Origin of the sequence: Shinella sp. M27 (genome assembly GCF_049199905.1) — a bacterium.
Taxonomy (GTDB): Bacteria; Pseudomonadota; Alphaproteobacteria; order Rhizobiales; family Rhizobiaceae; genus Shinella.
In genome coordinates, this window is sequence record NZ_JBLZPK010000057.1 from 31264 (window position 1) to 85291 (window position 54028).

At 63.7% G+C, this 54028-nt stretch carries 50 protein-coding genes and 1 riboswitch; of the genes, 10 read left to right on the forward strand and 40 right to left on the reverse strand.

Translation table 11 applies throughout. The features are described 5' to 3' along the window. Positions 1–10: 10 nt before the first annotated feature. The 8 genes from mgrA to ACOZK4_RS20140 all read right to left on the reverse strand — a co-directional run bounded on the left by mgrA (position 11) and on the right by ACOZK4_RS20140 (position 9868). The gene (mgrA, locus tag ACOZK4_RS20105) at positions 11–1042 is read right to left on the reverse strand and encodes an L-glyceraldehyde 3-phosphate reductase (protein WP_313528418.1); all 1032 of its coding nucleotides are present in this window, start codon (positions 1040–1042) and stop codon (positions 11–13) included. A 96-nt stretch (positions 1043–1138) separates the two neighbouring features. Beyond that, on the reverse strand, positions 1139–2272 hold the full coding sequence (locus ACOZK4_RS20110; protein WP_421593433.1) for a Gfo/Idh/MocA family protein: 1134 nt from the start codon (positions 2270–2272) through the stop codon (positions 1139–1141). Between the two features lie 12 nt (positions 2273–2284). Further along, on the reverse strand, positions 2285–3046 hold the full coding sequence (locus tag ACOZK4_RS20115; protein WP_421593434.1) for a sugar phosphate isomerase/epimerase family protein: 762 nt from the start codon (positions 3044–3046) through the stop codon (positions 2285–2287). Positions 3047–3061: 15 nt separating this feature from the next. Further along, positions 3062–5521 (reverse strand): beta-mannosidase, encoded by a 2460-nt coding sequence (locus tag ACOZK4_RS20120; protein ID WP_421593435.1) that lies wholly within the window; start codon positions 5519–5521, stop codon positions 3062–3064. Between the two features lie 84 nt (positions 5522–5605). After that, positions 5606–6694 (reverse strand): ABC transporter ATP-binding protein, encoded by a 1089-nt coding sequence (locus ACOZK4_RS20125; protein ID WP_421593437.1) that lies wholly within the window; start codon positions 6692–6694, stop codon positions 5606–5608. Positions 6695–6697: 3 nt separating this feature from the next. Then, entirely contained in the window at positions 6698–7525 is an 828-nt protein-coding gene (locus tag ACOZK4_RS20130) for a carbohydrate ABC transporter permease (RefSeq protein ID WP_409530378.1), read from the reverse strand. A 103-nt stretch (positions 7526–7628) separates the two neighbouring features. Beyond that, positions 7629–8531, reverse strand: coding sequence for a carbohydrate ABC transporter permease (locus ACOZK4_RS20135; protein WP_421593438.1), 903 nt, complete (start codon positions 8529–8531; stop codon positions 7629–7631). A gap of 101 nt (positions 8532–8632) precedes the next feature. Beyond that, complete coding sequence (locus ACOZK4_RS20140; protein ID WP_313528430.1) at positions 8633–9868, reverse strand: ABC transporter substrate-binding protein; 1236 nt, start codon at positions 9866–9868, stop codon at positions 8633–8635. A gap of 413 nt (positions 9869–10281) precedes the next feature. On the opposite strand from ACOZK4_RS20140, the gene ACOZK4_RS20145 reads away from it, so the two are divergent. Beyond that, on the forward strand, positions 10282–11325 hold the full coding sequence (locus ACOZK4_RS20145; protein ID WP_421593440.1) for a LacI family transcriptional regulator: 1044 nt from the start codon (positions 10282–10284) through the stop codon (positions 11323–11325). Between the two features lie 39 nt (positions 11326–11364). Here the strand turns inward: ACOZK4_RS20145 and gndA are convergent, their stop codons facing one another. The 5 genes from gndA to ccoG all read right to left on the reverse strand — a co-directional run bounded on the left by gndA (position 11365) and on the right by ccoG (position 17481). Further along, positions 11365–12795 (reverse strand): NADP-dependent phosphogluconate dehydrogenase, encoded by a 1431-nt coding sequence (gndA, locus tag ACOZK4_RS20150; protein ID WP_421593441.1) that lies wholly within the window; start codon positions 12793–12795, stop codon positions 11365–11367. Between the two features lie 171 nt (positions 12796–12966). Next, complete coding sequence (gene ccoS, locus ACOZK4_RS20155; RefSeq protein ID WP_226918739.1) at positions 12967–13122, reverse strand: cbb3-type cytochrome oxidase assembly protein CcoS; 156 nt, start codon at positions 13120–13122, stop codon at positions 12967–12969. After that, a complete protein-coding gene (locus tag ACOZK4_RS20160; protein ID WP_421593443.1) occupies positions 13119–15413 on the reverse strand; it encodes a cation-translocating P-type ATPase in 2295 nt (764 codons plus the stop codon). The genes ccoS and ACOZK4_RS20160 overlap by 4 nt, the downstream gene beginning before the upstream one ends. Beyond that, positions 15410–15910, reverse strand: a complete 501-nt coding sequence (locus ACOZK4_RS20165; RefSeq protein ID WP_421593444.1) for a FixH family protein — start codon at positions 15908–15910, stop codon at positions 15410–15412. Before ACOZK4_RS20165 ends, ACOZK4_RS20160 begins: the two co-directional genes overlap by 4 nt. Continuing rightward, a complete protein-coding gene (gene ccoG, locus ACOZK4_RS20170; RefSeq protein ID WP_421593445.1) occupies positions 15910–17481 on the reverse strand; it encodes a cytochrome c oxidase accessory protein CcoG in 1572 nt (523 codons plus the stop codon). The genes ACOZK4_RS20165 and ccoG overlap by 1 nt, the downstream gene beginning before the upstream one ends. Between ccoG and ACOZK4_RS20175 the strand changes: the two genes are divergently transcribed. The 4 genes from ACOZK4_RS20175 to ACOZK4_RS20190 all read left to right on the forward strand — a co-directional run bounded on the left by ACOZK4_RS20175 (position 17462) and on the right by ACOZK4_RS20190 (position 20047). Continuing rightward, positions 17462–18358: a helix-turn-helix domain-containing protein gene (locus ACOZK4_RS20175; protein ID WP_421593446.1), complete on the forward strand. Its 897-nt coding sequence runs from the start codon at positions 17462–17464 to the stop codon at positions 18356–18358. The two genes, ccoG and ACOZK4_RS20175, sit on opposite strands and share 20 nt — an antisense overlap. A gap of 64 nt (positions 18359–18422) precedes the next feature. Continuing rightward, positions 18423–18839 carry an SRPBCC family protein gene (locus tag ACOZK4_RS20180; protein WP_421593447.1) on the forward strand — a complete coding sequence of 139 codons (417 nt, stop codon included), beginning with the start codon at positions 18423–18425 and terminating at the stop codon, positions 18837–18839. Next, complete coding sequence (locus ACOZK4_RS20185; protein ID WP_421593448.1) at positions 18836–19192, forward strand: VOC family protein; 357 nt, start codon at positions 18836–18838, stop codon at positions 19190–19192. Before ACOZK4_RS20180 ends, ACOZK4_RS20185 begins: the two co-directional genes overlap by 4 nt. Positions 19193–19309: 117 nt before the next feature. Then, entirely contained in the window at positions 19310–20047 is a 738-nt protein-coding gene (locus tag ACOZK4_RS20190; protein ID WP_421593449.1) for a GGDEF domain-containing protein, read from the forward strand. A 247-nt stretch (positions 20048–20294) separates the two neighbouring features. Here ACOZK4_RS20190 and ccoP read toward each other — a convergent pair whose 3' ends face one another. Genes ccoP through ccoN form a run of 4 tightly spaced genes read right to left on the reverse strand, consistent with a single transcriptional unit; the run spans position 20295 to position 23720 of the window. Continuing rightward, positions 20295–21158 carry a cytochrome-c oxidase, cbb3-type subunit III gene (gene ccoP / locus ACOZK4_RS20195; RefSeq protein WP_421593450.1) on the reverse strand — a complete coding sequence of 288 codons (864 nt, stop codon included), beginning with the start codon at positions 21156–21158 and terminating at the stop codon, positions 20295–20297. Between the two features lie 2 nt (positions 21159–21160). Then, complete coding sequence (locus tag ACOZK4_RS20200) at positions 21161–21313, reverse strand: cbb3-type cytochrome c oxidase subunit 3 (RefSeq protein WP_117366343.1); 153 nt, start codon at positions 21311–21313, stop codon at positions 21161–21163. 11 nt (positions 21314–21324) lie between these two features. Beyond that, positions 21325–22056, reverse strand: coding sequence for a cytochrome-c oxidase, cbb3-type subunit II (ccoO, locus tag ACOZK4_RS20205; RefSeq protein WP_298105817.1), 732 nt, complete (start codon positions 22054–22056; stop codon positions 21325–21327). A gap of 11 nt (positions 22057–22067) precedes the next feature. Continuing rightward, the gene (ccoN, locus tag ACOZK4_RS20210) at positions 22068–23720 is read right to left on the reverse strand and encodes a cytochrome-c oxidase, cbb3-type subunit I (protein WP_421593451.1); all 1653 of its coding nucleotides are present in this window, start codon (positions 23718–23720) and stop codon (positions 22068–22070) included. A gap of 174 nt (positions 23721–23894) precedes the next feature. On the opposite strand from ccoN, the gene ACOZK4_RS20215 reads away from it, so the two are divergent. Further along, positions 23895–24377 carry a hemerythrin domain-containing protein gene (locus ACOZK4_RS20215; protein ID WP_313531885.1) on the forward strand — a complete coding sequence of 161 codons (483 nt, stop codon included), beginning with the start codon at positions 23895–23897 and terminating at the stop codon, positions 24375–24377. 3 nt (positions 24378–24380) lie between these two features. On the opposite strand, the gene ACOZK4_RS20220 is transcribed toward ACOZK4_RS20215, so the two are convergent. The 8 genes from ACOZK4_RS20220 to hemN form a co-directional block, all read right to left on the reverse strand. Beyond that, the gene (locus ACOZK4_RS20220; protein ID WP_313531887.1) at positions 24381–25007 is read right to left on the reverse strand and encodes a PAS domain-containing protein; all 627 of its coding nucleotides are present in this window, start codon (positions 25005–25007) and stop codon (positions 24381–24383) included. Positions 25008–25329: 322 nt separating this feature from the next. Further along, positions 25330–26259, reverse strand: a complete 930-nt coding sequence (locus ACOZK4_RS20225; RefSeq protein ID WP_421593577.1) for a lipid A biosynthesis lauroyl acyltransferase — start codon at positions 26257–26259, stop codon at positions 25330–25332. A 10-nt stretch (positions 26260–26269) separates the two neighbouring features. Next, positions 26270–27298, reverse strand: coding sequence for a zinc-binding dehydrogenase (locus ACOZK4_RS20230; RefSeq protein ID WP_313531889.1), 1029 nt, complete (start codon positions 27296–27298; stop codon positions 26270–26272). 13 nt (positions 27299–27311) lie between these two features. After that, complete coding sequence (locus ACOZK4_RS20235) at positions 27312–28598, reverse strand: beta-ketoacyl-ACP synthase (RefSeq protein ID WP_421593452.1); 1287 nt, start codon at positions 28596–28598, stop codon at positions 27312–27314. A gap of 10 nt (positions 28599–28608) precedes the next feature. Then, the gene (locus tag ACOZK4_RS20240) at positions 28609–29799 is read right to left on the reverse strand and encodes a beta-ketoacyl-ACP synthase (RefSeq protein ID WP_421593453.1); all 1191 of its coding nucleotides are present in this window, start codon (positions 29797–29799) and stop codon (positions 28609–28611) included. Between the two features lies 1 nt (position 29800). Continuing rightward, a complete protein-coding gene (locus ACOZK4_RS20245) occupies positions 29801–30283 on the reverse strand; it encodes a 3-hydroxyacyl-ACP dehydratase FabZ family protein (RefSeq protein WP_313532471.1) in 483 nt (160 codons plus the stop codon). 121 nt (positions 30284–30404) lie between these two features. Continuing rightward, entirely contained in the window at positions 30405–30683 is a 279-nt protein-coding gene (locus tag ACOZK4_RS20250) for an acyl carrier protein (RefSeq protein ID WP_117366351.1), read from the reverse strand. A gap of 130 nt (positions 30684–30813) precedes the next feature. Then, on the reverse strand, positions 30814–32163 hold the full coding sequence (hemN, locus tag ACOZK4_RS20255) for an oxygen-independent coproporphyrinogen III oxidase (RefSeq protein WP_421593454.1): 1350 nt from the start codon (positions 32161–32163) through the stop codon (positions 30814–30816). Positions 32164–32373: 210 nt separating this feature from the next. Between hemN and ACOZK4_RS20260 the strand changes: the two genes are divergently transcribed. Continuing rightward, positions 32374–33099 carry a Crp/Fnr family transcriptional regulator gene (locus tag ACOZK4_RS20260; protein ID WP_313532468.1) on the forward strand — a complete coding sequence of 242 codons (726 nt, stop codon included), beginning with the start codon at positions 32374–32376 and terminating at the stop codon, positions 33097–33099. Between the two features lie 10 nt (positions 33100–33109). Here the strand turns inward: ACOZK4_RS20260 and ACOZK4_RS20265 are convergent, their stop codons facing one another. The 7 genes from ACOZK4_RS20265 to ACOZK4_RS20295 all read right to left on the reverse strand — a co-directional run bounded on the left by ACOZK4_RS20265 (position 33110) and on the right by ACOZK4_RS20295 (position 39558). Continuing rightward, a complete protein-coding gene (locus tag ACOZK4_RS20265; RefSeq protein WP_421593455.1) occupies positions 33110–33538 on the reverse strand; it encodes a L,D-transpeptidase in 429 nt (142 codons plus the stop codon). Positions 33539–33690: 152 nt separating this feature from the next. Next, complete coding sequence (cbiB, locus tag ACOZK4_RS20270; RefSeq protein ID WP_421593457.1) at positions 33691–34671, reverse strand: adenosylcobinamide-phosphate synthase CbiB; 981 nt, start codon at positions 34669–34671, stop codon at positions 33691–33693. 3 nt (positions 34672–34674) lie between these two features. Beyond that, the gene (cobD, locus tag ACOZK4_RS20275) at positions 34675–35682 is read right to left on the reverse strand and encodes a threonine-phosphate decarboxylase CobD (protein ID WP_421593459.1); all 1008 of its coding nucleotides are present in this window, start codon (positions 35680–35682) and stop codon (positions 34675–34677) included. Further along, the gene (locus ACOZK4_RS20280) at positions 35679–36983 is read right to left on the reverse strand and encodes a cobyrinate a,c-diamide synthase (protein ID WP_421593461.1); all 1305 of its coding nucleotides are present in this window, start codon (positions 36981–36983) and stop codon (positions 35679–35681) included. Before ACOZK4_RS20280 ends, cobD begins: the two co-directional genes overlap by 4 nt. Continuing rightward, a complete protein-coding gene (cobA, locus tag ACOZK4_RS20285) occupies positions 36980–37822 on the reverse strand; it encodes a uroporphyrinogen-III C-methyltransferase (RefSeq protein ID WP_421593462.1) in 843 nt (280 codons plus the stop codon). The genes ACOZK4_RS20280 and cobA overlap by 4 nt, the downstream gene beginning before the upstream one ends. Then, a complete protein-coding gene (locus tag ACOZK4_RS20290) occupies positions 37822–38307 on the reverse strand; it encodes a cobalamin biosynthesis protein (RefSeq protein ID WP_421593463.1) in 486 nt (161 codons plus the stop codon). The genes cobA and ACOZK4_RS20290 overlap by 1 nt, the downstream gene beginning before the upstream one ends. A 201-nt stretch (positions 38308–38508) precedes the next feature. Continuing rightward, positions 38509–39558, reverse strand: a complete 1050-nt coding sequence (locus tag ACOZK4_RS20295; protein WP_421593464.1) for a serine hydrolase domain-containing protein — start codon at positions 39556–39558, stop codon at positions 38509–38511. A 148-nt stretch (positions 39559–39706) separates the two neighbouring features. Between ACOZK4_RS20295 and ACOZK4_RS20300 the strand changes: the two genes are divergently transcribed. Beyond that, positions 39707–40510 (forward strand): TSUP family transporter, encoded by an 804-nt coding sequence (locus ACOZK4_RS20300; protein ID WP_421593465.1) that lies wholly within the window; start codon positions 39707–39709, stop codon positions 40508–40510. A 6-nt stretch (positions 40511–40516) separates the two neighbouring features. Here ACOZK4_RS20300 and cobO read toward each other — a convergent pair whose 3' ends face one another. From cobO to ACOZK4_RS20340, 8 genes are all read right to left on the reverse strand, one after another. Continuing rightward, positions 40517–41158 carry a cob(I)yrinic acid a,c-diamide adenosyltransferase gene (gene cobO, locus ACOZK4_RS20305; protein ID WP_421593466.1) on the reverse strand — a complete coding sequence of 214 codons (642 nt, stop codon included), beginning with the start codon at positions 41156–41158 and terminating at the stop codon, positions 40517–40519. 76 nt (positions 41159–41234) lie between these two features. Then, complete coding sequence (gene cobN / locus ACOZK4_RS20310) at positions 41235–44999, reverse strand: cobaltochelatase subunit CobN (RefSeq protein ID WP_421593467.1); 3765 nt, start codon at positions 44997–44999, stop codon at positions 41235–41237. Between the two features lie 316 nt (positions 45000–45315). Further along, the gene (gene cobW / locus ACOZK4_RS20315) at positions 45316–46365 is read right to left on the reverse strand and encodes a cobalamin biosynthesis protein CobW (protein ID WP_421593468.1); all 1050 of its coding nucleotides are present in this window, start codon (positions 46363–46365) and stop codon (positions 45316–45318) included. Between the two features lie 4 nt (positions 46366–46369). Further along, positions 46370–46894 (reverse strand): bifunctional adenosylcobinamide kinase/adenosylcobinamide-phosphate guanylyltransferase, encoded by a 525-nt coding sequence (gene cobU, locus ACOZK4_RS20320; protein ID WP_421593469.1) that lies wholly within the window; start codon positions 46892–46894, stop codon positions 46370–46372. Between the two features lies 1 nt (position 46895). Further along, complete coding sequence (locus ACOZK4_RS20325) at positions 46896–47681, reverse strand: CbtA family protein (RefSeq protein WP_421593470.1); 786 nt, start codon at positions 47679–47681, stop codon at positions 46896–46898. Positions 47682–47693: 12 nt separating this feature from the next. Then, positions 47694–47870: a CbtB domain-containing protein gene (locus tag ACOZK4_RS20330; protein WP_313529664.1), complete on the reverse strand. Its 177-nt coding sequence runs from the start codon at positions 47868–47870 to the stop codon at positions 47694–47696. Positions 47871–47915: 45 nt separating this feature from the next. Continuing rightward, a riboswitch (cobalamin riboswitch) is annotated at positions 47916–48281 on the reverse strand. Positions 48282–48360: 79 nt separating this feature from the next. Then, the gene (locus tag ACOZK4_RS20335) at positions 48361–50241 is read right to left on the reverse strand and encodes a peptidoglycan-binding domain-containing protein (protein ID WP_421593471.1); all 1881 of its coding nucleotides are present in this window, start codon (positions 50239–50241) and stop codon (positions 48361–48363) included. Between the two features lie 151 nt (positions 50242–50392). After that, the gene (locus ACOZK4_RS20340; protein WP_421593473.1) at positions 50393–51853 is read right to left on the reverse strand and encodes a cobyric acid synthase; all 1461 of its coding nucleotides are present in this window, start codon (positions 51851–51853) and stop codon (positions 50393–50395) included. 245 nt (positions 51854–52098) lie between these two features. Here ACOZK4_RS20340 and ACOZK4_RS20345 point away from each other — a divergent pair, with 245 nt between their 5' ends. Beyond that, a complete protein-coding gene (locus tag ACOZK4_RS20345; RefSeq protein ID WP_257948558.1) occupies positions 52099–52242 on the forward strand; it encodes a hypothetical protein in 144 nt (47 codons plus the stop codon). A 784-nt stretch (positions 52243–53026) separates the two neighbouring features. Beyond that, positions 53027–54025 (forward strand): ABC transporter substrate-binding protein, encoded by a 999-nt coding sequence (locus tag ACOZK4_RS20350; protein ID WP_313529655.1) that lies wholly within the window; start codon positions 53027–53029, stop codon positions 54023–54025. The last annotated feature ends 3 nt before the right edge of the window (positions 54026–54028 follow it).

The following is a 54028-nucleotide window of genomic DNA, read 5'->3' on the forward strand; positions in this document are numbered from 1 at the left end:
GCCCGTAAGGTCAGTCGATCTCGGCGGAGCTCTTCCAGAGATTGACGTCGGCGCCATTCGAAAGGGTCTCGATCTCGGCCAGTTCGGCGGCCGAGAAGTCGAGATTGTCCAGCGCCTTGACGCAATCGACGATCTGCGACGAGCGGCTGGCGCCGATCAGCGCGGAGGTGATGCGCCCGCCGCGCAGAACCCAGGCGATCGCCATCTGCGCCAGCGTCTGGCCGCGCTTCTCGGCGATCCCGTTGAGCTTGCGAATATTGTCGAGAATCTCCGGGCGGATGGATTCCGACTTCAGGAAGTGGTTCAGCGCCGCACGGCTGTCGCTCGGAATGCCGCCGAGATATTTTGCCGTCAGCAGGCCCTGCGCCAGCGGCGTGAAGACGATGGAGCCCATGCCGAGTTCGTCGAGCGTGTCGACGAGACCGTCCTCTTCGATCCAGCGGTTGAGCATGGAATAGCTCGGCTGGTGGATGATGCAGGGCGTGCCGAGGTCCTTCAGGATCGCGGCGGCCTCGCGGGTACGCTGCGAATTGTAGGAGGAGATGCCGACATAGAGCGCGCGGCCGGAGCGCACGATATGGTCGAGCGCGCCGCAGGTCTCTTCCAGCGGCGTCTCCGGGTCGAAGCGGTGCGAATAGAAGATATCGACATAGTCGAGGCCCATGCGCTTCAGGCTCTGGTCGCAGGAAGCGATCAGGTACTTGCGGCTACCCCACTCGCCATACGGACCCGGCCACATGTCGTAGCCCGCCTTGGAGGAGACGATCAGCTCGTCGCGCAGGTGCTTGAAATCGGTGCGCAGGATTTCGCCGAAGGCGGTTTCGGCCGAACCGGGCGGCGGGCCGTAATTGTTGGCGAGATCGAAATGCGTGATGCCGAGGTCGAAGGCGGTGCGGCACATGTCAACCTTGCGGTCATGCGGCGTGTCACCGCCGAAATTGTGCCACAGGCCGAGCGAAACCGCCGGCAGCTTCAGGCCGGAGCGCCCAACGCGGTTGTAGATCATCTTGTCGTAACGGTTGTCCGCCGGCTGCCAGGCCATGGTCAAATTCCTTATCTGAATCGGGATGTGTTTCGTACAGCCCGGATATGCCAGCCGGCAAGGGACATCCGCCCTCGCCGGCCGGTTGTTCGCAAGCTAGCGCAAGAGCGCCCGCGCTTCCTCGATGCCGAGCGCTTCCGGCTGGGTGCAGGTCGTCACGATATCGACGGCCTTGCCCTCCTCCGCCGAACGCAGGATCGCGGTCAGGACGTCGATCGTATGAAGCGAGCGGTCGAGCGAGCAGCGATAGTCACGACCGGTCGTCACCGCTTCCATCATGTCGGCAAGGCCGATGCCGCGGTAGTTGGCCTGCGTGCCCCAGTCGAACTGGTAGTTCTGCGCCGTCAGCGGATGATCCCAGACCTCCACTTCCTCGGGCTCGCGGTCATGGCCGGCCACTTCCACCTTGCCGCCGAAGAAGTTCGGGTCCGGCACGAAGAGCGCGCCGTCGGTGCCGTAGAGCTCCATGTTCTGGTGGCGATGCGCCCAGACGTCCCAACTCGCCATCAGCGCGATCTGGGCGCCATTCTCGAATTCGAGGATGGCGTGGATGTTGGTGGCGACGATGACCGGCACGGCCTGGCCAAGCCGCGGACCATTGCCGATGATGCGCTCTTCGCGCGCCTTGTTGGCGAGCGCCACGACGCGCTTCACCGGGCCGACGAGGTTGACGAGGTTGTTGACGTAGTAGGGACCGAGATCGAGGATCGGCCCGCCGCCCGGCGCGAAGAAGAAGTCCGGGTTCGGATGCCAGCTCTCCATGCCCGGCGACAGCACATGCGCCGTGCCCGACATGATCTTGCCAACCCTTCCGCTGTCGATGAGGTGGCGGGCGAACTGGTGCGAGCCGCCGAGATAGGTATCCGGCGCCGAACCGACCTTGAGACCCTTGGCGTCGGCGATGCGGCGCAGGTCCTCGCCCTGTTCGATGGAGAGAACGAACGGCTTTTCCGAATAGACGTGTTTGCCCGCCTCAAGCGCCGCCTTCGAGACGGGATAGTGCGCCTCAGGGATCGTCAGGTTGACGACGACGTCGACCGCCGGATTGGCGAGCAGCGCGTCGATCTCCTGTGCCTCCACGCCGAACTCTTCCGAGCGTGCCTTGGAGGCTGCGGGGTTGATATCGGCGCAGGCGACAAGCTTCAGGTTCCTGAACATCGGGATCAGCTTGAAATAAGCGCCCGAAATGTTGCCGCAGCCGATGATGCCGACTCCGTATTCCTTGCTCATGATGGTCAGTCCTCAGAATGCCTTGATGGTTGCGATCGAGCGGGTGGCAAGACGGGTGATGTCCTTGGGATTGTCATGCTCGACGATGAAGTGTTTTGCCGGCGTGCCGGCGAGCGCCTTGGCGAGATCGCCCCAGGCGACAGTGCCGTGGCCGACATCGGCCCAGCCGTCCTCGTCCGTGGCCTCGCCCTTCGGCGCGATATCCTTGACATGCACGGCGGTGATGCGGTCGCCGTATTTCTGGATCCAGGCGAACGGATCGGCACCGCCGCGGATGACCCAGGCGATATCCGCTTCCCAGGAAAGGTCCGGGCCACCGGCGAAGATATGGTCCTGCGGCACGGAGCCGTCCGGCAGCGCGAAGAACTCGAAATCGTGGTTGTGCCAGCCGAAGGTCAGGCCCGCCTTGCGCAGCGGCTCGCCGGCCTTCTGGAGGCGTGCGCCAAACGCGTGCCAGCCGGCGGCATCCGTTGGACGGTGTTCGCGCAGAAGATAGGGGCAATAGACCGCCTCGATGCCGAGCGTGCGGCAAATCTCGATGACGCGGTCCGGCTCGCCCTCGATCATGTCGAGGCCAAAATGGGCGGTCGGCATGGTGAGGCCGTTCCTGTCGAGATCGGCTTTCACCTGCTGGATCGCTGCATCGTCGAGCGCGGCATAGAGCGCGCCATAGCCCTCGACTTCCTTATAACCGGCATCGCCGAGGATGCGGAAAACTTCGGCGAAGGGCTGAAAATTGCGGGCGCTGTAAAGCTGGAAGCTGACGGTCTGCATTGTTGTCTCCTCGTATCAGTCTTGGGAAGTCTGGCAGGAATGAAGGTCGAGCCAATGGAATTTCGGAACGGCACCGCTTTCGGCGGGCGTGAAGATCACGGTCCTGCGCTCTCCGGCGGTGAGGTCGAAGGCGTTGTCCGACCAGCGGCCGGCGATGTCGGCCTCCAGCATGACATGCAGCGCAAGACCGCTTGCCGCGGCGGTGACGGCAAAGCGGCCATCGTCGCGCGGCGAAACATCAAGCGTCAGACCGGAAGCCTCGAGATCGAGCGCCTTGTAGGTGCCGGAGACATGGTGCCCCTCACCCTTCATGCCGTTCGAAGCCTCGAAGGACCAGAACAACAGCGTGTCCTCGGGAAGATCGGCGGCGAAGACGGAAAACAGCATTTCCGCCTTGTCCGGGCCGCAGACACCCTCGGCGCTGCGGTGCGGGCGCCGTTCACCGGTAAGCGAGACGAGCCAAGTGTCGAGCTTCACCGTGACGGTTTCGGCCGTGTCGTTGACGACGGAGAAGCCGATGGTCTCGCCGTCCTTCGACGGGATCGCGGCAACGGCGACGGGCTGGAAGAAGCGGCGCACCATATAGTGCATGGCCTTCCAGCTGCCGCCGTAATCGAGGCTCGACCAAGAGGCGACCGGCCAGGTGTCGTTGAGCTGCCAGTAGAGCGTACCCATGCAATGGGGTTTGAGCGAGCGCCAGTATTCGACGGCGGTGCGGATGGCGAGGCCCTGCTGGATCTGGCTCAGGTAGACGAAGCTCGGGAAATCCTTGGGGAAGCGGAAATAGCGGAACATGGTGCCGGCAATGCGCTCGTTGCCGCCGGCGTTCTTCTGGTGGCTCTCCATCACCGGCGACGCGATGTTCATGTCCTTCGTGTCCGCGAAGGTCTTCATGACCGGCATCGAGGTGTAGGACTGGAAGCCGAATTCCGAGCAGAAGCGTGGGCGCACCGTGCGATAGTTGTCGAACGATTTGTTCTCGTGCCAGACGGACCAGTAGTGCATGTCGCCGGAACCATCAGCATGCCAGGCGTCACCGAAATCGAGATAACCGGAGGCCGGGCTCGACGGCCACCAGATCGCACCCGGTGCGGCCTTCTTCATCGCAACTTCGATGGTGCGGTTGAGACGATCGTAGGAAACGAGGTAACGGTCGCGGTTCTCGCGGCTGACGTCAAACCAGGTCAGCGCGCCGACCAACTCGTTGTCGCCGCACCACAGAACGATAGAGGGATGCGAGGCGAGGCGCTTGACCTGATACTCGACCTCGGCGGTGACATTGTCGAGGAAATCGACGGTCGAGGGATAGAGGTTGCAGGCGAACATGAAGTCTTGCCAAACCATCAGGCCGAGCTCGTCGCAGAGATCGTAGAACCAGTCCGGCTCGTAGAAACCGCCGCCCCAGACGCGCAGCATATTCATGTTGGCGTCGACGGCCGATTGCAGCAGATCGCGCACCGCGACGGGGTTGATGCGCGACGGAAGCGCATCGGCGGGGATCCAGTTCGCGCCACGGCAGAAGATTTCGCGGCCGTTGACCTTGAGCGCAAAGCGGCTGCCCAGCTCATCCTTGTCGATCAGGAGTTCGACCTGACGCAGGCCGATCCGGCGCACCACCGTCTCCGTCGGCGTTTCGACGCGCACGGCATAGATCGCCTGCTCGCCATGGCCCTTCGGCCACCAGAGCGCCGGCTTCTCGATGCGGAACATGTGGGTGAGCTGCGTCTCGCCGGCATTGACGCCGATATCGAGCCGCACCCGCTCCTCGCCGAGCGCGAAATGCACCGGCAGGATGCCCGGCTGTTCGGCATGGAAGGTGGCGGTGACATAGAGATCGACGGCACCATCCGCATGGTGGAACTGCCGCGTCGTGACATGCTCGATGCGCGCGGCCTCCAGCTTGCGCAGGACGATCTCGCCATAGATGCCGAGCGGCGCAATCGCGATGTTCCAGTCCCAGCCGAAATGGCACTGCGGCTTGCGCAGCATGTTGCCGTTCGGGATCGGCGAGTTACCTGTGGACCACGGGATGAAGAAGGGCTGTTCCGACTGCCGCAGCGCGCCAGCCGTGACACTCGAATGGATCAGCACCTTCAGCGTGTTTTCACCGATCTTCAGCGCATCGGTGACATCGGGCCGATAGCGGCGGAAGCAATTGTCGGTGTCAAGCACCAGCACGCCGTTGACATAGACAGAGGCGACCGTGTCAACGCTGCCGATATCGAGATACCAATCCCCCTCCAGCATTTCGGGCGCGATCTCGAACGTCCGCTCGATAGCCCAGTCCTTCTCCGCCACCCATTGGATATCGCGCTCATTGCGGCCGGCATAGGGATCGGGAATGAGGCCGGCGGCGAGAAGCGCGCTGTGCACGTCGCCGGGCACCCGCATCGGCGCGGTCTTCTCCGCATCAGTGCTGGTGACGGTCCAGAGGCCGGAAAGATCGATGGAGGTGATGTCGGATGTGTGGGTCATGGCAGTATCTCGGCGGTTTCTCTAGCCGCGGGAAAATATGCCCCTCCGGCCGCATCGCCAGAGGGTTTTTCGCAGAAGTCAGGCTTAGATCCGCTCCTCCGTGCCCGCATCGAACAGCGAGGCCAGCCCCATGTCGAAGGAGAGCGCCACCGCCGTGCCGGGCTTGAAGCGCCGGGCGCCGGCGACGCGGACGGACAGGGTGTGACCGGCATGTTTCAGCCAGAGCAGATTGTCGGCCCCCATCGGCTCCTCGATATCGACGGTCGCCTGATGGGTCTCGGCCCCCGGAATATCCTCATTGACCTTCACATGCTCCGGACGCACGCCGAGCACGACCTTTCGGCCGGCCTGGAGCGCCTCACCGGCCACATAGCCGTCGAGCGAGAATTCGACGCCGTTCGCCGAAAGAGCCGGCTTGCCAGCCTTCTCGACGATCTCGCCACGCAGAAAATTCATCGACGGCGACCCGATGAAGCCGGCGACGAACATGTTTCTCGGCGCATTGTAGATCGTATTCGGATCGGCCAGCTGCTGGATGACGCCGCTCTTCATGATGGCGATGCGATCGGCAAGCGTCAGCGCCTCGATCTGATCGTGCGTGACGTAGATCATCGTGTTCTTGAGCGACTGGTGCAGCCGCTTGATTTCCACGCGCAATTCCGAGCGCAGCTTCGCATCGAGGTTGGACAGCGGCTCGTCGAACAGGAAGACATCGACATCGCGCACCAGCGCCCGGCCGATCGCCACACGCTGGCGCTGGCCGCCGGAAAGCTCGGACGGTTTGCGCTTCAAGAGCGGGCCGATCTGCAGGATCTCGGACGCGCGGGCGACGCGCTTGTCGATTTCCGCCTTCGGCATTTTGGCGACCTGCAGGCCGAAGGAGAGGTTCTTCTCGACCGTCATCTGCGGATAGAGGGCATAGGACTGGAACACCATGCCGATGCCGCGGTCCTTGGGCTCCTCCCAGGTGACGTTCTTGTTCTTGATGAAGATCTGCCCGCCGGTCGGCTCGAGCAGGCCGGCGATGCAGTTGAGAAGGGTCGACTTGCCGCAGCCGGACGAGCCGAGAAGCACGAGGAACTCGCCCTCCCCGATATCGAGATTGAGGTTTTCCAGCACGTTGACCGCACCGAAGCTCAACGAAAGGTCCTTGATGGAGACGGATTTCTGCATGGCTTAACCCTTGACTGCGCCGGCGGCGATGCCGCGAACGAACAGGCGTCCCGACACGAAGTAAACGAAGAGCGGAACCGCGCCGGTGAGCAAAGTCGCGGCCATGTTGACGTTGTATTCCTTCACCCCCTGCACGGAGTTGACGATGTTGTTGAGCTGCACGGTCATCGGGTAATATTCCGGCCGCGTGAACACGACGCCGAACAGGAAGTCGTTCCAGATGCCGGTGATCTGCAGGATCATCGCCACGACGAAGATCGGCAGCGACATGGGCAGCATGATGCGGAAATAGATCTGCCAGAACCCGGCGCCATCAATGCGCGCCGCCTTGAACAGCTCTTCCGGCAGGGACGAGAAGTAGTTGCGGAAGAGCAGCGTCAGGATCGGCATGCCGAAGATGGTGTGCACGATGACGAGGCCGGTCAGCGTGCCGTAGATGCCGAGTTCCCTGAGCACGATGACGATCGGATAGATCATTACCTGATAGGGAATGAAGGCACCGACGATGAGGATGGTGAAGAACAGGTCCGCACCCTTGAACTTCCAGTTGGCGAGCGCATAGCCGTTGACCGAGGCGACGAGGATCGAGATCAGCGTCGATGGCACGGTGATGCGCACCGAATTCCAGAAGCCGCGCGACAGGCCGTCGCAGTTGAGGCCGGTGCAGGCCGTCGCCCAGGCCTTGGCCCAAGGCTCGAAGGTCACTTCCAGCGGCGGCGAGAAGATGTTGCCGAGCCGGATTTCCGGCATGCCCTTGAGCGAGGTCACGACCATCACGTAGAGCGGCAGCAGGTAATAGAGCGCGGCGACAGTGAGCGTGCCGTAGAGCATGATGTTGCGGCCGGAAAAGGTGCGGCGCGGTTTGGCGCCACGCGGCTCGATGCCGGCTCTGGTGGCGGCGGCGAGCGCCGGGCCGGGCTTGATGGAAACGGTCTCAGCCACGCCTGCGTCCTCCGAATTCGAGATAGGCCCATGGCACGATGATGATGGCGACGGTGACGAGCATCATGGTGGAGGCGGCAAAGCCCTGGCCGAGGTTCTGGGCCTGGAACATGTAGTCATAGACATATTTCGCCGGCACTTCCGACGAGATGCCCGGACCGCCGCTCGTCTGCGCCACCACGAGGTCATAGACCTTGACGATGCCGCTCGCGATGATGACCAGCGTCGTGATGAAGACCGGGCGCATCATGGGAATGACGATGAAGAGATAGGTCTTCCACATCGGAATGCCGTCGACGCGCGAGGCCTTCCAGATGTCCTCGTCGATGCCGCGCAGCCCCGCGAGCAGCAGGCACATGACGAGCCCCGTGCCCTGCCAGAGGCCGGCGATCAGCACGCCGTAGATGACGATGTCGGAATTGTAGAGCGGATCGAAGGTGAAACTCATCCAGCCGAGCGAGCGCACGACGGACTGCACGCCGAATTCCGGGTTGAGGATCCATTGCCAGACGAGGCCGGTGACGATGAAGGACAGCGCGAAGGGATAGAGGAAGATCGTGCGAAAGGTGTTTTCGAAGCGGATCTTCTGGTCCATCAGCGCCGCCAGCAGAAAGCCCATCACCAGGCTGAAAACCAGCGTGAAGAAGCCGTAGATCGCCAGATTCTCGATCGAGATGATCCAGCGCGGTGCGCTCCACAGGCGTTCGTACTGGTCGAGACCGACGAACTTTGCACGCGGCAGCAGTTTTGAATTGGTGAACGAATAAACGACCGTCCAGACCGTGCCGCCGAGAAAAATGACGACGGCGGTCAACATCATGGGAATGGACGCAATCTTCGAACTGAGATTGCGCAGCAATTTACTGGGGCGACCGGTGTGTGCCTGGCCCGTCATGGGTCACTCCTCCTTGGTCTCGATCAGAGATGGCGACGCCCTCCTCATCGGGCGACGGAACCGGCCGGCAGAAACTGCCGGCCGATGTCACTGAAGTCTGATCACTCCGCCGAAGCGATGATGTCGGCGAAGCGCTTCTGGGCGTCCTCCGGCGTCATGGACGGGTTGGCGAAGAATTCGGAGAACAGGTCTTCCTTCTGCTTCTGGCTATCGGCCGAAAGCAGTTGGTCGGTGCCTTCGATCACATTGCCCTTGGCAAGGATGTCGAGGCCCTTCTTCATGCAGTCGTTGGCGGCGGCGAGGTCGACGTCGCCGCGCACCGGCAGCGAGCCCTTCTTCAGGTTGAAGGCGACCTGGGTGGCCGGCGCCAGGAGCGTCGAGGCCAGCACTTCCTGCGCCTTGGACTTCTCTTCATCCTTGAGCAGCGGGAAGTAGAAGGCATCGCCGCCCGTCGAGATGACTTCGTTCACGCCCAGCCCCGGAAGGCAGGTATAGTCCTTGCCGGCGGTCTGGCCGGCCAGTGCGAATTCGCCCTGCGCCCAGTCGCCCATGATTTGGCCGCCGGCCTTGCCGGTGATGACCATGTTGGTCGCCTGGTTCCAGTCCTGCACATTGGTGCCCTTGGACATGCGGCGGGCATCGTCGGCGGCCTTGAAGACCTTGCCGATATCGGCGCCGGCGGCGACCTCCTCGTCCTTGTCCTTGAAGACCTTGTAGTAGGTGTCCTTGCCGGCGATGGCGACCATCAGCACATCGAACGCACCGGCCGCCTGCCAGGGCTGGCCACCGACGGCGAGCGGAACGATGCCGGCCTTTTCCAGCGCCGGAGAGGCCGCGACGAACTCGTCCCAGTTCTTCGGAACCGCCACGCCCGCCTTCTCGAAGGCGGCGTTGGAAAGCCACAGCCACTGCCAGGAATGAATGTTGACCGGCGCGCAATAGATCTTGCCGTCGATCGTGCAGCTGTCGAGCAGGCTCGCCGGCTTGATGATCTCTTTCCACTTTTCCTTGGTCGCGACATCGGTGAGGTCGCGCATCAGGCCGGCCTCGACCAGTTCCTCGGCCTGACGGCCGTGGTTGAACTGCGTGGCTCCCATCGGGTCGCCGCCGGTGATGCGGCTGACCATGATCGGCCGGGCCGTACCGCCGGAGCCGGCGATAGCGCCGTCGACCCACTTGTTGCCCGTCGCGTCGAATGCCTTTGCGAGTTCTGCGACCGCCGCGGCCTCCCCGCCGGACGTCCACCAATGGGTCACTTCCAGATCGGTCGCATTGGCTGCGGCGAACGGCAGGACCACGGTCGCTGCCAGGACAGCAGCCATAGAGCGAATTTTCATGAGTTCTCCTCCCTCACTGAAACGTTGCCGGAAAAACCTAGTCCAATCGATTTAATCGCGCAACAGGGCCCGGACAATAAATGCGAGATTTCTTTCAAACGCCTGCTTTAAAAGCAATTTACCAACCGAAACTCGACCTCCGAAAGCGCAAGGCATTACACTTAAATAACTGAATTTAAACGAAATAATTCTTGATTATCAAACAGATTGACGGCACAACATTCGCAACTGCATAAATTATCGGTTTGCGGCGCAACACTTTGCTCAAACATCCACACCTGCAAATTTCAGGAAATTTCACCTCGACAAAACATCTGTATCGTTACAGATTTGTAGCAACCTTCGGGAGGGAGTAGCGGCCCGGGTTAAAAGATGTATAACCGGCCGCTCATATGGAGAGGTGCAGGCAGGGGATGGACAACAAGAAGAGCGAGGGCCAGGCGGCAGCGCTTCCGCACCCCAATGAACGGCCGACGCTGAAGACGATCGCCTTCATGACCGGCCTCGGCATCACCACCGTCTCCCGCGCCCTGAAAGATGCATCCGACATCAGCGCCGAGACGAAGGAGCGCGTGCGCCTCGTCGCCCGCCAGATCGGCTATCAGCCGAACCGCGCCGGCGTGCGTCTTCGCACCGGCAAGACCAATGTCATCAGCCTGATCCTCAGCCTCGAGGAAGAGATCATGGGCCTGACGAGCCCGATGGTGATCGGCATCTCGGAAATCCTCGCCTCGACGCAGTATCATCTGGTCGTGACGCCCTACCGCACCCAGGGCAATGCCCTCGATCCCGTGCGCTACGTGCTGGAGACAGGGGCGGCCGACGGCGTCATCATCTCCCGCACAGAGCCGAAGGACCCGCGCGTCGCGCTAATGATGGAGCGCAACTTCCCTTTCGTGACGCACGGCCGCACGGAAATGGGGCTCGTCCACCCCTATCACGACTTCGACAACGAGCGCTTTGCCTATGAGGCCGTGCGTAAACTCACAGAAATGGGTCGCAAACGGCTCATGCTGCTACAGCCGCCGCCCTACCTGACCTTCTACCTGCACATGCACGGCGGCTTCGAACGCGGCGTTCGCGATTTCGGCGCGACGGCCATTCCGTTCAACACCGTCAATCTCGACAACAATCTCGTCGATATCCGCAAAGCAGCCGAAACCCTGTTCAGCGGCCCGGATGCGCCTGACGGCATCGTCGCCGGCAGCGGTGGCGGTGCGGTGGCGCTCATCGCGGCGCTGGAGGCAACGGGCAAAAAGCTCGGCCACGACGTCGACATGGTCTCCAAGGAACCGCACATGTTCCTGCAATGGCTGAGGCCCGAGGTCGCGACCATGCGCGAGGATATCCGCCTCGCCGGCCGGGAACTGGCAAAAGCCGTCATCGCCCGCATCGAGGGCATCCCTCCCGAAGAGCTTCAGACGCTGAGCTACCCGATCCCGACGGAGCACATTTGATAGCAAAAGGCCCGGTCTCACGACCGGGCCTTTTCATTCTCAACCGTTAAGCCCGGAGCCCCACGGACCGTGATGGCTGTCGGCACCGTCGAGGCGGTCGAAACCGTGGGCGCCGAAGAAGTCGCGCTGGGCCTGGATGATGTTCGCGGTGCCACGGCCGCGGCGGTAGCTGTCGAAATAGCCGAGCGCCGAGGCGAGTGCCGGGACCGGCAGGCCATGCAGCGCGGCGGCCGAGACGACGCGGCGGAGCGCCGCGTCCGTGTCCTTGACCATCGTGGCGAAGGCCGGGGTGACGATGAGGTTTGCTGCGTCCGGTGCCTTGGTGAAGGCGCTGGTGATCTCGTCGAGGAACTGCGAACGGATGATGCAGCCGGCGCGCCAGATTTTCGCGATGACAGGCATCGGCAGGTTCCAGTTATATTCCTTCGAGGCGGCGGCCATCACGGCGAAACCCTGCGCATAGGCGCCGATCTTGCCGGCGAGAAGCGCGCTTTCGAGGTCCTTGATGAAGGCGGCCTTGTCAGCAACCGAGAGCGCCGGAACATCCGGCAGGCCGAGGATCTTTTCGGCCGCTTCGCGCTCGCTCTTGAAGGAGGAGATGGAGCGCGCGGCGACGGCGGCCTCGATGCCGGTTGCCGGCACGCCCATGTTCTGGGCCTCGATGGCGGACCATTTGCCCGTGCCCTTCTGGCCGGCCTTGTCGAGGATCATGTCGACCATCGCGCCCCCGGCGATCGGGTCCTTGGCGGCGAGCACCTTTGCCGAAATCTCGATGAGGTAGGATTCGAGGCGGCCCTTGTTCCACGCGGCAAAGACATCGGCAATCTCGGGCGCGCTCATCTTCAGGCCGTCGCGCAGGATGCCGTAGATTTCGGCGATCATCTGCATGTCGGCATATTCGATGCCGTTGTGGATGGTCTTGACGAAATGGCCGGCACCGTTCTCACCGAGCCAGGCGACGCACGGATCGTCGTTGTACTTGGCGGAGATCGAGGTCAGCACCTTTTCGACGCGTTTCCAGGAGGCTTCCGTGCCGCCGACCATGATGGACGGACCGTGGCGCGCGCCCTCTTCACCGCCGGAAACACCCATACCGATAAAGGTCAGGCCCGAATCCTTCAGCGCATCGAAGCGGCGCATCGTGTCGCGGAAGTTGGCATTGCCGGCATCGATCATGATGTCGTTGTTTTCGAGATAGGGACGCAACAGGTCCATCTGCTGGTCCACGGCTGCACCGGCCTGGATCATAATGATGATCGGACGCGGCGGACGGATGGCGGCGACGAACTCTTCGATCGTCTCGCAGGGCACGATCTGGCCCTTGAGGTCGCCGGCCTCCTCGTAGAATTCCCTGGTGCGCGCGACCGTGCGGTTGAAGACCGCGATCTTGTTGCCTTTCTCGGCAATGTTGAGCGCAAGGTTCGATCCCATAACACCGAGACCGATAAGCCCGATTTCCGCCTGTGCCACGTTCATACCTCCGTAGGATGGCGCGGCGGGGGAAGTTTTCCGGCTCGATGCCGAAAACGCCGCGCTAAAAGAGCATTTGGGAGCTGTGCTCCAGCGCTGGTGTTTTGGCATTCAAATCGATTTACGACAAGCAAATGTTTGGTGAAACAGCGTTTTTAGAATGGTTTGAAATCACCGGCTGGGACGATCGTCACCATCGTCGAGCACCCGCCACGCTGCCCCTTCGACATCGTCGTACTGGCCGCTCTTCAGCGACCAGAGGAAGGCCCCGAGGCCGAGCGCGCCCAGAAAGAGCGCGATGGGGATGAGGAAAATCAGCGTGTTCATGCGGCTTGCACCAGGGGTTTGACCGGACGGGCCTCGTCCGCCGCGCGTGCTGCGAAGGCCGGCAGCCGGCCGCGCAGGCGAAGCGAGTTGACCACCACGATGATCGACGATGTGGACATGGCGATGGCGGCGATCAGCGGCGTGGCATGGCCGAGAATGGCGATCGGCACGGCGATGACATTGTAACCGACGGCGAGCGCGAAATTCTGGCGGATGAGATTACCGGCGCGGCGCGCGGTCTCATAGGCGAAGGGTATGGCCTCCAGGCTTTCATGCAGGAAGACAAAATCGGCGGCCTGCCGGCCGACATCCGCAGCCGTCGCGGGTGCCATCGAGACATGGGCGGCAGCCAGCGCCGGCGCGTCGTTGATGCCGTCGCCGACCATCAGAACGCGGTGGCCGCTGGCGGCGCGCTCGGCGACGGCCTCGGTCTTTTCCCGCGGCGAGAGCGCGGCGCGCCAGCAGGCGATGCCCAGTGCGCTGGCAATGCGGCCGACGGCAGGTGCACGGTCGCCGGAGAGGATCGCCATGGCGATACGTTGCTGCTTGAGCGCGCCGATCGCCTCACCCGCTCCGCTACGCACGGCATCCTCGAAGCGGAAGGTTTCCAGCACCACGCCGTCGCGCGACAGGACGACTTCCGAAAGCCCGTGCCCCTCCTCGCCTTCCACGGCCTTGCCGGTGGCAAAGGCGCGATTGCCGAGGCGCAGAAGGCCTTGCGAGGTGTCCGCCTCAAGGCCGCCGCCGGCGACTTCCCTGATGGCGTCGATGACCGGCGTCGGGCCACTGACGGCGCCGGCAAGGGCGAGCGAGAGCGGGTGGCGCGAATGGGCGGCAAGGGCAGCGGCCAACGCGAGGTTGGCGCGATTGACCTTGCCGCGATCGACGAGGCGCGGTTTGCCGAGCGTCAGCGTGCCGGTCTTGTCGAAAACGGCGGTATCGATTTCGGCAAGGCGCTCCATGGCCGAGCCGTCCTTGACCATCACGCCGCCGGCAAACAGCCGGCCGGCCGCCACGACCTGCACGACGGGAACGGCAAGGCCGAGCGCGCAGGGGCAGGTGATGATGAGGACCGCGATGGCGACCAGCATGGCATGTTTCCAGTCGCCGTCATAAAAGCCCCAGCCGAGGAAGGAGACGAGCGCGAGAAGATGCACGGCCGGCGAATAGATCTGGGCGGCGCGGTCGGCGATGCGCCGGTAGCGCGCCCTGCCCCCTTCGGCGGCCTCCATCAGGCCGATGACCTCCGACAGGAAGGAATTGCGCGCCGTCGCGACCGCCTCCACCAGCAGCGAGCCGGTAAGGTTCATCGCCCCGGCCTCCAGCTGCGTGCCGGGCTGCGCGGCCAGCGGATCGCTCTCACCATTGACGATGGAGCGATCGACATCGCTGACGCCCGAGAGCACGCGGCAATCGACGGGGATACGCTCGCCTGCGGCGATGGAGAGATGCTCGCCGACGGCGATCTCCTCGACGGGACGGTAATCACGGCTGCCGTCCGGGCGCACGACCATGGCGCCGCGCGGCGAAAGGCGGGCAAGACCCGTTATGGCTGAACGGGCACGATCGCGCATGACGTGATCGAGCGTGCGGCCGATCAGCAGGAAGAACAGCAGGCTGACGGTGGCATCGAACCAGACATGTTCGGCACTGTGCAGCGTCTCCCACAGCGAGACGGCATAGGACAGCGTGATGGCGAGCGCGATCGGCACGTCCATATTGGTGCGGCCGTGGCGCAGCGCATTCCAGGCCGACTGGTAGAAGAACCGGCCAGAATAGATCAGCGTCGGGCCGGCGATGAAGGCGGAAATCCAGTGGAAGAGGTCGCGCGTCGTATCCTCGGCGCCCGACCAGACGGAGACCGAGAGCAGCATGATATTGGTCGCCGCGAAGCCGGCGACGGCGACGGCACGGATCAGCTGGTTGCGCAGGCGGTCGTCGCCTTCCGCGCCGAGCGCGAAGAGATGCGTGTCATAGCCCGTTGCGGCGATGGCGGCGGCGATGGCCTGCGGATCGGTGCGACGGCCTGCGGTCTCTTCCTTCCAGACCACCGAGACGCGGCGCGTGGAGAGATTGACGCGCGAACGAACCACTTCCGGCAGCGCATTCACCGCGCCCTCGACGGTCGTGATGCAGGTGCCGCAATGCACACCGGGCACGCTGAGATCGCTCTGGCGCAGCCCCTCGCCAAGCGGGCGGCTGGCCAGCATCAGTTCCTCGGACGACGGTAGCGCATGATTGGCGCGCTCCGCCTCCAGAATGCCTTCTGTGCCGGGCGCGCAGCAGCTCATTTCACGCCTCCCGCAACGAGAGTGCGCACGGTCTGGTGAAAAACCTTGGTGCCGTCGCGCTTCGTGCTGATATCGACGATCCACTGGCCGGGCATGATGTCGCGTTCGGCGACGAACAGCCCCGGCCCTTTCGGCGTAAGTGCCAGCGTGAAGTCCTCGCGCTCATCGACCGGGCGCTTGAAGGTCGCGGCGATGTCGTTGGCGACGACGGGTTCGCCCTTGGCATCGGCGACGTGATAGGTGATGTGCCCACCCTCGATCACCAGATTGCCCTCGATGCCGCTTGCGGCAAAAGCCTTGGCCTCGGCGACCTTGCCGTTGAACTGCTGGCTGGCGACATAGGTGTTCTGCACGACAAGGCCGCTCCAGCTGTGCGAGGCGTTCCAGGCCATGATGAGGTTGACGGTGATGATCGTTCCGAAGAACAGCGCCATGACGCCGAGCATGTGCCAGCCGGTGAAGACGAAGCCCTGCTGTTGTTTCTGCTGCGTGGCCATCACTTTGCTCCCGGCGTGTTGAAATTGGCGGAATAGACGTCGCGCTCGTGGCCCTGACGGTCCTCGGCGATGATCTGGAACCCTTCCGCGGCCTCGGCAAGCTTCTCCTTCGGCAGGGTGACGAAGACGCGCAGCGCCGTCACCTTGTCCGGATCGACGGGCACATCGACGCTGCGAGCGTCAGCGCCGTCGTGGCCGACGATTTTCATGGTAGCGCCGGGCATGCCTTCGATCGAGACGGTGATGACGCGCGGCTCGGGGATCATGTTGAGCAGCTTCACGGCATAACCGTTGCGGATCGAACCGTCCGATTCGACGACGAATTGCGGGTTGCGGTCATGGATGACGTTGAGGTCCAGCCGATCGCGCGACAGGAGCGCGAAGAGCAGGGCAAGACCGGCCAGCGACCAGATGCCGAAATAGAGCAGCGTGCGCGGCCGGAAGATGATGCGCCAATCGAAATGCTTGATCCTCTCGCTGAACCTGCCTTCGGCATCGCGCACGCGCCTGGGGACGATCGGCGCACTGCCGCCTGATGTCGCCAGCGCCATGTTGGCGGCATAATCCGACAGGGTCGCATAGGCGATCAGGCCGCGCTCCTTGCCGATCTTGTCCATGACATTATCGCAGGCATCGATGCAGAGCGCGCAGGTGATGCATTCCATCTGCTGGCCATCGCGGATGTCAATGCCCATGGGACAGACGACGACGCAGGCGTTGCAATCCACGCAGTCCCCCACGCTTTCGCCCGCCGCCACGGCCTTCTTGGCGTGGCGCGTGCGCGGTTCGCCGCGCCAGTCGTTGTAGGTGACGACGAGCGAGCTTTCATCCAGCATCGCCGCCTGGATGCGCGGCCAGGGGCACATATAAGTGCAGACCTGCTCGCGCATCAGACCGCCCAGCACATAGGTCGTCGCGGTCAGGATGGCGACGGTGATATAGGCGACGGGCGGCGCCTTCAGGGTCACGAAATCGATGAGCAGCGTCGGGGCATCGGCAAAATAGAAGATCCATGCACCGCCGGTCGCGACCGCGATGACCAGCCAGGTGGCGTGTTTGCTGACCCGCTTCCAGAGCTTGTCGAAGGTCCAGGGGCCGGTATCGAGCTTGATGCGGGCGTTGCGGTCGCCCTCGATGGCGCGCTCGACGACGAGGAAGAGATCGACCCAGACGGTTTGCGGACAGGCATAACCGCACCAGGCGCGGCCGACCGCCGAGGTGACGAGAAAAAGCCCGAAGCCCGCCATGACGAGCAGGCCGGCGACGAAGAAGAACTCCTGCGGCCATATCTCGATGAAGAAGAAATAGAAGCGACGGCCGGCGAGATCGACGAGCACGGCCTGATCCGGCGCATGCGGGCCGCGATCCCAGCGAATCCACGGCGTCAGGTAGTAGATGCCGAGCGTGACCAGCATCACCAGCCACTTGAACTGCCGGAAACGGCCTTCCGCACGCTTGGGAAATATCTTCTTGCGCTTCTCGTAAAGCGGCTTGCGCACCTTTGCCGAGTTGACGGGCTCCGCATCGTGGCGTTCGATGGAATTGTAGATCGTGGTGGTGTTTTTCTGCATGGGACTCGGCCGCACCTGTCGTTGTGCCACCACAATGACGCCAACGGTCCGCGCTATCGTTGATCTACGTCAAGTTTTGATGAGGGAGCGGCGTGGCGGGTTGCCGCACGGAAGGAAACGGATGACCGGCACGATCCTGGCCAAACGCTATGGTGACTACCGCGAATTCGCGGTCGGCGGCGCCCTTACCGGCACCGTTCGCTGCGCCTGGCTGCACAGCGCGCCGATCGATGGTGTTGCTGCGCGCGTCGCCGTGGTGCCGGATGGTTGCGTCGATCTGCTGTGGACGGAAAGCGGTTTCATGATCGCCGGGCCGGACCGCACGGCCGCCTTTCCACCCATGCACCCCGGCGCGACCATCCTCGGCCTGCGCTTCAAGCCGGGCATTGCGCGCCATCTGCTGCGCTGCGATCTCGATGCCCTCACCGGCAAGGTCGTGGCCTTCGACGATCTGCAGCCGGGCGGCTTCAACGCCCACCATGAGCGGCTGCTGGCCGTAGATGATCCGATGAAGCGGCTTCGGCTGCTGCAAGACATTTTCGTGGCGGAGATGCGCGATCTGCCGGCGATGCGCCACGATGCCGCCGCGCTGGAAGCGCTGTGCATGCGCCTGCCGGCGGAAGGCCTTGCCGCAACCCTCGGCGTGACGGAGCGCACCCTGCGGCGCATCAGCGCCGCCGAATTCGGCTATGGTCCCAAGACGCTGGCGCGCATCCTGCGGCTTCAAAAACTGCTTGGCCGGATGGACGGGCACGATAGCGCACTTGCCGAGCTTGCGGCCGAGACCGGCTTCGCCGACCAAGCGCATATGAACCGCGACGTGCTTTCCCTGACCAGCCTGACGCCCGGCGAAATTCTGCGGCAGATGCGCGGCTGATTGTCCGTTTCTTTCAAGACATCGGCTCCCGATCGCGTAGGATCGCGCCAACAGGAGACGATCAATGACCACCTCCACCGCCCGCATCATCCACCGGACCATCGAGCGCGACTGGCGCGCGGTCTATGCCTTTGCCGCCCGGCCGGAAAACATGTCGCTCTGGGCCTCCGGCCTTGCCGCTGGCTTGACGCGCGACGGCGAGGACTGGATCGCCGATGGCGGCCCGCTCGGCAATGTGCGCGTGCGGTTTGCGCCGCCGAATGATTTCGGTGTCATCGATCACCGGGTGACGCTGCCGGATGGCCTCGTGGTCGACAACGCGCTACGCGTCGTGCCGAACGGCGACGGGGCGGAAGTGATGTTCACGCTGCTGCGCCAGCCGGATATGGACGATGCAGCCTTCGAGTCGGATGCGGCGCATATCGCCCGCGACCTCGAGACGCTGAAAAGAGTGATGGAAGACAAGGAGAGCCCGCGATGAGTGGCAAGGGTGCCGATCGCAAGATCGACTATATCGAATTCAACGTCACCGATATCGCCAGGAGCAAGGCCTTCTACGGCAGCGCCTTCGGCTGGACCTTCACGGACTACGGCCCTGACTATTGCGAGTTCCAGGATGGCCGCCTCACCGGCGGCCTTACGACGCTGGCGCCGGTCTCCGCCAAGGGCGGGCCGCTCGTCATCCTCTTTGCCGATGACCTGGAAGATGCGCTCGGCCGCGTCGAACAGGCCGGCGGGACGATCGAAAAGCCGATCTTCTCCTTCCCCGGCGGCCGGCGTTTCCAGTTCGCCGACCCCGATGGCTACGAACTCGCGGTCTGGTCAGACCGGTAAGTCGCCTCTCCTAACGTCAATGTGATCGCCTTGACGCCTTTTAACGAAGGAATTCAGGCTTTTTCAATCGGACGCTCCTATGGCAGGCCTGCGATCAACCGAATGCGGGCCTGTTTCATGTACACAATCATCGGCAAGACCCTGGCGGTCGCCGTACTCTCCACATTGGCGTCGCTCGTCATCAGCTTCGCCTTCGTGCCGTTGATGGGCGGCCAGGTCGCCGGCGCCGGGCTCGTCATGACGATCGTCTGCCCGATCGTCATCTCCATCCCCGCCTCCTTCGCGCATTTCTATCTCGGCGACAAACTACGCTCGGCCAATCGGGCGCTCGCGGCCGCCCGCGACGAACTGGCCGACGCCTATGCCCGCCTGCAACATCAGGCACGGCGCGATGCGCTCACCGGCCTGCTCAACCGCGCGACCTTCATGGCCGAGTTGGAGGCGCTGAGCCAAGCCGGCACGCATGGCGGCCTGCTGTTCCTCGACGTCGATCATTTCAAGTCGGTCAACGACCGGTTCGGCCATGCGACGGGCGACGAGGCGCTTGGCCTTGTCGGCGCCCTGCTCTCAGATCTTGCGCAGGAGGGCGACATCGTCGGGCGGCTCGGCGGCGAGGAGTTTGCGATCTTCCTGCATGCCGCCTCGCTCGACCGCATGCTCGACCATTCCCAGATGGTGCGCGAGGCGGTGGAGGCCATCGACCTGTTCGCGCCCTCCGGCCAGCGCATCCCCCTCGGTATCAGCATCGGCGCCTTCCACTGCGCACCCCGCTTCAATCCGGCAGAAGCCCTCGCCGCCTCCGACCGCAATCTCTACCGGGCGAAATCGGCGGGCAGGAACATGGTGGTTGCTTAGCCGCCCTACGGCTCCCTCTCTTCTCTTGCCCGCCCTCACGTTTCGCGTCTTCCTCTCCCCACTCTCCCCGTCATCCTCGGGCTTGACCCGAGGATCCACGCCACAAGTGAGGCGGTGCGGATGTATGGATCCTCGGGTCAAGCCCGAGGATGACGGAGGAGAGCCCGTGCTTAAACGAACACTCTTCCAAAACGCAAAAGGCCGCGGTTACCCGCGGCCTCTCTAAACTTGCGCCTTGCGGCAGCCCTTACTCGCCACCACCCAGCGAGTGGACGAAGACCGCGAGCTGTTTGACGGCGGGGTCGCCGAGGCGGGGCAGCCAGGCGGGCATGACGCCGTGTTTGGGCGAGCGGACCTGCGCGGCGATGGCGGCCTCGCCCTCGCCCTTCAGCCAGATGGCATCGGCAAGGTCGGGTGCGCCCATCTCGCGGTTGCCCTTGGCATCCTCGCCATGGCAGGCGGCGCAATTGTCGGCGAAGATCTGTTTGCCGGGCTCGACAAGGGCGACATCCGACGGCGTGCCGGTCAGGCTGACGACATAGGCGGCGACCTGCTTGATCTGGTCGGGCTCGAGGATTTCGCCGAAGGCCGGCATTTCCGAAGTGCGGGTTTCCTCGTCGCCGGGATGGCGGATGCCGTGGGCGATGGTCTGGTAGATATCATCCACCGTGCCGCCCCAGACCCAGTCGTCGTCATTGAGGTTAGGGAAGCCTGGACCGCCGGCCGCACCCGAGCCATGGCACTGCGCACAGTTGACCTTGAAGGCCGAGGCGCCGCCCGAGATCGCGAACTGCGAGAGCTGCGGATCGGCCATGATCTCCTGCAACGAGGATTTGGCGATGCGGTCGGTGAAGGCCGATTGCGCCTGCTTGGCCTCGGCGAGTTCCGTCGCGATGTTGGCGCGGCTCGACCAGCCGAGCATGCCCTTCGTGGTGTCCGAGATCATCGGCCAGGCCGGAAAGGCAATGGTGTAGCCGATGGCCCAGAGGATCGTCATGTAGAACGTCCAGACCCACCAGCGCGGCATCGGGTTGTTCAGTTCGCGGATGCCGTCCCATTCGTGGCCGGTGGTTTCGACGCCCGAGATATCGTCAATATGTTTCTCGGCCATGATCAGTCCTCCTTGAGAGGGATTTCAGCGGCCCGTTCGGCGGCCTTGCGGCCACCGGGGCGAAGGGTGAAGACGACGACGGCCAGGAAGAACAGCGTCATGCCGAGAAGGCCCCAGCTGTCGGCGAAGTGGCGCATGGCGGTATAGGTTTCCATGGGCGGCCTCCTCAGCGATAACCGGCGGCATCGTCATAGGTGGAGAAATCCACCAGCGTGCCGAGCATTTGCAGATAGGCAACGAGCGCATCCATTTCGGTGAGCTTGGTCGGATCGCCGTCGAAATCGCCGAGCTTGGCCTTCGGGTAGCGGCCCTCGATGCCTGACGTATCGGCATTCGGATCGGCCTGCGCCTTCATGTCGGCCTCGGCGTTTTCGAGCATCTCGTCCGTATAGGGCACGCCGACGGCGCGGCTGGCCGAAAGATGCATCGAGACGTTCTTCACCTCGAGCGGCGTTTCCTTGAGGAAGGCATAGCTCGGCATCACCGATTCCGGCACGACCGATCGCGGCTCGACCAGGTGCTGGACGTGCCATTCGTTCGAATAGCGATCGCCGACGCGGGCGAGATCCGGACCCGTGCGCTTCGAGCCCCACTGGAACGGGTGGTCGTACATCGACTCCGCCGCCAGCGAATAATGCCCGTAGCGCTCCACCTCGTCGCGGAAGGGGCGGATCATCTGGCTGTGACAGACGTAACAGCCTTCGCGGACATAGATATCGCGGCCGGCGAGTTCAAGCGGCGAGTAAGGCCGCATGCCCTCCACCTTCTCGATGGTGTTTTCCAGGTAGAACAGCGGGGCGATCTCGACGATGCCGCCGATGGAGACCACGAGGAGCGAGCCGACGAGAAGGAGCGTCGCGTTGCGTTCGAGGATGGCGTGTTTATCAAGAATGGACATCGTGTCCCCTCCTATTCGGCCGGCTGAAGCGCGGGCACAGCACCCGGAATCGGGGCCTCATCACGCTGATAGCCGAGGATTGTCATGGTCACGTTGTAGGCCATGATGAGCGCCCCCAGGAGGAACAGCCCACCGCCGACGGCACGCAGCACGTAGTAGGGGAACATGGCGGCCACCGTTTCGGCGAACGAGTAGACCAGGAAGCCCTGCTCGTCGTATTCGCGCCACATCAGGCCCTGCTGGATGCCGGCGACCCACATGACGGCCGCGTAGACGACGATGCCGAGCGTGGCGAGCCAGAAGTGCCAGTTGACCATGCGGATCGAATAGAGCCGCTCGCGCTTCCAGAGTTTCGGAACGAGGAAGTAGATCGCGCCGAAGGTGATGAGGCCGTTCCAGCCGAGCGCACCCGAGTGAACGTGACCGATCGTCCAGTCCGTATAGTGGCTGAGCGAATTGACCGACTTGATCGACATCATCGGGCCTTCGAAGGTCGCCATGCCGTAGAAGGCGATGGCCATGACCATCATGCGCACGATCGGGTCGGTGCGGATCTTGTCCCAGGCGCCCTGGAGCGTCATCAGGCCGTTGATCATGCCGCCCCACGAGGGCATCCAGAGCATGATGGAGAAGACCATGCCGAGCGTCTGCGCCCAGTCCGGCAGCGCCGTATAGTGCAGATGGTGCGGGCCGGCCCAGATATACATGAAGATCAGGGCCCAGAAGTGGATGATCGACAGGCGGTAGGAATAGACAGGGCGGTTCACCTGCTTGGGTACGAAATAGTACATCATGCCGAGGAAGCCGGCCGTCAGGAAGAAGCCCACGGCATTGTGGCCGTACCACCACTGGGTCAGCGCATCCTGCACGCCGGAGAAGGCCGAATAGCTCTTCACGCCGAGGAACGAGACGGGAATGGCCAGGTTGTTGACGATGTGCAGCATGGCGACGGTGACGATGAAGCCGAGATAGAACCAGTTGGCCACATAGATGTGGGGTTCCTTGCGGGTCATGATCGTGCCGAGGAAGGCGATCAGGTAGGCGACCCAGACGACGGTCAGCCAGAGGTCGACATACCATTCCGGCTCGGCATATTCCCTGCCCTGCGTGATGCCGAGCAGATAGCCGGTGGCGGCCATGATGATGAAGAGCTGATAGCCCCAGAACACGAACCAGCCCAGATTGCCGCCGAACAGGCGGGCGCGCGAGGTGCGCTGTACGACGTAGAACGAGGTGGCGATCAGCGCGTTGCCGCCGAAGGCGAAAATGACGGCAGACGTGTGCAACGGGCGCACACGGCCGAAATTAAGCCAGGGCTCGATGTTGAGATCGGGAAAGGCCAGCTGGAGCGCGATGACCACGCCGACCAGGAAGCCGACGACGCCCCAGAACACCGTGGCGATGACGCCGTATTTGATGACGTCGTCGAAATAGCCGTCATCCCCGGAGGATGCGACGGCGACGGCAGGCGCGAAAGAGACGCGCCGCACCATCACGAGCGTGCTGGCAAGCAGCACGAAGAAGAGGACCCACATATGGGCCTCGAAGAGCCTGTCCTGGGCAAAGGCGGCACCAAGCAGCGCGAGAAACGCGCCGACGGCCAGGACTATCGTTTCGGTCATGTATTTCACGTTGGCATCCCCCAACTCGTCAAGGTCCCGCATCGACCGGCTCCCGAGCGGAATCGGCCTTTGCGCTCGATTGAGCCTTCGCAGATGCGCAAGGAAGCATCCTTGACATGGATCAAGGCGGAGAAAGGAAGCCGGCGGCATCAAAGGACAGGTTGACGCAGCCGCGCGTCGTCGGATGCCGCGGCCCTCCCCCAACGAGGGAAAGAGATGACGGATTACAACGGTATTGCCCGGCTGCTTTCGGATCGCCCGACAGACGCCGCTTCGCTGGACTGGCTGAAAAAGGCCCATGACGCGCAATTGACGCTCTGCACGGCGCTCGAGGAGATTGCCGACAGCCTGCCGGCCAACATCAACCGACAGAAATGCATGTACGCGGCCAAGTCACTGATTCCCCTGGTCAACGGTGTGCATCGCTATGAGGAGGAAGCCGTGTTTCCGTTGCTGGAACGGCAGGCTTCCGGCAACAACGAACTCGCCTCCTCCATTGCCCGGCTGAAGTTCGAGCATGTCGAGGACGAGTGCTTCGCGGAAGAGTTGACCGACACGCTGACGCGACTCGGCAGCGGCGACGGCACCGTCAACGCAGAAGCCGCGGGCTATATGCTCCGCGGCTTCTTCGAATCGATCCGGCGTCATATCGCCTTCGAACAGCAGTTCATGCTGCGCGCCGACCGGCTGGCCTCATAGCGCTCAGGCCGCGATCGGCCCGCGCGCCTCGAGCACTTCCTGCAGCACAAGGATGGCGCCCAGTACGTTTCCTGCGGCCGACATGCAGGGCGTCATGCGGCAACGCGTGATCGCAGAGCCACGCCGCGGGGACAGATAATCGTATTCGACGATCTCGCCGGCAAAGCAACGGTCCAGATGCCGCTTCACACGGCCCTCGAAACGCTGCACGCCGATGAATTCGACGATGTGCCGGCCGACGAGATCGATGGGCTTCTCACTGAAACTCCCCGCATTGAGCGGGTTGGAGTAGAGATAACGGTAGTCCGTCGTGATGACCGCCACGCGGTCCGGCAGACTGTCAAGGATCGCCTCGTTGATCAGGCCGTCCTCCACCACACGCGGTGACATGACGGGGCGGCCCGTTTCAGGCAATTCCATGCGGAAGGGCTGCGCGGCCTCCTCGGTGCCGAAATAGCGGTCCAGCAGAAGTTTAAAATTATGCGCCTGCCGGAGCACGCAGGCCTTGTCCTCCGCCTCTTCGCGAAGCAAATCCACCACGAACTGGAACTGGATCTTGAGTTCGGAAGCGTCTGCGGCCTCCTTGTGCAGCACGGCTGCCAGAGCCGGTTCGATTTCCCTGTCCAGCATGGAAATGAGTCTCTCATTTCCAATCTTTACGGCATGCTGGAGTTGCGAATACTTAAACCAGAACAACTCTACAAGAGCTTTCAATTCATGCTCCCTGAATTGCTGAAATCTACAGCAATTTGATCACTTACATTATTTAATCTGTCCGGAAATAAGATAGGATTTTGACCGTCACCTCCCGAATTCCGCTGTCCAAAGCGCTTACATTAGCAAAATGGTAACAGCGCGGGGGAGGATGTCAAACCCATATTTGATAAAATGACGTGTTTTGTGAATAATGAACGCGTTCAAAAATGAGCGCAAAGAAAGAAATCATAAGCACTCAAGTAATAAGGGTGCGCTTGATATTCCAGCGGTCGTGATACCAAAGCCATTGGCCGGGATATTCCCGCACCCATTGCTCGACCTTGTCATTCAGCATCTGCGCCGTCGCCTCGACATCCACGGCGCCGTTTTCCTTGCGCGGGATGTCCATTGCCGGCTCCAGTTCCAGCCGGTAGCGATTATCAGGCAGGCGGATGCAGCGCGCCGGATAGACCTCGCAATTGAACTGGCGCACAAGCTTGGCCAGCAGCGGATTGGTCTGCACGTCGCGGCCGAAGAATTTTGTCGGCAGGCCTCTGGTGAACTTCTGATCGACGAGCACGCCGACCGGCCCGCCGGCATCGAGCTTGCGCGCCAGCGTGAAGGAGGACCCGGCATGCGAGGGCACGAGATGGCCCATGCGCGCACGGCGAAATTCGAACACCTTGTCGGCGACATAGGGGTTGTTCGGCGGGCGGAAGAGCACCGTCACATCCAGCCCGAAAGCGGCGCCGGCGACCGGCAGCAGCTCGAAATTACCGCTATGAGCGGTGAAGACGATGAACGGGCGCGGATTGTCGCACAGGTCCACGAAAAGCGGGATGCCCGACACTTCGATGCGGCCCGGCGTCGTCCTTTCCGGGTCGAAGTCGAACAGCTTGTCGAGGAAGACATATTCGGCGGCCAGACGCCCCATATTGCCCCAGGCGTCCAGCGCGATCGCCTGAATTTCCGCCTCGGATTTTTCCGGGAAGGCGTTGCGCAGGTTGGTCAGCGTCAGCTTGTGCCGGCTCGTCTTCGGCCCGATCCAGCGCACCAGACGGTCGGCGAAATTGATCGCCCCGTCAGCCGGAAACAGTTTGAGAAGATTGAGCAGGCCGAAGGCGAACTGCGCCACCAGCCAGTCCTTGGTGTTGCGCAGCGCCAGGACGAGGCGTGTGACGAGCATCTTCATGAGATCAATCCAGTCTGAGGACGATCTTGCCGAAGATCTGGCGCGATTCCATGCGCTCCAGCGCGGTGGCGATGCCGTCGAAGGTCACTTCCGTATCGATGACCGGATGCACGACGCCGCGCGCCATCTTCTGCATGGCATCCGCCATGTTCTCCATGCGGCAGCCGAAGGAGCCGAGCAGCTTCAGCTGCTGCTGGAACAGCATCATCAGGTTCATGTCGGTCGAGACGCCCGAGGTGGAGCCGCAGGTGACGAGGCGGCCGCCGCGCTTCATGCAGAGCATGGAGCCCGCCCAGGTGTCCTTGCCGACATGTTCGAAGACGACGTCGACGCCCTTCTTCTTGGTCAGCTTGCGCACCACACCCTCGAAACGGTCTTCGCGATAATTGATGACGTGGTCGGCGCCAAGCGCCTTGGCCTTCTCGATCTTGTCGTTCGAGCCGACGGTGGTGATGACGGTGCAGCCGGTCTTCTTGGCGAGCTGGATCGCCGCCGAGCCGATGCCGGAGCCGCCAGCATGGACGAGGATCGTTTCACCGGGCTGAAGCTTGGCATTGTCGAACAGCATATGCTCGACCGTGCCGAAGGTGACGGGTGCAAGCGCCGCGGCGACCGCATCCACGCCGGGCGGTGCCGGCACCAGCAGGCGGGCAGGAAGGTTCACCTTCTCCTGCGCGAAACCATCGAGATGGAAACCGTGCACGCCGCCGACATGTTCGCAGAGATTGTCGCGCTTCTCACGGCAAGGCTTGCAAAGACCGCAGGTGCGCGCGCCATAAATCGAGACGAGCTGGCCGGGCAGCACGCTGGAGACGCCCGGACCGAGCGTTTCGACGACGCCGGCGGCTTCCGCGCCGATGACCAGCGGCATCTTGCGCTTGGCGAAGGCCATGCCGCGCCAGCCCCAGACGTCGATATGGTTGAGCGCGACGGCCTTGACGCGCAAGGTCACTTCACCCGGGCCGGGGGCCTCGGGTTCCGGGATGTCGGTCAGTTCGAGCTTGCGGTCGTCGAGAAGCTGGAGGGCACGCATTGTCTTGTTCCTATCAGGCCGGCTCGGCCGTCATCACGAGGCTGGCGTTCTGGCCGCCGAAGCCGAAGGAGTTGGAGAGAACCGCCGAAACCTGCTTGTCGCGCTTCACGTTCGGCACCACGTCCAGCTGGATCGTCGGGTCGGGGTTCGTGTAGTTGATGGTCGGCGGAAGCGTCCCGGTCAGCATGGTCTGGATCGAGAACACCGCCTCGACCGCACCGGCCGCCGTCAGCGTATGGCCGATCATCGACTTGTTGGACGAGACCGCAATGCCGGCAAGCTTGTCGCCGAAAACGGTCGACATGGAGAGATACTCCATCTTGTCGTTTTCCGGTGTCGAAGTACCGTGCGCATTGATGTAGCCGATGCCGCTCTCGTCGATACCGGCATCTTCCAAGGCCGCGCGGATCGTCGCGATGGCCGGGCCGCCGTCCGGCGAGGAACGCGTGCGGTGGAAATGGTCGGCCTTCTCGCCGCAGCCCTTGAGGATGCCGAGCACCTTGGCGCCGCGGGCAATGGCTGATTCCAGCGATTCCAGCACGAGCGTCGCCGCACCCTCGGCGATGACGAAGCCGTCGCGGTCCTTACTGAACGGCTTGGAGGCCTTGGTCGGCGGGTCATTCTGGGTCGAAAGCGCGGAGAGCAACGCGAAGCGGATGAGAGCCTCGGCCGTCACAGAACCATCGGTGCCGACGGTCAGCGCACGGTCGGTGCGGCCCTGGCGGATCGCCTCGACGCCGAGCTGGATGGCCGTGGCGCCCGAGGCGCAGGCGGTCGAGAGCGTCACCGGCAGGCCGCGCGTGCCGTAGCGGTCGGAAAGGCGCTCGGAGATCGAGCCGAAGGCCCAGGCTTCGTGCAGCGCCGGTTCCGGCTTGTCGCGCAGAACGGCGAGGAAGCGGTCATAGGCATCGCCTGGACGCTGCGAGGCCGGCGCGCGGTCGGCGAGTTCGAAACGCTCGCGCCAGTCGGGCTCGATCGGCGGGGCGGCGAGGAACAGCGGGCCGCCGAAGTCACCGGAGATGCCGGCCTGCGCCAGCGCTTCGTCCGTCGTTTCACGCGCATAGGCATAGGAGCGCTCGACCGGATTTTCCGTGGGCACGGTGATGAAATCGACCGTGCCGGAAATGCGAGTGTTCAGCCCATCGACCGGGAAGCGGGTGATGCCGTGGATGCCGGAGACGCCGCCCGTCAGCGCGGTCCAGTTGTCCTTGAGACCCTGTCCGAGCGAGGTGACGACGCCCATGCCGGTGACGGCGACGATGGGGCGACCCAGATGATCCCTGTAAGCGGCATTCGTCATGGCCGGACCCTCACTTCTCTGCGCTAAGAATTGCGACGCCCTCGCCGCGCGAATGGCCGACCGTCGTGACGACGGCCGTCCTGGCCGCAGCCGCCATCGCGGTTTCGGACGTCGCATCGAACGGCGCGGCCTTGACGCCGGCGCCGAGCGTCAGCGCGGCCAGCGCAAGGCCGAGCGGGAACTGCGCTTCGAGCGCCTGCCCCGTCACGGCGCTGTAGCCGCGCACCGCGCTGCCGGCGAAGCGCTGGCCGAGCCATGCCTTTTCACGCGCCGTCGTCTCATGCGCGCCCGATGCACCGGAGAACACGACGGTTCCCTCGGCATCTGCACCTTCGGCGAGACGATCGAGCCGGGCTTCCAGCCGGCCTTCGTCGCGCGAACCACGGTCGCCGCCGATGGCGTCGATCGTCGCATAGATGCGCGCGCCACGGGCTTGCGCATGTTCGCGGGATTCGAGGATCAGGAAGGCCGAGGCCGTTCCGGTAATGATGCCGCCGCCGGCCTTCTCATCACGCGACCAGAGCGGCGTCCAGCCGCCGGTCGCATGGGCGCCGATGGCCTCATAAAGCAGGATGACGTCCTGCCGCTCCGCCACCAGCGCGCTGCCGACCAGCGTGTGCGTCGACTGGCCGGCACGGATACGGTGGAAGGCCGTCTCGACGGCGCTGATGCCGGCGGCTTCCTCGCCCATAAAGGTGCGCGAGGAACCGGTGACCTTGTGCACGATGGAAATATTGCCGGCGAGCAGATTGGAGAGCTGCGCGAGGAACAGCGTCGGACGCAGTTCCGTCGTCAGCTTCTCATTGAGCAGGCGTTCACGGTCGTTGCGCTTCAGGCCCTCGTCAACGATCAGCGAGTCGACCGCGATGTCGCGCTCACCGCCGCCGGCCGCGACGATCATGTCCATAGTTCCGCAGGCTTCGGCATTGTCCTTGAAGCCGGCATCGTCCAGCGCGAGGCCGGCGGTGAAGACGCCGAGACGCTGCCAGTTTTCCATCTGGCGCTGGTCGCCGCGCTTGGCGATCTGCTGGTTCCAGTCGATTTCCGGCATCGGATGCACCGGATAGGGCGCGAAGCGTTCCGTATCGATCTTAGTGTCCGGCGCGTTCGCGGCACCGAGGATCGCCACATGCGCCTGCGCCCCGACACCCTGACAGGTGACGATGCCGACGCCCGTGATCACCACATCGTTGTTGGCCATCTTATTTTCCTTCCGCCGACGCTGCGAGCGCCTCGAACAAACCCACCTCGCCCGCCCGCTTGCGAACGATGTCCGCCAGCGGCACTTCGGCAAAGGGCATGGTGCGCAGCTTCAATTGCGCATCGCAGACCTTCTTGCCGGCTGATGTAATCCGCGTCTTGGTCACGGCATACCCCGAACCGTCATGCTCCAGCACGGCCTCGATGTCGAGCACCGCATCCGGCTCGACGAAGGTGCGCATCTTGGCGCCGTCGACGCTCATCAGAAAGGGCATGGCCGCGAAATCGGTGGCGGCGAGCACGAGGAAGCCGGAGGCCTGCGCCATCGTTTCGATGAGCAGCACGCCCGGAACGAGCGGCATGCCTGGAAAATGCCCTTCGAAGACAGGGCTCTTGGAAGGAACGACCGAGCGGGCTTTCAGCACGCGGCGCGCGCCGTCAACGGCCTCCACGCGGTCGATCATCTGGAAATATTCAAGCAACATCGGATTGTCGTCCCTGGCGGGCTCCGGAAATCGAAAGGCCTGCCGAAAACGGCAGGCCATGTGTCCTGTGCACCGGGATCGTCCGGAACAGAGCAGCTTAGCGCGGCCGGGCGGTCTCGCCTCAGGCCTTGGCGGCCCGCAGTTCGTCGATCTTCGCGCAGAGGTTCTTCAGGACGAAATACTCTTCCGTCGCGACCTTGCCTTCGTTGACGTCCTGCGTCCACTTTTCCAGCGGGATCTTGATGCCGAATTCCTTGTCGATCGCAAAAACGATGTCGAGGAAGTCGAGGCTGTCGATGCCAAGATCGTCGATGGTGTGGCTCTCGGGCGTGATCGTCTCGCGATCGATCTCGCTCGTCTCAGCAATGATGTCGGCAACCTTGTCGAATGTAGCAGTCACGCCCGTACCTCATGAATCTATAGTTGGGCCGATCCTATAGGGAAAACGGACGCGATTGCCAATGGGTTTGATGAGGGACCAGCGTAGTGCACACGGCTGTGTTGCGCAAACAACATGGCCGCATCAGGCCTCATACGGCAACGGAATGCCGACCGCGACCGCTTGCCAGATGCGCATCGAAGACCGCAGCGACGGTACGGGCAAAGGGTCGGCCCGTCGGCGTCAGCCGGAAGCCACCCTCTTCGATGCGGCAGAGACCATCCCTGTCGGAGGCGGCAAAGGCCTTCGCCTCGCCCCTGATGACGGCGGCAAATGCCGGAAACCGATCAGCGACATCCGCGAAGGAAAAGCCGAAATCGCACATGACACGCTCGATGACATAGGCGCGGGCGCGGTCTTCGTCAGTCAGGGCATAGCCGCGCACCGCGGCAAGGCCGCCCTCCTCTGCCCGGCGCAGATATTCGCCCGTCGCCGGCATGTTCTGGATATAGCCCTGCGGCAGCTGCCCGATGGCCGACGCGCCGAGCCCGATCAGGGCATCGGCCTGGTCATCCGTATAGCCCTGGAAATTGCGGCGCAGCGTGCCATTGCGGGCGGCAACCGCTAAGCGGTCGGCGGGCAAAGCGAAATGGTCGATTCCAACAGCCTCATAGCCCGCCGCCAGTAGCATCTCCCCCGCCATCCGCATCTGCTCGAACCGCGCGAGAATGCCAGGCAAAGCCGCCTCATCGATCATCGTCTGGTGCTTCTTCATCCACGGCACATGCGCATAGCCGAAGAGGGCGATACGATCGGGCGCCAGCGAGATGACGGCACGGACGGTTTCGGCGAGCGTTTCCATCGTCTGGAACGGCAGCCCATAAAGAATGTCGCAATTGACCGAGCGCACGCCCCGCGCCCGCGCCGCCTCCACCACGCCGCGCGTCTGCTCGAAGGTCTGGATACGGTTGATCGCCTTCTGCACTCTGGGATCAAAATCCTGAATGCCGAGGCTGGCGCGCGTTATGCCGATTGCGGCAAGCGCGTCATGTCTTTCGTCATCGAGATCGTTCGGATCCATCTCGACGGAAATTTCCGCATCGTCGGCAAAGGTGAAATTTGCCTCGAGACAGGTTTTCAGCGCCCGCATGTCATCCGGCCGCAGAAGCGTCGGGGAACCGCCGCCGAAATGCAGTGCGGTGACGAGAGTTGCGCGGTCGACACGCGCGCCGATGGCCGCGATCTCGGCATGAAGACCCCAGAGATAGGCTTCCACCGGCTCATAACGAAGCGTCTGCTTGGTGTGGCAGGCACAGAACCAGCAGAGCCGGTCGCAATAGGGGATATGCGCGTAGAGCGAGAGGCGACTCGCCGCCGTCAGGGTCGACAGCCAGTCCGCATAGACCTCCGGCCCGATACTTTCGTTGAAATGCGGCGCGGTCGGATAGCTTGTATAGCGCGGAACCGGCGATGAAAGGCGTTCGACGAGTGCGTCCTGCATGGGTCTCTCCTTGCTTGCAAGGCAAATAACCCGAAGAAGCCGCATGCCATTTGATTTTGATCAAGTGCAAACCGGATTGGTTGCGCTAGGATTTGACAATAGTCAGGAAGCGCTATTTTGCCGCGAGACGGTACGCTTTATGTTCATGGCTGCGTGCGGTAGCACGGCAATATTGCGCCGCTTAGCCGCCGGGCGAAAGGAAAAGCCGCTATGGAAGTTCGCCGCCAGGATATTCACAATTCCGATATTCCCGTCGTCTGCCGGGCCTGCGAGGCGCGCCACGGCGGTGTGTGCGGCGCATTGACGACCGAGCAGCTGACCGAACTTAACAAGCACTCCTTCCGCCACCGCCTGGAAACGGGCGCCGAAGTGATCGGCCAGGGCGAGACGGTGGTGAACTATTCCAACATCATGCGCGGCGTGGTGAAGCTGACCAAGGTGATGGCGGATGGCCGCCAGCAGATCGTCGGCCTGCAGTTCGCGCCCGATTTCCTCGGCCGCCCCTTCCTCACAGAAAGCGCAATCACGGCGGAAGCAGCCACCGACAGCGAAGTCTGCAACTTCCCGCGCAACGTGCTCGACCGGCTCGTCAAGAGGACGCCGGAGCTGGAGCATATGCTGCACCAGCAGGCGCTGAAGGAGCTGGACGAGGCGCGCGACTGGATGCTGACGCTGGGCCGCAAGACGGCGCAGGAGAAGGTTGCAAGCTTCCTCTACCTGATCGCCACCCATATCGATCCTGAAAGCATCGACATGTCGGCCTTCGACCTGCCGCTGTCCCGCGCCGATATCGCCGATTTCCTCGGGCTGACCATCGAAACGGTCAGCCGCCAGTTCACCAAGCTGCGCAAGGAAAACGTCATCCGCATCGAGAACAACCGGCATGTCACCGTTCCCGACATGGATCGGCTGATGCGCTACGCCGGCAACGACTAACGCCTTCGTCTCAGCGGGTAATCACGATCTTCGTATTGGACAGCCCGTTGCGGTTGGCCATCTGGAAGAAGGTCGCCGCATTGTCCGGATGCAGGCGCACGCAGCCATGCGAGGCCGGGCGTCCCAAGCGCTTCGTCTCATAGGTCGCATGCACGGCATAACCGCCCTTGAAGAACACCGCGAACGGCATCGGCGCCATATTGTATTTGCGCGAACGGTGGTTGCGCGAGGCCCATTTCGCCGACCAGCTGCCCGTCGGCGTGCCGTAACCCTTGCGGCCCGTCGAGACGCGCCAGCGATATTTCACCATGCCGTTCTGAGTAACGACCATGGTTTGCGAAGAAAGACTGACCTGCGCGACGAGATTGGCAGAAAGGGCAGCTTCGGTCTGGAACAAGACAAGAAGGAACGCGACCGCGGTCGCAAACAAGGTACGCATGACTTCCCCTCAAAACGTTTTTGCATGGCTTGCACGCCATGTCTCACGACGAGACAGAATATAGACGTTTCAACCTTCCGCAATATTGACGGAGGTGGGGAAAAGAAAACGAAGTTAAGGCGTAAAATTTTATCGATCGCGCCGACGCGCTTTCAAAGCAAAGCCGCCAGCAGTGCTAGAAGCAGCACAAAAACGGCAAGTCCGGCGCAGGCGCCGTAGAAGATCCGCAAGGAAAGATCGATATCGGCGACGGTTGCGACCGTGCGGCCGCTGGCATTCATCATGGGCTCATCGACCCGCACGCCGCCATAGATGCGCGGGCCAGCAAGGCCGATGCCGACGGCGCCCGCCATCGCTGCTTCGGGCCAGCCGGAATTGGGTGAACGGTGAAGGCCTGCATCACGCAGCGCCGTGCCGATGGATGCCCGCGCCGCCGCCTTACTTTTATGCACCCAAGCGCCGGCCGCGATGAAGAGGATGGACAGGCGCGCGGCGGGCCAGTTGGCGAGGTCGTCCAGCCGGGCGGAGGCCCAGCCGAAATCGAGATATTTCGCGTTTTTGTGACCGATCATGGAATCGGCAGTATTCAGCATCTTGTAGGCGAAGAGACCGGGCAAGCCGAGCAGCGCATACCACAGCGCGGGTGCCACGACGCCATCGGAAAAATTCTCCGCAAGGCTTTCGATGCCGGCGCGGCAGATGGCCGGTTCGTCGAGCGTCGCCGGATCGCGTCCGACGATCATCGACACCGCCTGGCGCCCACCATCGAGGCCGCCGCGCTTGAGGCCTCGGGAAACGGCGCGCACATGATCGTGCAGGCTCTTCTGGGCGAGGAAGATCGCCACGATGACGACCTCCAGCACGAGGCCGAACGGCCCCAGCCGCGCCAGCAATGCATGCAGGATGAAGCCGAAGAACAAGCTGGCGGCCAGCAGCGCGGCGATGCCGGCCGCGCCGTTGAAGCGTTTCGTATCGGCTGAAAGACGCTTGCCGTTGAACAGCTTGTCGATCAGGCCGATCGCCCGGCCGAACAGCACCACCGGATGCGGCACGCGCCGCCACAGCTTGTCCGGATCGCCAACGAGGCGGTCGAGAATCAACGCAAAGAACAGGATGAGCAGCGTCGCGGTCATCGCCTACCCTGCCCTGTCCGCAAGGGCCTCGGCAAGACGCTCGTCGCCGGCGCTATCGGGCGCAAGGCCGAAGCGCAGCCAGTGCGGATTGTAATCGAAGGGGCGCACGAGAATTTGGTGGCGGCAGAGATGGTGGTGGATGGCCGCGGCCTCCGGGTGCTCGACCAGCGAGAAGAGGCCGGTGCCGCCGATGACATTAAGGCCGCCCTCGGCAAGCGCGGCATCGAGCGCGGCCTTGCGTGCCACGATCGTTTCGTGGATGGCGCCGGTATCCGATGCCATCAGCTTCGTCGCGATGGTCAGTGCTGGTCCCGAGACCGACCAGGGACCAAGCCCATCCTCGATGCGATCAAGCACGGCGCTTTCGCCAATAACGAAACCGAGGCGCAGGCCGGCGAGGCCGAAGAATTTGCCGAAGGAGCGGAAGACTAGAAGGCCGGACATTGCATTGCCGGCAAGCGGCGCGATGCAGGTTTCCGGCCGCATGTCGCCGAAGGCCTCGTCCACGATAAGCAGGCCGCCTCCGGCCGAGACGCGCGCATGAAGAGCGAGCAGCGTTTCCCGATCGAACAGGCGTCCGGTGGGATTGTTCGGATTGACGACGACGACGAGGCCATGGGCGTCGGTGACGGCATCGAGGCTATCGACGCGATCCACGGCAATACCGGCATTGTCCAGCACGCGGGCATATTCGCCGTAGGTCGGCGACAGCACCGCGGCGCGGCGGTCGTCGGGCATGAGACGCGGCAGGAGTTGGATGACCGATTGCGTGCCGGGCACGGGCAGCGGCAAGGCATTCGGCGTTCCGTAATAGCGGGCGGCGGCGGCGCGTGCCTCATTCTGCCGGTGGCGATCCGGCAGACGGTGCCACGCGGCGACGTCGATTTCAGGAAGCGCGACGGGGGTCGGGTTGACGCCGGTGGAGAGGTCCAGCCAATCCTCGGGACGGCCACCGAAACGTGCGGCGGCCGCCGCGATGCCGCCGCCATGGACGATGCGCGGTGCGGTCATGCCGCCTCCGGCGCAAGGTCGATGAGATGCATATAGGAGCCGCTGACGGTGCCTCTGCGCAGGCCGGCCGTGCCGAGATCGTCGCCCATGGCATCGGTGACGGCGAAGAGGCGATCCGCCTCACCTTCATGCGCCACCGTCGAATAGTGGAATTCATGCGCCGTCATGGGCTTCGAAAAGCCGGAGCCGGCGAGCGGGGCGACCAAACGATAGCCGAGATGGCGGCGGCGTTCGGCAAAGCTCGTCACCAGCGGCAAAAGGCCGAGCATGCCGTAGCGCAAGCCATCGGCGGCAACCAGTCCTTCCCCCAACGCCATGTAGCCCCCGCATTCGCCATAGATGCGCGCGTTCCCGCGCGCCGCATCCTGCATGCCTAGGCGGAAACGGCCGGCATTGGCAAGGGTCTTCGCATGCAGTTCGGGATAGCCGCCGGGCAGATAGACGGCATCGGCATCCGCAGCCGGCGCCTCGTCGGCGAGCGGCGAGAAGAAGGAGAGGCTGGCACCCGCCGCACGCCAGCCCAGCAGCAGATGCTCGTAGGCGAAAGCGAAGGCGGTATCGCGTGCAATCGCGATATGCTGGCCGAGCGGCGGCAGAAGCGAGATGGCCGGCAGGGGCGGCAAGGCATGGCGTGCAGCCACGGCCATAAGGCGCTCGATGTTGCAGCGCGCCGCAACAGCCTCCGCCGCGCGGGCGATAAAACTTTCCAGGCCGCCATGTTCGGCAGCCTGCACGAGACCGAGATGACGCTCCGGCAGCGCCAGCCCGGCATCCCGCTCCAGCACGCCGAAAATCTCGATGCCGCTGGCATCCAGCGCGCCGCGCAGCATCATTTCGTGTTTTGGGCTGCCGGCCTTGTTGAGGATGACGCCCGCCACGCGGATATCGCTGCGGAAATCGGCATAGCCCTTCACCATGGCCGCGACCGACTGCGACAGGCGGCTGCAATCGACAACGAGGACGACCGGCAGGCCGAGTGTCGCGGCAAGATCGGCCGGCGAGCCGGTCCCGTCGGCCGCGCCGTCGAACAGCCCCATCATCGCCTCGACCAGCAGAAAATCACCCGCGCCCGCCTGCATCGCGGCATTGGCGCGGATGAGTTCGGGGCGCATGGCCCAGGGATCGTAGTTCAGGCAGGCACGGCGACTGGCGGCCGCGTGGAAAGCGGGATCGATATAGTCAGGCCCGGCCTTGCCGGAAACGAGCGGCACGCCAGCATCGGCCAGCGCCCGCGCAAGACCAAGCGTCACCGTCGTCTTGCCGGAGCCGGACGCGGGCGCAGCAATGAGCAGACCGCTCATGCCTGATCCTTGAAGTCACGCGAACCGAAGGGATCGGGCGCAAGCTTGCGGCCCTCGTTGAGAGCGCCGAGCCAATCCAGCGAGGCCCGAAGCCGCACGACCTCGCCGACGACGACGATGGCCGGCGGCTCGATGCCGGCGGCTTCGACATCGACCTCGGCACGGCCGAGCGTGGTTTCCAGCACCTGCTGTTCTGATGTCGCGGCATTGCAGACGAACGCCACCGGCTCATCCGCCGAGCGGCCGCTCGCGATGAGGTTTTGCGCGATCTGACCGATATGTTTCATCGCCATATACATGACGATGACCGGCGAGCCCTTGGCGATGCCCTCCCAGTTGATGCGGTCGGGCACAAGGCCGGACGAATCGTGGCCGGTGAGGAAGGTGACGGCGTGGTTCACCTCGCGATGTGTCACCGGAATGCCGGCATAGGCGAGGCCCCCGATGCCGGCGGTAATGCCTGGCACGATGCGGAAGGGAACACCGTGCTCGATCAGCGTCAGGGCTTCTTCGCCGCCACGCCCGAAGACGAAGGGATCGCCGCCCTTGAGGCGCAGCACGCGATGTCCGGCGCGCGCCAACTCGACGAGCCGCAGCGAAATATCCCGTTGCTTGTGCGAGGGTTTACCGCCGCGTTTTCCGGCAAATTCCAGCTGGACACCGGGGCGCGCAAGCGACAGGCACTCGGCATTGACCAGTGCGTCATGCACGATGATATCGGCCTGTTGCAGGGCATTGGCCGCATGGAGCGTCAACAGGCCGGGATCGCCAGGGCCGGCGCCGACGAGCCAGACGCTGCCTTTTTCCATCGACGGGAGGGCGGAGAAAAGGGTCTGCATCACGCATGCTCCCGGCTTGAATCACTATGCGAAGGAGCGGAATCGCTTACCGAAGAAAGGACGGCAAGCGACTGGAAAGATTCGGCGATTGCGACGGTCGCATGCGCCGACTTGGTTTTCTCCACAACCAGCCGCCCACCACGCCCCGCCTGCGCAAGTGCCGCCGCCTCTGCAACGCCGTAGCAACCGGTATGGGCAAAGACGATATCCGAGGGATTGGCGAGACGCGGCGTCTCGGCTTCGAGGCGTGCTGCCGAGAATGTCACCAGCGGCACGGAAAAATGCCGGGCGACTGCATGCATGGCAGGCTCTTCCGCCCGCACATCCAGCGAGGCGACGAAGGCGACCGTTTCCGGGGCGGCGCCAAGGCGCGCGAGCGCCGCAAGAGAAAGGTCGAGAAGTTCCAATGGCGGGGTGCCGCGTTCGCAGCCGAGGCCGAGGACGAGAAAACGTCCGGTTCCGGGGGATGGGGCCTCAGCGCGCATGGCGGTCTCTCGCAAAATTCCACGCGAAAGAGCCCGGCTTTGCCGTCTTCCGACAGTTCCGGTTCTGGCCCCGTCTGGGTCGGCCGCACCGGACACCGCTCGGCCCGCCCAGCGGGCACCGTCGCAGCTTTCTTAGTACCGGAGGGCGACGGGCCGGTCAAACCGGATTGCGGCATGGGCCATGCCGGATTGCGCCACGCCCTAGAGGTTCGTCAGATTGGCGAGAATGATTTCTCGCCAGAGACGTGTCGGTGACACCCAGGCATCCGGCGCATTGTAATTGCCGGAGAAGATGACGCAGGCGATGTCCGCCTCGGGCATCAACCAGAGCCGCTGGCCGCCATTGCCGAAACCGGCCATCCAGGGTTTTGGCACACCCAGAACCGGCGCCTCGCCGAGAAACCAGAAATAGCCGTAGCCGAGACCGTCATCCGTCGTGGCTTTCGGCGTAAGCGCGGTGTCGATCCATGCACGCGACACTATCTGCCTTTCGCCGACGCGTCCGCCGTCCAGCACGAGGCGGCCGATGCGCAGGAGATCACGGGCCGTGAGGCGCAGGCCCGATGCCGGCGAGGCAATGTCATCCGCCCCGCTCAGCCACTCGAAATGCGAAATACCGAGCGGCGCAAACAGCGCCTCGCGGGCGAAATCATCGATCCGCTGCCCCGTACCGCGTTCGATGATCGCACCGACAAGCGCCGTGGCACCGCCCGAATAAGTCCAGTGCGTGCCCGGCGCCTGCATCACCGCCTGTTCGAGCGCAAAACGATAGCGATCCGGAGCATTCTCCATGGCGATCTCGCTGTTGAGGGGATCGGCATAGGACCGGTACTCGTCCCAGGCAAGGCCGAGCGTCATGGAAAGCGCATGGCCGATCGTCTGGCCCGCGCGGGCCGGATCTGCAGCAAGATCGGCATATTCGGGAAACTGCGCCAGAAGCGGCGCTTCGGGCGGCGCAACAAGGCCGCGGTCGAGCGCAATGCCATACAGCAGGCTCGTGACGCTCTTCGTCATCGAGCGGAGATCGTGCAGCGTCTGCGCATCGAAGGCGACGGTGCCGAGCGACCTGCCCCAGCTCTCATCCGGCCCGGCGCGATAATGCTCCAGCACCAGCCTGTCGCCGCGGTTGATCAACACCGCATGCACATCGCGGATCAGGCCCGATTCGATACCGGCGAGCAGCTTGCGTTCAAGACCGGCATCGAAGCCCGCCGCCTCCGCCGCACCCTTCGTCCACTCCGTTTCCACCATCGCCTCACCTCTTCGTTGCAGGATCACCCTACAATGCCGCTCGCCTTCCGTTTGATCCGCGTTGCGCATGGAGCACAAGAGCGTTGAAGCAGGCGGGCTTTGCTTTTACCCCCGCAGTCTGACAGAAATCGGGAAACACCGTTTCCCAATGTCCCCGAGTCCCGCCTTGGCCGATATCGCCCTCCACATCCTCGTCTTCCTATTTTTCGCGGCCTTTCTCGCGGGCTTCATCGATTCCATCGCCGGCGGCGGCGGCATGATCACCATTCCCGCCATGCTGATCGCCGGCATCCCGCCACTGGAAACGTTGGGCACCAACAAGCTGCAATCGCTGTTCGGCTCGGGCTCGGCGACGCTTGCCTATGCGCGCGCCGGCCATGTGCGGCTGTCGGAGCAATTGCCGATGGCGGCCCTTTCGGCGCTCGGCGCCGTCTTCGGCGCGCTGCTCGCCGCCATCGTCCCCGGCGATGTGCTGAAGGCGATCCTGCCCTTCCTGCTGGTGGCGATCGCCGTCTATTTCGGCCTGAAGCCGAATATCGGCGATGTCGACAAACACCGCCGCATGAGTGTCTTCCTCTTCACCGTCACGATCGTGCCGGCCATCGGCTTCTATGACGGCGTGTTCGGGCCCGGCACGGGCTCGTTCTTCATGCTGGCCTTCGTGACGCTCGCCGGCTTCGGCGTGCTGAAGGCGACGGCGCACACCAAGCTCCTGAATTTCGGCTCGAATGTCGGCGCCTTCGCCGTCTTCCTGTTCTACGGCGTCATCCTGTGGAAGGTCGGCCTCGTCATGGGCGCCGGGCAGTTCCTCGGCGCGCAGGCCGGCTCGCGGGTCGCCATGAAGAACGGCGCGAAAATCATCAAGCCGCTGCTCGTCGTCACCTCGATTGCGCTCGCCATCCGACTGATGGCCGACCCGAGCCATCCGCTGCGCGTCTGGCTCGGCTGGTAAAAGGCGTCAGAACTCGACGCCCTGCTGGGCCTTGATGCCCGAGCGGAACGGGTGTTTCAGAAGTTCCATCTCGGTGGCGAGATCGGCGATCTCGATCAGCTCTTCCTTGGCATTGCGGCCCGTCAGCACGACATGGGTCATGTAGGGCTTTTCCGTTTTCAGGAAGTCGATCACCGCGTTGACGTCGAGATAGTCGTAGCGCAGGGCGATGTTGATCTCGTCGAGCAGCACCATGGAATTGCGCTCGTCGCGGATCAGTTCCTTAGCCTTTTCCCAGGCCTTTTCAGCCATCGCGACGTCGCGGGCGCGGTCCTGCGTTTCCCAGGTAAAGCCTTCGCCCAGCGTATAGAACTGGCAGATATCTGCAAAATGCGCCTCGATCAGGTCGCGTTCTCCTGTGGCCCACGCGCCCTTGATGAACTGCACGACGGCGCAGGGTATCTTATGGGCGATGTGGCGAAAGATCATGCCGAAGCCGGCGGTCGACTTGCCCTTGCCCTTGCCGGTGTGGACGACGATGAGACCCTTTTCGTCGGTCTTCGTCGCCATGATCTTTTCGCGGGCGTTCTTCTTCTTCGCCATCTTCTCCGAATGGCGGGCGAGCTCGGCCTCGGTCATACCGGCGGTTTCGTCGTGGTTCTCGGTCATTTTAGTTTCCTTCCCTACTCTTTTTGTGGGCGCAATTCCGGACGCAACACCGCTTCGCATTTTTGCTGGAATTGCTTTAGGACGCCTTGCGGGCACCCAGCATATCCAGTTCGAAACGCGCGGAATTGGAGCGCGGCGTCCACAGGCCCCGGTCGATCGCCTCGGCAAAACGCGCCGCCATTTCGGCAAGCGCCGCCGGGTTCTTCTGCATCAGGAAATCGCGCACGCGCTCATCCAGCACATAGGCCTGATAGGCGGCTTCGAAATGATGGTCCTTCACCGCGCCCGTCGTGGCGGCGAAGGCAAACATGAAATCGACCGTCGCGGCGATCTCGAAGGCACCCTTGTAGCCATGGCGCATGACGCCATCGATCCATTTCGGATTGACGACACGGGCGCGCACGACGCGGCCGATCTCGTCTTCCAGCGTGCGCACGACAGGCTTTTCCGGGCGCGACAGGTCGTTATGATAGATGACCGGCTGCTGGCCGGAGATATGCTGCACGGCGGCCGCCATGCCGCCCTCGAACTGGTAATATTCGTCGCTGTCGAGCAGGTCGTGCTCGCGGCTGTCCTGGTTCTGGATCACGGCTTGCAGGCTCTTCATGCGCGCTTCCAGCCGCTCGCGCATGGGCGCGCTGTCGCCCTCGCCGTCATAGGCATGCGCGCCCCATTCGAGCCAGGCTTCGGCGAGATCACCGCGATCCGTCCACAACCCCTCGTCCATCATGGTTTGCAGGCCGGCACCATAACCACCAGTCTTCGCGCCGAAAATACGGAAACCGGCCTGTTTGGCGGCCTCCGCTTCAGAAGCCCCCTTTGCCGCAAGCGCTGCCGCTTCGGCCCGCATGCGGGCGGCGATGGGATTGTCCGCGTCGTCCTCATCGAGGGCTCCGACGGTACGCACGGCGCGGTCAAAGAGCGCGATCTGCTCCGGGAAGGCATCGCGGAAGAAACCGGAGATACGCAGCGTCACATCGACACGCGGATGGCGCAGCATAGCGGGCGGGATGATCTCGAAGCCGGTGACGCGGCGCGAGGCCATGTCCCAGGTCGGCTTGACGCCGATCAGCGCCATGGCCTGCGCGATATCATCGCCGCCGGTCCGCATGTTGGACGTGCCCCAGGCGGTGATGCCGAAGGAGGTCGGCCATTCGCCGTGGTCCTGCGCATAGCGAGTGACGATCAGTTCGGCGGATTTCCTGCCGAGTTCCCAGGCGGCCGGCGTCGGCACGGCGCGGCTGTCGACGGAGTAGAAATTGCGCCCCGTCGGCAGCACGTCCGGCCGACCGCGCGTCGGCGCACCGGAGGGGCCGGGCTCGATGAAGCGGCCATCGAGGCCGCGCATCAGCGCGGAGATTTCGGCCGGGCCGCAGGCGGCGATGGCGGGGCGGATGGAGGTCTCGATCGTGTCGAGCACGGCGCGGGTGGCGGTCCAACCGTCCGGGCAGGCCAGCGTGCCCTCCACCAGCTTTGCGGCGAGAAGCTCGATGCGTTCCACCGTGTCGCCATTGCTACGCCACGGCGCATCGAGCTGCTCAGCAAGCATATCGGGGCGCGGCCCACTCCACGCATCGGAACTGATGCAGTCGAGCGGATCGAACGTCGTGCCGCCCAAAGCATCCAACGCGATCGCCCGCTGCAGGCTCGCCTCGCCGCCCTCGCCCAGACCACGCGGCACGCGGGCGAGCGCCACCGTCAGATCGGTGAGAAGCCGCCCCTCCGGCGACACGCCGAAGACATGCAGGCCGTCGCGGATCTGCATTTCCTTCAGGTCGCAGAGATAGGCGTCGAGCTTTTGCAGCGCCGCCTCTTCGCCGTCCGACTTGCCGATGCCGGCATCGCTGTCGAGGCCGATATCGCGCACCAGATCGAGGATCTGCTTCGTCAGGAGCTTGATGCGCCGCGGGTCGCCACCGGAGGCATCGTAATATTCGTCGACGAGCGCTTCGAGGTCCTTCAGCGGGCCGTAGGTCTCGGCGCGTGTCAAGGGCGGCGTCAGGTGGTCGATGATGACGGCGGCGGAGCGGCGCTTGGCCTGGGTGCCCTCGCCGGGATCGTTGACGATGAAGGGATAGAGATGCGGCACGGGGCCGAGCACGGCCTCCGGATAACAGGCCTCCGACAGTGCCAGCGCCTTGCCGGGCAACCATTCGAGATTACCGTGTTTGCCCATATGCACGATGGCATGCGCGCCATAGTGCAGGCGCAGGAAGGCATAGAAGGCGAGATAACCGTGCGGCGGCACGAGATCCGGCGAATGATAGGTGTCCTTCGGATCGATATTGTAGCCGCGCGCCGGCTGGATGCCGACCAGCGTCTCGCCGAAACGAGCGAGCGGCAGGGCAAAGACGTCTCCGGTGACGAAGGGATCGTCTTCCGGCGCACCCCAGCGGGCGGCCATTTCGTCCCGAATCGATTTGGGAAGCGACGAGAAGAAAGCCTTGTAATGATTCAGCGAAAGCGTTTCGCGGATTTCACGGCCGTCGCTCGCCGCATTGGTCGGACCGGCCATCAGATGGGCGATCAGCGCGTCGCCATCCTCCGGCAGATCGGCGATCGCATAGCCTTCCGCAGCCATAGCGCGCAGCACTTCCATTGTGCCGGCCGGCGTATCCAGGCCGACGCCGTTGCCAAGCCGGCCGTCGCGGTTCGGATAGTTCGCCATGACCAGCGCGATGCGGCGTTCGGCCGGCTTTGCCCGCCTGAGCCGCGCCCAGCCGGCGGCAAGTTTCGCCACGAAGCGGATGCGGTCCTCGACGGGGTCGAGGCTGACGATGTTGGTTTCGACGCGCTCGTCGTAACGCGCGGCGGCCTTGAAGGAGACGGCACGGGAGAGCACGCGGCCATCGACCTCCGGCAGCGAGACGTTCATGCCGAGATCGCGCGCCGTCAGCCCCTGTCCGGATGCTTCCCACGCCTCGCGCGAGGAACCGGAGAACACGACCTGCAACACCGGCGCACCGGTCTCGTCCAGCACCGTCGGCTTGCGGCCGGCGCCGGGGGCGGAGACGGCGAAGCTCGTGGCATTGAGCACGACTTCGGGCCGGATCTCCGCGAAGGCTGCGCGGACCGTTTCGATGGAAACGGGTTCCTTGAGGCTGGAGACGAAAAGCGGCAGGGCGCGGATGCCCTCGGCCGCCAGCGCCTCGATCAGCATTTCAACCGGGCGGGTTTCGCCGCTTTGGATATAGGCGCGGTAGAAAGAGATCGCAGCCGTCGGCGGTTCGAATCCCTCCGCCGCTACCATTCTACCCGTGGCCTCTTCCCGCCACATCTCCACATCCACAACACCCCGCCCCGGCCACCAGATGCCGGCCTTTTCGAGCGGCATCGCAGGCTCCGGCTTATCGCCACCGAAGGCAACGGCCTCCGCATAGGTGAGGAAGCGATCCGCATTGTCGGCACCGCCCTCGTTGAGATAGGCCCAGAGGTTCTGGCGGTCGGTGTCGTCGATGCGGTTGAAGGGAACCAGGCCGTCGTCCGGCCGGTCATCGCCGGGCAATGCCACGAGCTTGATATCGTTGGCGACGGATGTCGCCAGCAAGGCCTCCAGCACGTAGCGAAAATAGCTGGCGCCGCCGAGGGCGCGGATGACGATGAGCTTGGCGTGACGCGCCGTGCGCTCGATATAGGTATCGACCGACATCGGATGCGACAGCGTCGCGAGGCTGGCGAGGCGCAGGCGCGTATCCGTGCCGCGCGCGCGATGGGCTGCGGCGATAGCGGCGAGTTCGGTATCGGCGGCGGTGAGGAAGAGGATGTCACCCGGCGTCTGGGCAAGGTCGATCGCCTCCTTGCCATCGGCGATGGTGCCCTTCTGGGCTAGCAGGAGATGCATGCGGCGCCTCCCCTTTGCCGGCGTGCCGTGCGGGTGGATCCTCGGGTCAAGCCCGAGGATGACGGAGTGGGGAGGAATAGACCTGTCCCAAACGGCAGGCCTGCGCGCACTTCTTGTTTCGTACGCGCGTTTGGCCTCATCCACCACCATTGGTTACCACGCCACAGGCGACGTGGTACATTGCGGGCCGGCAGCCCCTCCTCCCCACCGTCATCCTCGGGCTTGACCCGAGGATCCACCGGCACGGCAAGCCAGACATGGCCGGGCCACACCGGAAACGAGGACGAAGGGGACTGCTGCACGCTCATGCCGAAAATCACACCGCCGCGGCGATGGCAGCGCGCACGGCTTGCTCGTCCATGTCGTGCAGGCCGATGACGACGAGGCGGGTGCCGCGGGTCTCACCGGCGGCCCAGGCGCGTTCGAAGTAATTGTCGATACGCGTGCCGACGGCCTGGATGAGCAGGCGCAGCGGCTTGCCGGGCACATCGGCAAAGCCCTTGACGCGCAGCACGTCATGTTCGGCGATCACGCCCTTCAGGCGCTCGATGAAGGCGGCAGGCTCGGCAATCGCCGGCAGTTCCACGACGAAGCTGTCGAACTCGTCGTGATCGTGCTCCTCGCCGTTCTCGTGCTCCAGCTCGTGGTGCGACTTGCGGTTGGCGATATCGTCCTCCGTGCCGACGCCGAGGCCGAGCAGGACGGCGGCGGCGACTTCGCCGTTCTTCGCCTCGATCATCGAGGGCTTGCGGGCGATGCGGGAGGCGACTTCGTCACGCACCGCAAGCACACCGGCGGCGTCGAGAAGATCCGTCTTGTTGAGGACGATCAGATCGGCGGCGGTGAGCTGGTCTTCGAAGAGTTCTTCCAGCGGGCTTTCGTGGTCGAGATTGTCGTCCTCGACACGCAGCGCGTCCACTTTGTCATGGTCGTCGGCAAAACGGCCGGCGGCGACGGCGGCGCTGTCGACGACGGTGATGACGCCATCGACCGTGACCTGCGTCTTGATTTCCGGCCAGTTGAAGGCGGCGATCAGCGGCTGCGGCAGCGCAAGGCCCGAGGTCTCGATGACGATATGGTCGGGACGGTTTTCGCGCTCCAGGAGCTTCGTCATGGTGGGGATGAAGTCATCGGCGACGGTGCAGCAGATGCAGCCGTTGGTGAGTTCGATGATGTCGTCCTCGGTGCAGGCCTCAACGCCGCAGCCCTTCAGCACGTCGCCATCGACGCCGAGATCGCCGAATTCGTTGATGATGAGCGCGATGCGCTTGCCGCCGGCATTCTGCAGCAGGTTGCGGATCATCGTCGTCTTGCCCGCCCCGAGGAAGCCGGTGATGACGGTGGCGGGGATCTTCTGTTGCAGCATAGGCTCAACCCTTCATTTTCAGCGGCAGTCCGGCCGCGATAAAATAGACTTCCGGTACGAGGGCCGCGAACTGCTGGTGCAGCCGCCCGGCATGGTCGCGAAAGTCACGCGCCATGCGATTTTCCGGCACGATGCCGAGGCCGACTTCGTTCGATACGAAGACCAGCCGGCCCGGCGCCTCTTTGACGACCGACAAAAGGCCGGCGAATTCCTGTGCGATGTCCCGCTCCTCCAGCATCAGATTGGTGAGCCAAAGCGTCAGGCAATCGACGAGGACCGCACGATCCTCGCGCGCCACATCCTTGATGCAGGCCGCCAGCGCAAGCGGTTCCTCGTGCGTTTCCCAGCCTTTTCCGCGATCTTCCCGGTGTTTGGCGATGCGTTCGCGCATCTCGTAATCCCAGGCGCGGCCGGTGGCGATATAATGACGCGAAAGGCCGGTCTCGGCGACCAGCCTTTCGGCGAAAGCGGACTTTCCGGAACGCGCACCGCCCAGAACCAGGACGGCTCCGGGCGATGTCTGTTTCATATCAGGCTGCCCTGGCGATCTTCTCGTTCGCAAAGCCGAGCGAGAGGCCGAGCACGATCCAGAAGAACAGCGTCGTGGCGAGTGCCGCGACGGCGAATTCCGCGCCGAGAACGGCCGGAACGTTGCTGGAAATGTCGGACGGCTGCGGCGCGCCATAGACCTGCGGGGCGGCGAGAAGCACGACACCGGCAACCTTGGAGACGATGCCCGGCTTCAGGAACAGCAGATAGAGACCAGCCGCCGAAAGGGCGACCGTCGCAACCCACCAGATCTGGCGCTGCGTGAGATCGGCAGCCGGGAAGCCCGGAAGCTCCGGCGGCAGGCCTATGGCCGGCAGCATATGCACGGCAAGCCAGCCGGCAGCACCCCACAGCGCACCGTTGGCAACGGTGATCGGATTGCCCGAAACGAGGCTGAAACCGGCGAGCAGCAGGGCAAAGCCGGTGCCCGTGACGAGGTTTGCCAGAAGCGTGCCGGAGAAGCGGCTCATGCCGAACATGATGCCGCCCTCCTCGTGGTCCTCGCCCTCATGGGCATAGGCAACCGAGATCGGCGACAAGGCGGAGGCGACGTCGAGGATCACGGCACCGAGCGAGGAATGCTCCTGCGTCGTGGCAGCACCATCTGATGTCGCGGGCGTGGTGCCCTCGCCGGCCGGGGCGGCTTCACCCTCGAACTCTTCGGCGTGCAGAATCAACGGCACGACTCGGGCCTCCTGGGCGGCCGTCATGAGCACGCCGGAGAACAGCCCGGCCACCAGGGCGGCCAGGAGATAACGAACGATCATGTTGAGAACTCCTTAGTGGCAGGGAAAGCCGTAGGAGTGACGCGTGTCGTGTGCCGTGTCGTGCAGCACGGCCGAATTCGCAAGGCCGGCGCCGAAGACGAGGAAGGCGCCGAGCAGCAGGGCGAAAACGCCGGCAACGAGACGATCGTTTGCGGAAAGGACAACAGAAGACGTGGTAGAAACAGCCATGACAACCTCCGTGCAGGCAGCGGGGAAAATTCCCCTGGGCGGGCGATATGCCCTCATTGTCTGGCAGGTCTCCTGGCTCGCAGCGTCCGGCGCGTCAGCGCCTCCGGGTCACCCTCGCCTTCCCAGGTTTTCCGGCAATCACGAGAGGCGGACGATTCGTAGAAAAAGAGGCGTCCAACCCCGGCTATCGTGATGCCACCCAGTGGCTTTTCCGGCTGGTCATCTTTTCGCGACTACAGGCACCATTGCCCTTTGCCGCAAAAATCCCCCCGTCCGGATGGGCGTCCCTCGCTACTCTACAGTCGCGGGGTCGGCCGTGATTGCAGCGCCCTGATTGGGTCCACCGCGTCACATTCCCATTTACTCCCCGGTCCGTTTCCGGACCAAGGAACCATCCAATATCGCTGATGATTATGCTTCCCGCTCCGGGAAGTCAATCGACCGGCAGCGGCATGGCCTGTGCCAAAACCGCCGTCCGGCCGTCGCAAACTCAATAGCCGGGGATGATCACCACGCCGCCGCCATCGTTGTAATAGCCGTCGTCGCGATAGTAGGGGCCGTCATAGTAGCCATCGACGGGGCCTTCCAGCACGTCGTAGTCGCGCTGCTGGTAGCGACGCTGGCGATTCTGTCGGGCCTGCCGCGTCTCGGCATATTGTGCGGCTTCGCGCAGTGCGCGGAACTGCTGGCGCGACAGGTAGCCGTCCGCGCGATAGCCGGACGCGCCCTGCCAGGCGGCGATGGCCGCACGAGAGCGCGGACCGAAGACGCCGTCGGCACCATAGGTGTTGTAGCCGAGCAGGCTCAGGTAGCGCTGGGCCTGGGCGCGAACGGAGCGATCCATATAGGTCTCGCGCGGATCGACGACCGGCTCGGCCTTGCGCGTGGCGTCGGCGGTTGCCGCGTCCTCGTCCATCTGCGTTTCCGGCTTGGCGCTCAGGGCGGCGATGCGCTTGCGGGCGTCATCGACATAGCGACCCTGGGGATACTGGTAGAGATAGTCCTTGTAAGCCTTCTCCGAACCATCGGCGACAGCGCCCTGGAATGTCTTGTCTTCCGCACGTTTTGCGGCCTCCGCCTCTTCGACGGCGCGCGCGCCATTGTCGTTGTCGGCGTCCTGCGGCGCGTTTTCACGCGCAGCCGTCGCATCATCTGCGCTATCGGCCGGTTCCTGGCTATCCGCGGGCTTCTGAGCAGCGGCGGCCTCTTCGGCGCGCTTCTCTGCCTCATCGGCAAGACGCGCGGCTTCCGCGGCCTTGGCTTCGGCATCGGCCGCCGCCTTGGCAGCCTCGGCCTTCAGGCGTTCGACTTCCGCAGCCTTCTCTTCGGCGAGCTTGCGGGCAGCGGCGGCCTCCTCCTCGATCTTGGCCTTTTCGGCGGCGGCAACCTTTTCCGCCTCGATGCGCTTGGCCTCGGCTTCCTGACGGGCGGCCGCCTCCTCTTCGGCACGGGCCTTCTCAGCCGCAGCAGCCTCTTCGGCCTTCTGGCGATCCGCCTCGGCCTTCAAGCGTGCGGCCTCTTCAGCCTTGGCCTTCTCAGCGGCGGCGGCCGCTTCCGCCTTCAGGCGCTCGGCTTCGGCCGCCTGCTTTTCGCCAACCGCACGGGCTTCCGCTTCCTTCTGCTCGGCTTCCGCCTTCAGGCGGGCAGCCTCTTCAGCCTTTGCTTTTTCCGCCGCAGCGGCTTCAACCTTGGCCTTTTCTTCCGCCGCAGCCTTTTCTTCGGCGAGCTTGCGGGCGGCGGCTTGCTCGGTCTTCTTGGCCTCGGCTTCCGCCTTCAGACGTGCAGCCTCCTGCTCGGCCTTGGCCTTTTCCGCCTCCGCAGCCTTCTGCGCCTCTTCCGCAGCCTTCTTCGCCTCGGCCGCCTTCAGGGCTTCCTCTTCGGCTTTCTTGGCTTCGGCAGCCTTCTGGGCCTCGTCTGCGGCCTTCTTCGCCTCGGCGGCTTTGCGGGCGTCCTCTTCTGCCTTGGCCTTCTCGGCTTCGGCCGCCTTCTGCGTCTCTTCCGCCTGCTTGGCCTCCGCCGCCTTCGCCTTCTCGGCAGCGGCGGCTTCCTCGGCCTTGGCCTTGGCTTCCGCCTCGGCGGTCACGCTCTTGGCGGGTTTTTCCTTGGCGGCAGCCTGCAATTCAGCGATGCGCAGTCGAGCCATGGAGGCGAAGGTGCCGTTGGGATATTGCGTCAGATAACCCTCGTACTGGGCGACATCGCTGCCGGACGAGACCTTCTGCCAGAGCGAAAACTCCTCCTCCCAGCGCTTGCCGGCGCTGCCGGCTTCCTTGCCGGTGGCGGCCTGCGCGAAGGCAACGGCGGGCATGCCGGCCAGCGACAGCCCGAGAAGGCCGGCCAGAACGGAGCGTGCGAGAGGTCCAGAACCCATATATCTCACCCTTTTGGATCGCGCGGGGCGCCTGCGCCCGGTCGTCCGGGCGGATTTCCATCACTCCTCGCACCGAATTCTGGCGCAACTTTGGTGCGGCAGAGCGGCTGCGAGGAACCTGATGGCTGTACGTTTGAGCGTGCTGATTTAATCAGGCCGGTTGCAGGAGGCCGTCAAGCCAGGCGGGATCGAGAACCGATTCCAGCTCCGCCGCCACGCCATCGAGCGCGGCGTCGACGCTTGCACGATAATCGAAGCCACCGCCCTCGATGCCGAAATCGGCGAGAAGCCGGGCACGATAGGCATCGCTGGAGAGGAGCCCGTGCAGATAAGTGCCCATCACGCGCCCGTCGGCGGAGACCGCGCCATCCGGCCGCCCATCGATGCTGACCGAGGGACGAAGCGCATCCGGGCCTGTGGTGCGGCCGAGATGGATCTCGTAGCCTTCCAGCGGCACGTCATATTGCAGGGAGCGGGCCGTGCTGTTGCGCACGGTCTTTTCCGGCGCCATCTCGGTTTCGACGGCCAAAAGCCCCAACCCTTGGACTTCGCGCTCGCTGCCCTCGATGCCGAGCGGATCGGTGACGCGCTGCCCGAGCATCTGGTAGCCGCCGCAGATGCCGATGACGCGGCCGCCGCGGCGCATATGGAGGTGAAGATCCCTGTCCCAGCCGGCAGCGCGGAAATCGCGAAGGTCGGAAATCGTCGATTTCGAACCGGGCAACACGATCAGCCCGGCATCGGCCGGAAGCCGCTCGCCCGGCCGCACGAAGACCAGATCGACCTGCGGCTCGGCCTTGAGCGGATCGAGATCGTCGAAATTGGCAATGCGCGGCAGGACGGGCACGGCCACCTTCAGCGCCCCTGCCCCGCCCTTGGCGAGCCGTTCCAGCACAACGGAATCCTCCGCCGGCAGGTGCGCCGCCTGCTTCAGCCACGGCACGACGCCGAAGCAGGGCCAACCGGTGAAGCGGGCGATTTCGGAAATGCCGCTGTCGAACAGCGTCACGTCACCGCGGAACTTGTTGATGAGATAGCCCGTGACCATGCGCCGGTCTTCCTCCGGCAGGATCGCATGGGTGCCGACGAGCGAGGCGATGACGCCGCCGCGATCGATATCGCCGACCAGCACGACCGGCACATTCGCCCGCGTCGCAAAGCCCATATTGGCGATGTCGCCGGCACGCAGGTTGATTTCCGCCGGCGAGCCCGCCCCTTCCACGACGACGAGATCCGCACCTTCGCTGATAATCCCGAAACTTTCCAAGACCGCGCCCATCAGCTTCGGCTTCAGCGCCTGGTAGTCGCGCCCCTTCGCCTGGCCGAATACGTTGCCCTGCAGAATGATCTGGCTGCCGACATCCGACTGCGGCTTCAAAAGCACCGGGTTCATATGCACGGAGGACGGCACGCGGGCGGAAAGCGATTGCAGCCACTGCGCACGGCCGATCTCGCCGCCATCGGCCGAAACGGCGGCGTTGTTGGACATGTTCTGCGGCTTGAAGGGACGCACCTTCAGCCCGCGATTGGCGGCGATGCGGCAGAGCCCCGCCACCAATACCGTTTTTCCGACATCCGAGCCGGTGCCCTGAAGCATGATCGTTCTCACCATGACGCCCTCCTAGCATTCGGTCCCGCCGCCGAAAAGCCCTGATTTACCGCAATCTTGCCGCAATCGATCACCGTGATCCGATGTATTTCCGCAACAGCCCGTCATGCAAAATCCGCAGGACTGATCTGCTGTTCATTCTGCGACATTTTGCGCCGTGAACGATCGTGACATCGGGCCTGATTGCGCCTATATCCACGTCATCAGACAGCCGAGGCGCGTGGCTTCGGATTTTTAGGACAAAGACCATGCTGTTCATCTTCAGCAAGCCGAACTTCGTACAGATCGCCTGGAACGGCATCGTTCCCCAGAGCCAGTCCCGCGTGCGCAACGTCGTCATGGACGCGCCGTTTGGCCCGCTCGGCTTCATCCGCACGCGCAACGTCGGCTGATCCTTCGAGCGCGACGTCAGGTCCGCTCGCATACGACGTCGCCTCTCTCCGGGAGGCGGCGTTTTTCTTTGCCTGTTGTCGGGCCCGTCATCGGAAAACAGCGCCCTGAAACGGCGAAAGCCGTGCATCCCTTGCGGTGATACACGGCTTGCCAAAATACGCATGGCGGCTTTCGACAAATACGCGTCGAAGCCCAGTCACCCCGGTACGCAATACCTTTCCGGAGCGGGCGGCGATGTCCCCCGCCGTGAGGAAACCAATAGCGGCACATCCTTACCGGACCGTTATCGGGAGCTTAAGCAAAGATGAATCGCAGCTATTTTTGAAAAAATTCGAAATATTTTTTTGGACGGCAAAGCGGCGCAGACAAGACAGGATATGTCCGCATTCAACGACCATCCCGCATCACCCCTGCAAGCACCTCTCGAACATTTGCCCGAATGCGAGCAAACGCCCAAATTTTCCACCGTCCGGTTGCCGGATTTCCAGCGTCTCGACGAGCCGGAAGGCTTATCCGCGTCACCAGACGGCGCGCAGGAGGTTGATTTCTCAATGAGAACCCGTAGGCTACCCCTGTAGCGCACGATAAGACGTCTCGGATGACAGGGTTCCTCCGGTGAACAAAAAACAGGGATCGGCGCTTTTGCAGCAGGGGGATTGGCTCGCCTCACTGGCATCGAACCTCCGTGGCTGTCGATAGACTTTCGGGCAGACGGGACAACGCAGTAGCCTGCGCTGCCTTCCGGGTTGATTGCTGCATCCAAGACTGGGAGGTCTTAACCTAATGAAGAAGCTCCTTGCTTCCACCATCATCGCTGCCGGCCTCTATGGCTTTGCCGGTTCTGCCCAGGCGGCAGAATGCGGCGAAGTTTCCATGGCCGAAATGAACTGGGCATCGGCTGGCGTTGCCGCGCATGTCGACAAGATCATTCTCGAAAGCGGCTACGGCTGCACCGTGACGCTGGTCACGGGCGACACCATGCCGACCTTCACCTCCATGAACGAAAAGGGCGAGCCTGACGTCGCGCCCGAAATGTGGGTGAACGCCGTGCGCACGCCGCTCGACGCCGCCATCAAGGAAGGCCGTCTCATCCAGCTCGCTCCCCTTCTCTCGGAAGGCGGCGTGGAAGGCTGGTGGATCCCGAAATTCCTCGCCGACGAACATCCCGACATCAAGACGGTTCAGGACGCTCTGAAGCATCCGGAACTGTTCCCGGCGCCGGAAGACCCGTCGAAGGGCGCCGTGCACAATTGCCCGTCGGGCTGGAACTGCCAGGTCTCCACGGACAATCTCTATCGCGCGCTCGATGCCGACAAGGACGGCTTCACGCTCGTCGACACGGGTTCGGCTGCCGGCCTCGACGGCTCGATTGCCAATGCCTTCGAAAAGAAGTCCGGCTGGCTGGGCTACTACTGGGCACCGACCGCCATCCTCGGCAAGTACGAGATGACCAAGCTCTCCTTCGGCGTCGACCACGACAAGGCCGACTGGGATGCCTGCACCGCCGTGCCGGATTGCGCGAACCCGAAGGTCAACTCCTACCCGACCTCCGACGTCTTTACCGTCGTGACCAAGGCCTTCTCCGAAAAGGCCGGCGTCGCCATGGACTATATGAAGACCCGCCAGTGGGACAACGGCACGGTCGGCAAGGTTCTCGCCTGGATGGACGCCAACCAGGGCACGAACGAGGATGCTGCGAAGTACTTCCTCGAAACCTATCCCGACATGTGGACCAAGTGGGTTTCCCCCGAGGTCGCCGAGAAGGTCAAGGCCGCTCTCTAAACC

Coding starts and splice junctions, on each gene's coding strand:
- ACOZK4_RS20350 (WP_313529655.1), top strand. CDS start 53,027: ATGAAGAAGCTCCTTGCTTCCACCATCATCGCTGCCGGCCTCTATGGC.
- ACOZK4_RS20215 (WP_313531885.1), top strand. CDS start 23,895: ATGACGGATTACAACGGTATTGCCCGGCTGCTTTCGGATCGCCCGACA.
- ACOZK4_RS20190 (WP_421593449.1), top strand. CDS start 19,310: ATGTACACAATCATCGGCAAGACCCTGGCGGTCGCCGTACTCTCCACA.
- ACOZK4_RS20295 (WP_421593464.1), bottom strand. CDS start 39,558: ATGGTGGAAACGGAGTGGACGAAGGGTGCGGCGGAGGCGGCGGGCTTC.
- ccoN (WP_421593451.1), bottom strand. CDS start 23,720: ATGCGGGACCTTGACGAGTTGGGGGATGCCAACGTGAAATACATGACC.
- ACOZK4_RS20135 (WP_421593438.1), bottom strand. CDS start 8,531: ATGACGGGCCAGGCACACACCGGTCGCCCCAGTAAATTGCTGCGCAAT.
- ACOZK4_RS20300 (WP_421593465.1), top strand. CDS start 39,707: ATGTCCCCGAGTCCCGCCTTGGCCGATATCGCCCTCCACATCCTCGTC.
- ACOZK4_RS20160 (WP_421593443.1), bottom strand. CDS start 15,413: ATGAGCTGCTGCGCGCCCGGCACAGAAGGCATTCTGGAGGCGGAGCGC.
- ACOZK4_RS20225 (WP_421593577.1), bottom strand. CDS start 26,259: ATGCTCGTCACACGCCTCGTCCTGGCGCTGCGCAACACCAAGGACTGG.
- ACOZK4_RS20260 (WP_313532468.1), top strand. CDS start 32,374: ATGGAAGTTCGCCGCCAGGATATTCACAATTCCGATATTCCCGTCGTC.
- cobW (WP_421593468.1), bottom strand. CDS start 46,365: ATGCTGCAACAGAAGATCCCCGCCACCGTCATCACCGGCTTCCTCGGG.
- ACOZK4_RS20240 (WP_421593453.1), bottom strand. CDS start 29,799: ATGGCCAACAACGATGTGGTGATCACGGGCGTCGGCATCGTCACCTGT.
- cobO (WP_421593466.1), bottom strand. CDS start 41,158: ATGACCGAGAACCACGACGAAACCGCCGGTATGACCGAGGCCGAGCTC.
- hemN (WP_421593454.1), bottom strand. CDS start 32,163: ATGCAGGACGCACTCGTCGAACGCCTTTCATCGCCGGTTCCGCGCTAT.
- ACOZK4_RS20165 (WP_421593444.1), bottom strand. CDS start 15,910: ATGGCCACGCAGCAGAAACAACAGCAGGGCTTCGTCTTCACCGGCTGG.
- ccoG (WP_421593445.1), bottom strand. CDS start 17,481: ATGCAGAAAAACACCACCACGATCTACAATTCCATCGAACGCCACGAT.
- ACOZK4_RS20265 (WP_421593455.1), bottom strand. CDS start 33,538: ATGCGTACCTTGTTTGCGACCGCGGTCGCGTTCCTTCTTGTCTTGTTC.
- ACOZK4_RS20335 (WP_421593471.1), bottom strand. CDS start 50,241: ATGGGTTCTGGACCTCTCGCACGCTCCGTTCTGGCCGGCCTTCTCGGG.
- ACOZK4_RS20145 (WP_421593440.1), top strand. CDS start 10,282: ATGGACAACAAGAAGAGCGAGGGCCAGGCGGCAGCGCTTCCGCACCCC.
- ACOZK4_RS20110 (WP_421593433.1), bottom strand. CDS start 2,272: ATGAGCAAGGAATACGGAGTCGGCATCATCGGCTGCGGCAACATTTCG.
- ACOZK4_RS20230 (WP_313531889.1), bottom strand. CDS start 27,298: ATGCGTGCCCTCCAGCTTCTCGACGACCGCAAGCTCGAACTGACCGAC.
- cobU (WP_421593469.1), bottom strand. CDS start 46,894: ATGAAACAGACATCGCCCGGAGCCGTCCTGGTTCTGGGCGGTGCGCGT.
- cobD (WP_421593459.1), bottom strand. CDS start 35,682: ATGACCGCACCGCGCATCGTCCATGGCGGCGGCATCGCGGCGGCCGCC.
- ACOZK4_RS20120 (WP_421593435.1), bottom strand. CDS start 5,521: ATGACCCACACATCCGACATCACCTCCATCGATCTTTCCGGCCTCTGG.
- ccoS (WP_226918739.1), bottom strand. CDS start 13,122: ATGAACACGCTGATTTTCCTCATCCCCATCGCGCTCTTTCTGGGCGCG.
- ccoP (WP_421593450.1), bottom strand. CDS start 21,158: ATGGCCGAGAAACATATTGACGATATCTCGGGCGTCGAAACCACCGGC.
- ACOZK4_RS20200 (WP_117366343.1), bottom strand. CDS start 21,313: ATGGAAACCTATACCGCCATGCGCCACTTCGCCGACAGCTGGGGCCTT.
- ACOZK4_RS20180 (WP_421593447.1), top strand. CDS start 18,423: ATGACCACCTCCACCGCCCGCATCATCCACCGGACCATCGAGCGCGAC.
- ACOZK4_RS20325 (WP_421593470.1), bottom strand. CDS start 47,681: ATGATCGTTCGTTATCTCCTGGCCGCCCTGGTGGCCGGGCTGTTCTCC.
- ACOZK4_RS20125 (WP_421593437.1), bottom strand. CDS start 6,694: ATGCAGAAATCCGTCTCCATCAAGGACCTTTCGTTGAGCTTCGGTGCG.
- ACOZK4_RS20245 (WP_313532471.1), bottom strand. CDS start 30,283: ATGTTGCTTGAATATTTCCAGATGATCGACCGCGTGGAGGCCGTTGAC.
- cobN (WP_421593467.1), bottom strand. CDS start 44,999: ATGCATCTCCTGCTAGCCCAGAAGGGCACCATCGCCGATGGCAAGGAG.
- ACOZK4_RS20235 (WP_421593452.1), bottom strand. CDS start 28,598: ATGACGAATGCCGCTTACAGGGATCATCTGGGTCGCCCCATCGTCGCC.
- ACOZK4_RS20220 (WP_313531887.1), bottom strand. CDS start 25,007: ATGCTGGACAGGGAAATCGAACCGGCTCTGGCAGCCGTGCTGCACAAG.
- mgrA (WP_313528418.1), bottom strand. CDS start 1,042: ATGGCCTGGCAGCCGGCGGACAACCGTTACGACAAGATGATCTACAAC.
- ACOZK4_RS20130 (WP_409530378.1), bottom strand. CDS start 7,525: ATGCTCTACGGCACGCTCACTGTCGCCGCGCTCTATTACCTGCTGCCG.
- ccoO (WP_298105817.1), bottom strand. CDS start 22,056: ATGTCCATTCTTGATAAACACGCCATCCTCGAACGCAACGCGACGCTC.
- ACOZK4_RS20290 (WP_421593463.1), bottom strand. CDS start 38,307: ATGCGCGCTGAGGCCCCATCCCCCGGAACCGGACGTTTTCTCGTCCTC.
- ACOZK4_RS20340 (WP_421593473.1), bottom strand. CDS start 51,853: ATGGTGAGAACGATCATGCTTCAGGGCACCGGCTCGGATGTCGGAAAA.
- ACOZK4_RS20330 (WP_313529664.1), bottom strand. CDS start 47,870: ATGGCTGTTTCTACCACGTCTTCTGTTGTCCTTTCCGCAAACGATCGT.
- cobA (WP_421593462.1), bottom strand. CDS start 37,822: ATGCAGACCCTTTTCTCCGCCCTCCCGTCGATGGAAAAAGGCAGCGTC.
- ACOZK4_RS20280 (WP_421593461.1), bottom strand. CDS start 36,983: ATGAGCGGTCTGCTCATTGCTGCGCCCGCGTCCGGCTCCGGCAAGACG.
- ACOZK4_RS20185 (WP_421593448.1), top strand. CDS start 18,836: ATGAGTGGCAAGGGTGCCGATCGCAAGATCGACTATATCGAATTCAAC.
- ACOZK4_RS20140 (WP_313528430.1), bottom strand. CDS start 9,868: ATGAAAATTCGCTCTATGGCTGCTGTCCTGGCAGCGACCGTGGTCCTG.
- ACOZK4_RS20345 (WP_257948558.1), top strand. CDS start 52,099: ATGCTGTTCATCTTCAGCAAGCCGAACTTCGTACAGATCGCCTGGAAC.
- ACOZK4_RS20115 (WP_421593434.1), bottom strand. CDS start 3,046: ATGCAGACCGTCAGCTTCCAGCTTTACAGCGCCCGCAATTTTCAGCCC.
- cbiB (WP_421593457.1), bottom strand. CDS start 34,671: ATGACCGCGACGCTGCTCATCCTGTTCTTTGCGTTGATTCTCGACCGC.